Source organism: Crenobacter luteus, assembly GCF_004345725.1.
Classification (GTDB): Bacteria; Pseudomonadota; Gammaproteobacteria; order Burkholderiales; family Chromobacteriaceae; genus Crenobacter; species Crenobacter luteus.
In genome coordinates this window covers 112,920-169,394 of record NZ_SLXG01000004.1, presented here as the reverse complement: position 1 = coordinate 169,394, position 56,475 = coordinate 112,920, and the positions used below count along the sequence as shown (strand labels likewise).

Annotated in this window: 53 protein-coding genes (1 of these 53 cut by a window edge); 19 read left to right on the top strand and 34 right to left on the bottom strand. The window is 68.2% G+C overall.

Annotation, left to right across the window (positions count from 1 at the left end; translation table 11 throughout):
• Positions 1–96 precede the first annotated feature (96 nt).
• The 8 genes from EV683_RS04380 to rimP form a co-directional block, all read right to left on the bottom strand.
• The gene (locus EV683_RS04380) at positions 97–1,314 is read right to left on the bottom strand and encodes an aspartate aminotransferase family protein (RefSeq protein ID WP_131861961.1); all 1,218 of its coding nucleotides are present in this window, start codon (positions 1,312–1,314) and stop codon (positions 97–99) included.
• Between the two features lie 379 nt (positions 1,315–1,693).
• Positions 1,694–3,838 (bottom strand): polyribonucleotide nucleotidyltransferase, encoded by a 2,145-nt coding sequence (gene pnp, locus EV683_RS04375; RefSeq protein WP_066613986.1) that lies wholly within the window; start codon positions 3,836–3,838, stop codon positions 1,694–1,696.
• 176 nt (positions 3,839–4,014) lie between these two features.
• The gene (gene rpsO, locus EV683_RS04370) at positions 4,015–4,284 is read right to left on the bottom strand and encodes a 30S ribosomal protein S15 (protein ID WP_066613984.1); all 270 of its coding nucleotides are present in this window, start codon (positions 4,282–4,284) and stop codon (positions 4,015–4,017) included.
• A gap of 99 nt (positions 4,285–4,383) precedes the next feature.
• Positions 4,384–5,304, bottom strand: a complete 921-nt coding sequence (truB, locus tag EV683_RS04365) for a tRNA pseudouridine(55) synthase TruB (protein WP_131861960.1) — start codon at positions 5,302–5,304, stop codon at positions 4,384–4,386.
• Positions 5,301–5,705, bottom strand: a complete 405-nt coding sequence (gene rbfA, locus EV683_RS04360; RefSeq protein WP_131861959.1) for a 30S ribosome-binding factor RbfA — start codon at positions 5,703–5,705, stop codon at positions 5,301–5,303. Before rbfA ends, truB begins: the two co-directional genes overlap by 4 nt.
• Before the next feature lie 76 nt (positions 5,706–5,781).
• Positions 5,782–8,571 (bottom strand): translation initiation factor IF-2, encoded by a 2,790-nt coding sequence (gene infB, locus EV683_RS04355; protein ID WP_131861958.1) that lies wholly within the window; start codon positions 8,569–8,571, stop codon positions 5,782–5,784.
• A 39-nt stretch (positions 8,572–8,610) separates the two neighbouring features.
• On the bottom strand, positions 8,611–10,089 hold the full coding sequence (gene nusA, locus EV683_RS04350; RefSeq protein ID WP_131861957.1) for a transcription termination factor NusA: 1,479 nt from the start codon (positions 10,087–10,089) through the stop codon (positions 8,611–8,613).
• A gap of 49 nt (positions 10,090–10,138) precedes the next feature.
• Positions 10,139–10,564: a ribosome maturation factor RimP gene (gene rimP / locus EV683_RS04345; protein WP_066613978.1), complete on the bottom strand. Its 426-nt coding sequence runs from the start codon at positions 10,562–10,564 to the stop codon at positions 10,139–10,141.
• Between the two features lie 254 nt (positions 10,565–10,818).
• Here rimP and EV683_RS04340 point away from each other — a divergent pair, with 254 nt between their 5' ends.
• The 5 genes from EV683_RS04340 (at position 10,819) to EV683_RS04320 (ending at position 15,988) form a co-directional block, all read left to right on the top strand.
• Positions 10,819–12,492 carry a long-chain-fatty-acid--CoA ligase gene (locus EV683_RS04340; protein WP_131861956.1) on the top strand — a complete coding sequence of 558 codons (1,674 nt, stop codon included), beginning with the start codon at positions 10,819–10,821 and terminating at the stop codon, positions 12,490–12,492.
• Between the two features lie 92 nt (positions 12,493–12,584).
• Positions 12,585–13,730, top strand: a complete 1,146-nt coding sequence (locus EV683_RS04335) for a PilT/PilU family type 4a pilus ATPase (protein WP_131861955.1) — start codon at positions 12,585–12,587, stop codon at positions 13,728–13,730.
• A gap of 23 nt (positions 13,731–13,753) precedes the next feature.
• Positions 13,754–14,104, top strand: a complete 351-nt coding sequence (locus EV683_RS04330) for an arsenate reductase (protein WP_066613975.1) — start codon at positions 13,754–13,756, stop codon at positions 14,102–14,104.
• Positions 14,101–15,231: a succinyl-diaminopimelate desuccinylase gene (gene dapE / locus EV683_RS04325; RefSeq protein ID WP_131861954.1), complete on the top strand. Its 1,131-nt coding sequence runs from the start codon at positions 14,101–14,103 to the stop codon at positions 15,229–15,231. Before EV683_RS04330 ends, dapE begins: the two co-directional genes overlap by 4 nt.
• Before the next feature lie 130 nt (positions 15,232–15,361).
• Positions 15,362–15,988, top strand: a complete 627-nt coding sequence (locus tag EV683_RS04320) for a MarC family protein (RefSeq protein ID WP_066613970.1) — start codon at positions 15,362–15,364, stop codon at positions 15,986–15,988.
• 51 nt (positions 15,989–16,039) lie between these two features.
• Here EV683_RS04320 and EV683_RS04315 read toward each other — a convergent pair whose 3' ends face one another.
• The 6 genes from EV683_RS04315 to hrcA all read right to left on the bottom strand — a co-directional run bounded on the left by EV683_RS04315 (position 16,040) and on the right by hrcA (position 21,721).
• The gene (locus EV683_RS04315; protein ID WP_131861953.1) at positions 16,040–16,669 is read right to left on the bottom strand and encodes a hypothetical protein; all 630 of its coding nucleotides are present in this window, start codon (positions 16,667–16,669) and stop codon (positions 16,040–16,042) included.
• A gap of 38 nt (positions 16,670–16,707) precedes the next feature.
• Positions 16,708–17,304 carry a recombination mediator RecR gene (gene recR, locus EV683_RS04310; RefSeq protein ID WP_131861952.1) on the bottom strand — a complete coding sequence of 199 codons (597 nt, stop codon included), beginning with the start codon at positions 17,302–17,304 and terminating at the stop codon, positions 16,708–16,710.
• A 79-nt stretch (positions 17,305–17,383) separates the two neighbouring features.
• Positions 17,384–17,722, bottom strand: a complete 339-nt coding sequence (locus EV683_RS04305; protein ID WP_066613967.1) for a YbaB/EbfC family nucleoid-associated protein — start codon at positions 17,720–17,722, stop codon at positions 17,384–17,386.
• Positions 17,723–17,726: 4 nt separating this feature from the next.
• Positions 17,727–19,601: a DNA polymerase III subunit gamma/tau gene (gene dnaX, locus EV683_RS04300; protein WP_131861951.1), complete on the bottom strand. Its 1,875-nt coding sequence runs from the start codon at positions 19,599–19,601 to the stop codon at positions 17,727–17,729.
• 16 nt (positions 19,602–19,617) lie between these two features.
• Entirely contained in the window at positions 19,618–20,640 is a 1,023-nt protein-coding gene (gene mltB / locus EV683_RS04295; protein WP_066613966.1) for a lytic murein transglycosylase B, read from the bottom strand.
• 49 nt (positions 20,641–20,689) lie between these two features.
• Positions 20,690–21,721: a heat-inducible transcriptional repressor HrcA gene (gene hrcA / locus EV683_RS04290; RefSeq protein WP_331709428.1), complete on the bottom strand. Its 1,032-nt coding sequence runs from the start codon at positions 21,719–21,721 to the stop codon at positions 20,690–20,692.
• A 188-nt stretch (positions 21,722–21,909) separates the two neighbouring features.
• Between hrcA and recA the strand changes: the two genes are divergently transcribed.
• The 3 genes from recA to alaS all read left to right on the top strand — a co-directional run bounded on the left by recA (position 21,910) and on the right by alaS (position 26,205).
• Positions 21,910–22,962, top strand: a complete 1,053-nt coding sequence (recA, locus tag EV683_RS04285) for a recombinase RecA (RefSeq protein WP_066613962.1) — start codon at positions 21,910–21,912, stop codon at positions 22,960–22,962.
• A gap of 5 nt (positions 22,963–22,967) precedes the next feature.
• Positions 22,968–23,438 (top strand): recombination regulator RecX, encoded by a 471-nt coding sequence (gene recX, locus EV683_RS04280; RefSeq protein WP_131861950.1) that lies wholly within the window; start codon positions 22,968–22,970, stop codon positions 23,436–23,438.
• A gap of 139 nt (positions 23,439–23,577) precedes the next feature.
• Positions 23,578–26,205, top strand: a complete 2,628-nt coding sequence (alaS, locus tag EV683_RS04275) for an alanine--tRNA ligase (RefSeq protein ID WP_131861949.1) — start codon at positions 23,578–23,580, stop codon at positions 26,203–26,205.
• A gap of 117 nt (positions 26,206–26,322) precedes the next feature.
• Here alaS and EV683_RS04270 read toward each other — a convergent pair whose 3' ends face one another.
• The 8 genes from EV683_RS04270 to EV683_RS04235 form a co-directional block, all read right to left on the bottom strand.
• Entirely contained in the window at positions 26,323–26,793 is a 471-nt protein-coding gene (locus tag EV683_RS04270; protein ID WP_131861948.1) for a hypothetical protein, read from the bottom strand.
• Positions 26,794–26,852: 59 nt separating this feature from the next.
• On the bottom strand, positions 26,853–27,332 hold the full coding sequence (locus tag EV683_RS04265) for a hypothetical protein (RefSeq protein WP_131861947.1): 480 nt from the start codon (positions 27,330–27,332) through the stop codon (positions 26,853–26,855).
• A 297-nt stretch (positions 27,333–27,629) separates the two neighbouring features.
• Entirely contained in the window at positions 27,630–27,992 is a 363-nt protein-coding gene (gene speD, locus EV683_RS04260) for an adenosylmethionine decarboxylase (RefSeq protein WP_066614269.1), read from the bottom strand.
• Positions 27,993–28,448: 456 nt separating this feature from the next.
• Positions 28,449–28,829: an OsmC family protein gene (locus EV683_RS04255; protein ID WP_131861946.1), complete on the bottom strand. Its 381-nt coding sequence runs from the start codon at positions 28,827–28,829 to the stop codon at positions 28,449–28,451.
• 217 nt (positions 28,830–29,046) lie between these two features.
• Positions 29,047–30,171: a PQQ-dependent sugar dehydrogenase gene (locus EV683_RS04250; protein WP_131861945.1), complete on the bottom strand. Its 1,125-nt coding sequence runs from the start codon at positions 30,169–30,171 to the stop codon at positions 29,047–29,049.
• Positions 30,172–30,198: 27 nt separating this feature from the next.
• Complete coding sequence (locus tag EV683_RS04245; RefSeq protein ID WP_066614275.1) at positions 30,199–31,512, bottom strand: NAD(P)/FAD-dependent oxidoreductase; 1,314 nt, start codon at positions 31,510–31,512, stop codon at positions 30,199–30,201.
• A 257-nt stretch (positions 31,513–31,769) separates the two neighbouring features.
• Positions 31,770–32,120, bottom strand: a complete 351-nt coding sequence (locus EV683_RS04240; protein WP_131861944.1) for a DUF3135 domain-containing protein — start codon at positions 32,118–32,120, stop codon at positions 31,770–31,772.
• Between the two features lie 140 nt (positions 32,121–32,260).
• On the bottom strand, positions 32,261–33,088 hold the full coding sequence (locus EV683_RS04235) for an endonuclease (protein WP_131861943.1): 828 nt from the start codon (positions 33,086–33,088) through the stop codon (positions 32,261–32,263).
• A 415-nt stretch (positions 33,089–33,503) separates the two neighbouring features.
• On the opposite strand from EV683_RS04235, the gene EV683_RS04230 reads away from it, so the two are divergent.
• The gene (locus EV683_RS04230) at positions 33,504–34,340 is read left to right on the top strand and encodes a universal stress protein (protein WP_131861942.1); all 837 of its coding nucleotides are present in this window, start codon (positions 33,504–33,506) and stop codon (positions 34,338–34,340) included.
• A 12-nt stretch (positions 34,341–34,352) separates the two neighbouring features.
• Here EV683_RS04230 and EV683_RS04225 read toward each other — a convergent pair whose 3' ends face one another.
• From EV683_RS04225 to EV683_RS04190, 8 genes are all read right to left on the bottom strand, one after another.
• Complete coding sequence (locus tag EV683_RS04225) at positions 34,353–35,561, bottom strand: benzoate/H(+) symporter BenE family transporter (RefSeq protein ID WP_131861941.1); 1,209 nt, start codon at positions 35,559–35,561, stop codon at positions 34,353–34,355.
• Positions 35,562–35,656: 95 nt separating this feature from the next.
• On the bottom strand, positions 35,657–36,442 hold the full coding sequence (locus tag EV683_RS04220; protein ID WP_066614282.1) for a 1,6-dihydroxycyclohexa-2,4-diene-1-carboxylate dehydrogenase: 786 nt from the start codon (positions 36,440–36,442) through the stop codon (positions 35,657–35,659).
• Positions 36,443–36,445: 3 nt separating this feature from the next.
• Positions 36,446–37,465 (bottom strand): benzoate 1,2-dioxygenase electron transfer component BenC, encoded by a 1,020-nt coding sequence (gene benC, locus EV683_RS04215; RefSeq protein ID WP_131861940.1) that lies wholly within the window; start codon positions 37,463–37,465, stop codon positions 36,446–36,448.
• Between the two features lie 91 nt (positions 37,466–37,556).
• Entirely contained in the window at positions 37,557–38,048 is a 492-nt protein-coding gene (gene benB, locus EV683_RS04210; RefSeq protein WP_066614285.1) for a benzoate 1,2-dioxygenase small subunit, read from the bottom strand.
• Positions 38,045–39,409, bottom strand: coding sequence for a benzoate 1,2-dioxygenase large subunit (benA, locus tag EV683_RS04205; protein WP_131861939.1), 1,365 nt, complete (start codon positions 39,407–39,409; stop codon positions 38,045–38,047). Before benA ends, benB begins: the two co-directional genes overlap by 4 nt.
• Before the next feature lie 74 nt (positions 39,410–39,483).
• Entirely contained in the window at positions 39,484–40,404 is a 921-nt protein-coding gene (gene catA / locus EV683_RS04200; RefSeq protein WP_131861938.1) for a catechol 1,2-dioxygenase, read from the bottom strand.
• Positions 40,405–40,495: 91 nt separating this feature from the next.
• Positions 40,496–40,786, bottom strand: a complete 291-nt coding sequence (catC, locus tag EV683_RS04195) for a muconolactone Delta-isomerase (RefSeq protein WP_066614289.1) — start codon at positions 40,784–40,786, stop codon at positions 40,496–40,498.
• A 43-nt stretch (positions 40,787–40,829) separates the two neighbouring features.
• Complete coding sequence (locus EV683_RS04190) at positions 40,830–41,939, bottom strand: muconate/chloromuconate family cycloisomerase (protein ID WP_131861937.1); 1,110 nt, start codon at positions 41,937–41,939, stop codon at positions 40,830–40,832.
• Between the two features lie 111 nt (positions 41,940–42,050).
• On the opposite strand from EV683_RS04190, the gene EV683_RS04185 reads away from it, so the two are divergent.
• Entirely contained in the window at positions 42,051–42,959 is a 909-nt protein-coding gene (locus EV683_RS04185) for a LysR family transcriptional regulator (protein WP_131861936.1), read from the top strand.
• Here the strand turns inward: EV683_RS04185 and EV683_RS14675 are convergent.
• The 4 genes from EV683_RS14675 to EV683_RS04165 all read right to left on the bottom strand — a co-directional run bounded on the left by EV683_RS14675 (position 42,949) and on the right by EV683_RS04165 (position 48,189).
• A complete protein-coding gene (locus EV683_RS14675; protein ID WP_279432274.1) occupies positions 42,949–43,911 on the bottom strand; it encodes a methyl-accepting chemotaxis protein in 963 nt (320 codons plus the stop codon). The two genes, EV683_RS04185 and EV683_RS14675, sit on opposite strands and share 11 nt — an antisense overlap.
• A 95-nt stretch (positions 43,912–44,006) precedes the next feature.
• Entirely contained in the window at positions 44,007–45,173 is a 1,167-nt protein-coding gene (locus tag EV683_RS04175) for a porin (protein WP_131861934.1), read from the bottom strand.
• A gap of 146 nt (positions 45,174–45,319) precedes the next feature.
• Positions 45,320–46,708 carry an MFS transporter gene (locus EV683_RS04170; RefSeq protein ID WP_131861933.1) on the bottom strand — a complete coding sequence of 463 codons (1,389 nt, stop codon included), beginning with the start codon at positions 46,706–46,708 and terminating at the stop codon, positions 45,320–45,322.
• Between the two features lie 1,007 nt (positions 46,709–47,715).
• The gene (locus EV683_RS04165; RefSeq protein ID WP_066614299.1) at positions 47,716–48,189 is read right to left on the bottom strand and encodes an Lrp/AsnC family transcriptional regulator; all 474 of its coding nucleotides are present in this window, start codon (positions 48,187–48,189) and stop codon (positions 47,716–47,718) included.
• Between the two features lie 241 nt (positions 48,190–48,430).
• On the opposite strand from EV683_RS04165, the gene EV683_RS04160 reads away from it, so the two are divergent.
• The 9 genes from EV683_RS04160 to phhA form a co-directional block, all read left to right on the top strand.
• On the top strand, positions 48,431–49,660 hold the full coding sequence (locus tag EV683_RS04160; protein ID WP_066614301.1) for a Glu/Leu/Phe/Val dehydrogenase dimerization domain-containing protein: 1,230 nt from the start codon (positions 48,431–48,433) through the stop codon (positions 49,658–49,660).
• Between the two features lie 11 nt (positions 49,661–49,671).
• Positions 49,672–50,751 (top strand): 4-hydroxyphenylpyruvate dioxygenase, encoded by a 1,080-nt coding sequence (gene hppD, locus EV683_RS04155; protein ID WP_131861932.1) that lies wholly within the window; start codon positions 49,672–49,674, stop codon positions 50,749–50,751.
• Between the two features lies 1 nt (position 50,752).
• Positions 50,753–51,292, top strand: a complete 540-nt coding sequence (locus EV683_RS04150) for a VOC family protein (protein ID WP_066614305.1) — start codon at positions 50,753–50,755, stop codon at positions 51,290–51,292.
• The gene (gene fahA, locus EV683_RS04145) at positions 51,289–52,605 is read left to right on the top strand and encodes a fumarylacetoacetase (protein ID WP_131861931.1); all 1,317 of its coding nucleotides are present in this window, start codon (positions 51,289–51,291) and stop codon (positions 52,603–52,605) included. The genes EV683_RS04150 and fahA overlap by 4 nt, the downstream gene beginning before the upstream one ends.
• Before the next feature lie 14 nt (positions 52,606–52,619).
• A complete protein-coding gene (locus tag EV683_RS04140; protein ID WP_131861930.1) occupies positions 52,620–53,315 on the top strand; it encodes a CoA transferase subunit A in 696 nt (231 codons plus the stop codon).
• A 12-nt stretch (positions 53,316–53,327) separates the two neighbouring features.
• A complete protein-coding gene (locus tag EV683_RS04135; protein WP_066614308.1) occupies positions 53,328–53,960 on the top strand; it encodes a CoA transferase subunit B in 633 nt (210 codons plus the stop codon).
• A 161-nt stretch (positions 53,961–54,121) separates the two neighbouring features.
• Complete coding sequence (locus EV683_RS04130) at positions 54,122–55,507, top strand: amino acid permease (RefSeq protein WP_131861929.1); 1,386 nt, start codon at positions 54,122–54,124, stop codon at positions 55,505–55,507.
• A 75-nt stretch (positions 55,508–55,582) separates the two neighbouring features.
• Positions 55,583–55,882 carry a 4a-hydroxytetrahydrobiopterin dehydratase gene (locus EV683_RS04125; protein ID WP_131861928.1) on the top strand — a complete coding sequence of 100 codons (300 nt, stop codon included), beginning with the start codon at positions 55,583–55,585 and terminating at the stop codon, positions 55,880–55,882.
• Between the two features lie 11 nt (positions 55,883–55,893).
• Positions 55,894–56,475: the 5' portion of a phenylalanine 4-monooxygenase gene (phhA, locus tag EV683_RS04120; RefSeq protein WP_131861927.1), read on the top strand. Its footprint extends 318 nt past the window's final position; 582 of the gene's 900 nt are visible here — the first part of the coding sequence; the start codon lies at positions 55,894–55,896; its stop codon lies beyond the right edge, outside the window.

Genomic DNA, 56,475 nt, shown 5'->3' with positions numbered 1-56,475 from the left:
CTTTGCCAAGCCCGCGCCGTTTTCAAGGCGCAAGGGGGCCCAGCGGCCCGCCTCACGGCGGGCCGGTCTGACAGAATGACTTGTTGTTCCGGGGGGTTAGGCGGTCTGGCCGACGACTTCGGCTACCGCGGCCTCGAAGCGTTTGAGGCCTTCGTCGATGTCGGCGTCCGGGATGACCAGCGACGGCGCGAAACGCACCACGTTGACCCCGGCGACCAGCGCCATCAGCTGATGACGCTCGGCGGCGAGCATGAAGTCCTTGGCGCGGCCGGCGTAGGCGTCGGTCAGCACGCCGCCGAGCAAGAGGCCCAGACCGCGCACCTCCTTGAACACACCGTATTTCGCGTTGATCGCGTTCAGGCCGTCGACGAAGCGCTGCGACTTGGCGCGCACGCCCGCCAGCACTTCCGGCGTGTTCACGATTTCGAGCACCTTGTGCGCGACGGCGCACGCCAGCGGGTTGCCGCCGTAGGTCGAGCCGTGGGTGCCGACGCCGAAGCTCTTGGCGACCTTCTCGGTGGTCAGCATCGCGCCGACCGGGAAGCCGCCGCCGAGCGACTTGGCGCTGGTCAGGATGTCCGGGGTCACGCCGTACTCCATATAGGCGTACAGCGAGCCCGAGCGGCCGACGCCGGTCTGCACTTCGTCGAACACCAGCAGCGCGTTGTGCGCGTCGCACAGTGCGCGCGCGGCCTCGAGAAATTCGCGCGAGGCCGGCAGCACGCCGCCCTCGCCCTGCACCGGCTCGACGACGACCGCGCAGGTCTTGTCGGAGATCGCCGCCTTCAGCGACTCGATGCTGTTGTACTCGACGTGGCGGATGCCGCCCGGCACCGGCGCGAAGCCCTCGGTGTACTTGGGCTGGCCGCCGACGCTGACGGTGAACAGCGTGCGGCCGTGGAAGGAGCTCTTGCAGGAGACGATCTCGTGCTTCTCGGCGCCGAAATGGTCGCTCGCGTACTTGCGCACCAGCTTGAACGCCGCCTCGTTGGCCTCGGCGCCCGAGTTGCTGAAGAACACGCGCTCGGCGAAGGTGTTTTCGGTCAGATACTTGGCGAGCTTGAGCGCCGGCTCGTTGGTCAGCGTGTTGCTGACGTGCCAGAGCTTGCCGGCCTGCTCGGTCAGCGCGGCGACCAGCGCCGGGTGGCAATGACCGAGCGAGTTCACCGCGATGCCACCGGCGAAGTCGACGAATTCACGGCCGTCCTGATCCCACACGCGCGAGCCCTCGCCGCGCACCGGGATGAACTGGGCCGGCGCGTAGTTGGGGACCATGACCTGATCGAACAAGGCGCGGGTGACGGAATGGCTCATTGTGTATTTCCTTCCTGCAAAGCTGATTGGGGTTGTGTGCCACAACATGCAAACGATTCTAATGAATCCCATGATCGGTCCATATCCGGTTTGCGACATGGGATTACAAAAAACACGGGGACGATTCGCCGCCATTTTATGAAACGATCGGGCAAAAAATCGCCATTTTCCGGCTTGACCACCGCCAAAAATCCGCACGAAACGTCGCGAGCGGGGCGCTTATTGTGCGATCAAAAGGGTTGCCCCTCAAGCCGCCCGCCGGTCGGGCACCGGCCATGGAGCCTGGCGGAAGCGGCCAGACGGCACCGGCACGCGAACGGACAATAAAAAACGCCCGCGGAGCCGCGGGCGTTGCCGAGAAAACCGGAGCTTCGCCCGGTTAGTTGGCTTTCAGGCCGAAGGCCTCGGCGGTCGCCTTGGCCGTTTTCGCCTCGTCTTCCAGCAGGGCCTTGATCGACAGGCGCACGCGGCCGCGGTCGTCCATCTCGATCGCCTTGACCTTCACGACCTGACCTTCCTTCAGGTAGTCGGACACGTTCTTGATGCGCTCGTTGGCGATCTGCGAAATGTGCACCAGGCCATCCTTGCCCGGCAGGATGGAGACGATCGCGCCGACGTTGTTGTCGAGGATCTTCACCACGGTACCTTCGTAGACCTTGCCGACTTCGACCTCGACGGTGATCTCTTCGATGCGCTTCTTGGCCGCGTCGGCGCCCTCCTGCGTCACCGAGGCGATGGTGATGGTGCCGTCTTCCTCGATGTTGATCTCGGTGCCGGTGTCCTTGGTGATCGAGCGGATGGTCTCGCCGCCCTTGCCGATCACTTCGCGGATCTTGTCCGGGTTGATCTTCATCGTGAACAGGCGCGGCGCATACTGCGACAGCTCCTGCACGCCTTCGACGGCCTTCTGCATTTCGCCGAGGATGTGCAGGCGGCCTTCCTTGGCCTGCGACAGCGCGACCTGCATGATTTCCTTGGTGATGCCCTGGATTTTGATGTCCATCTGCAGCGCGGTCACGCCTTCGGCGGTACCGGCGACCTTGAAGTCCATGTCGCCCAGGTGGTCTTCGTCGCCGAGGATGTCGGTCAGCACCGCGAAGCGGTTGCCTTCCAGGATCAGACCCATGGCGATGCCGGCCACGTGCGCCTTCAGCGGCACGCCGGCGTTCAGGAGCGACAGGCAGCCGCCGCACACCGAGGCCATCGACGAGGAGCCGTTCGACTCGGTGATCTCCGACACCACGCGCAGCGCGTAGCCGAACTCGTCTTCCGGCGGCAGCACGGCCAAGAGCGCGCGCTTGGCCAGACGGCCGTGACCGATCTCGCGACGCTTGGGCGGACCCATGCGGCCGGCTTCACCGGTCGAGTACGGCGGGAAGTTGTAGTGCAGCATGAAGCGGTCGGTGTATTCGCCGGCCAGCGCGTCGATGCGCTGCTCGTCGAGCTTGGTGCCCAGCGTGGTGGTCACCAGCGCCTGGGTTTCGCCGCGGGTGAACAGCGCCGAGCCGTGCACGCGCGGCAGCACGCCGGTCTTGATCGCGATCGGGCGCACGGTGCGGGTGTCGCGGCCGTCGATGCGCGGCTCGCCCGACAGGATCTGGCCGCGCACGATCTCGGCTTCCAGGCTCTTGAAGATGCCCTTGATCTCGTTGGCCTTCAGCGTCGGGGTTTCTTCGTTGATCAGCGCGGCCTTGACGGCGTCCCACGCCTCGGCCAACGCCTGCGAACGCGCCTGCTTCTGGCGGATGCGGAAGGCGGCGGCGATCTTCTCGCCGCAGATGTCGCGGATCTGCGCGATCAGCGCCTCGTCCTTGGCCGGAGCGGCCCAGTCCCACATCACCGGGTTCACTTCGTCGGCCAGCTCGTTGATCGCACGGATGGCGGCCTGCATCTGCTCGTGGCCGAACACCACCGCGCCGAGCATGGTCGCTTCCGGCAGCTCCTTGGCCTCGGACTCGACCATCAGCACGGCGCGCTCGGTACCGGCGACGACGAGGTCGAGCTCGGAGGTGGCCAGTTCGGTCTTGGTCGGGTTCAGGATGTATTCGCCGTTGGCGTAGCCGACGCGGGCGGCGCCGATCGGGCCGTTGAACGGCAGGCCGGAGATCGCCAGCGCGGCCGACGCGCCGATCATCGCCGGGATGTCGGAGTCGACTTCCGGGTTCAGCGACATCACGGTCGCGACGATCTGCACGTCGTGGTAGAAACCTTCCGGAAACAGCGGGCGGATCGGGCGGTCGATCAGGCGGCTGGTCAGGATTTCCTTCTCGGACTGCTTGCCTTCGCGCTTGAAGAAGCCGCCCGGGATCTTGCCGGCGGCGTAGGTACGCTCGAGGTAGTCGACGGTCAGCGGGAAGAAGTCCTGGCCCGGCTTGACGGTTTGCGAACCGACGACCGAAACCAGCACGACGGTTTCTTCCATCGACACGAGCACGGCGCCCGAGGCCTGACGGGCGATCTCGCCGGTCTCCAGCGTCACGGTGTGACGGCCGTACTGGAACGATTTGGTGACTTTGTTGAACATCAGATGTCCTGTTCCGAAATCAATGAACGATTCGAGCAACGGGAACCCCTAAAGATTCGGACCCGGCGGCGCCGGATCGGAATGTCTAGAGGCTCCCCCCGCGGCTCGGTGACATTAGAACACCGGAAAACGAAAAAGTCGCAGACGGGCTGCGACTTTTTTCGATCCGGTGCCGATTACTTGCGCAGACCCAGGCGGGTGATCAGGGCGCGGTAGGCGTCGGCGTCGGTGCGCTTGAGGTAGTCAAGCAGACGGCGACGACGGCTCACCATTTTCAGCAGGCCACGACGGCTGTGGTGGTCCTTGGTGTTTGCCTTGAAGTGCGGGGTCAGGTCGTTGATGCGGGCGGTCAGCAGCGCGATTTGCACCTCCGGGGAACCGGTGTCGCCTTCGGCGCGCTGGAAGTCTTTGACGATGTCGGCTTTTTGAGCAACGGTGATTGCCATGGATACAACTCCAATTGGTAGTGGGGGCTTCATGTCCGGGCGCCAGGCCCGGTTCCTGCCCGACGAGTACGGCGAGCCTTGTCGACCGGACCGTACTCCTCAAGCGGCCGCGTTCGCGGCCACGAGCCTGAGCGGGTGCAGGAAACCGTCGGGTTTCCGCTCCGCCAGACCCATGAATTCGCGCGTCGCCTCTCGGTACACGCGAAAGCGCGACATTATGGCATGGTTTTGCGGATCGCGCACCGCCTGCCCGTGCACGAAACGCGCGGCGGCGGTCTCGTCGATCGCCACCTCGGGCAGATGGCCGACCAGGACATCCATCGGCAGCAGCAGCGCGTCGCGCCCGGCCGGCTCCAGCGCCTCGATCGCCTCGAGCGTATGCGCCGCGGCGAGCGAGAAACCCGCCGTCGCGGTGCGGCGCAGGCCGATCAGGTGGGCGCCGCAGCCGAGCCGCTCGCCGATATCCTCGGCCAGGGTGCGGATATAGGTGCCCTTGCTGCACACCACGTCGATGACCGCGACGTCGCCGGCGAATTCGACCATGTCGATCGAATGGATGACGACATCGCGCGCCTTGCGCTCGATCTCGACGCCGGCGCGCGCGTACTCGTACAGCGCGCGGCCCTCGAACTTCAGCGCCGAATACATCGGCGGCACCTGGCGGATCGGGCCGCTGAAGCGCGCGCAGGCCTCGGCCAACCCTTCCGGCCGGATGTCGACCGGACGCTCCTTGACCACCTCGCCCTCGGCGTCGCCGGTGGTGGTCACCACGCCGAACTTGACCGTCGCGCGGTAGGCCTTGTCGGCGTCGAGCAAATAGGACGAGAACTTGGTCGCCTCGCCGAAGCACACCGGCAACAGGCCGGTCGCCAGCGGGTCGAGCACGCCGGTATGGCCGGCCTTCGCGGCGGTGTACAGCCAGCGCGCCTTTTGCAGCGCGCCGTTGCTGCTGACGCCGAGCGGCTTGTCCAGCAGCAGCACGCCGCTGACGGCGCGGCGCTCGCGACGCGGCTTGCTCATTCCTTGCCTTCCGCACCGGCCTCGTCGACCGGGTTGTCCGGCAGCCTGGCGTCGGCCTCGGCGACTTCGTCAAGCAGACGGTTCATATACATGCCGCGCTCGATCGATTCGTCGTAGACGAAGTGCAGCTGCGGCATGCTGAACAAGCGGATGCGCCGGCCCAGTTCGTTGCGCAGGTAGCCGGCTGCGTCGGCCAAGGCCGCAGCGGTCGCCTCGCGGGTCGACTCGTTCATCACGGTGTAGTAGATCTTGGCGTGCGAATAATCGCGCGTCACATCGACGGCGGTAATCGTCACCCAGCCCACGCGCGGGTCTTTCAGGCCTTTTTGCAGCATCCCGGCCAGTTCGCGCTGGATCTGGTCGGCGACGCGGTCCGACCGCGCAAAAGTCTTCTTGGCCATGGCATTCTCCTTGGCAAAACAAAGGGCGAGCGGCGCCCGGCAAACCGGTCAGCCGCCCGCCCGTAGCGTGCAACGCTTACAGCGAGCGCGCCACTTCGACGATTTCGAACACCTCGAGCTGGTCGCCTTCGCGGATGTCGTTGAAGTTCTTCAGCATCAGGCCGCACTCGTAGCCCTGCTTGACTTCCTTCACGTCGTCCTTGAAGCGCTTGAGCGACTCGAGCTCGCCGGTGTGGACCACGACATGGTCGCGAATCAGGCGCACCTGCGCGTGACGCTTGACGATGCCGTCGGTGACCATACAACCGGCGATGTTGCCGACCTTGGACACAGTGATGACCTGACGGATCTCGACCGTACCGATCACCTGCTCCTTCTTCTCCGGCGCCAGCATGCCCGACAGCGCAGCCTTCACGTCGTCCAGCGCGTCGTAGATGATGCTGTAGTAGCGGATGTCGACACCCTCGGACTCGGCCAACTTGCGCGCGGCCGCGTCGGAACGGGTATTGAAGCCGATCACGATGGCCTTGGAGGCGATCGCCAGGTTGATGTCCGACTCCGAGATGCCGCCCACGCCCGAGTGCAGGATGTTGACGCGCACCTCGTCGGTCGACAGCTTCTGCAGGCTCTGCGCCAGCGCCTCGTACGAACCCTGCACGTCGGCCTTGATGATGATCGACAGGGTCTGCACCTCGCCCTCGGCCATCTGCGCGAACATGTTCTCGAGCTTGGCAGCCTGCTGCTTGGCCAGACGGACGTCGCGGAACTTGCCGGCACGGAACAGCGCGATCTCGCGCGCCTTCTTCTCGTCGGCCAGCACCATCGCGTCCTCGCCGGCGGACGGCACGTCCGACAGGCCGAGGATCTCGACCGGAATCGACGGACCGGCTTCGTCGATCGGTTTGCCGTTCTCGTCGATCATCGCGCGGACGCGGCCGAAGGCGGTGCCGGCGAGCACGATGTCGCCCTTCTTCAGCGTGCCGGACTGCACCAAGAGCGTCGCGACCGGGCCGCGACCCTTGTCGAGGCGCGCCTCGACGATCACGCCCTTGGCCGGTGCATCCTTCGGCGCGGTCAGCTCCAGCACCTCGGCCTGCAGCAGGATGGCCTCGAGCAGGCCGTCGATGTTGATGCCCTGCTTGGCCGACACCTCGACGAACTGGGTGTCGCCACCCCACTCTTCCGGCACCACTTCCTGCGCGACCAGCTCCTGGCGGATGCGCTCGGGGTTGGCGCCCTGCTTGTCGATCTTGTTGACCGCGACGACCATCGGCACGCCGGCCGCCTTGGCATGGTGGATGGCCTCGATGGTCTGCGGCATCACGCCGTCGTCGGCGGCCACCACCAGCACCACGATGTCGGTCGCCTTCGCACCGCGGGCACGCATGGCGGTAAACGCCTCGTGGCCCGGCGTGTCGAGGAAGGTGATCACGCCGCGGTCGGTCTCGACGTGGTAGGCGCCGATGTGCTGGGTAATGCCGCCGGCCTCGCCGGCCGCGACCTTGGCGCGACGGATGTAGTCGAGCAGCGAGGTCTTGCCGTGGTCGACGTGACCCATCACGGTCACCACCGGCGGACGCGGCAGCTGTTCGGCCTCGGCCGCACCCTCGACCTTCTCGAGGAAGGCTTCCGGGTCGTCGGCCTGCGCGGCCTTGCCGATATGGCCCATTTCCTCGACGACGATCAGCGCGGTTTCCTGGTCGAGCACCTGGTTGATGGTCACCATCATGCCCATCTTCATCAGCACCTTGATCACCTCGGCGGCCTTGACCGCCATGCGGTGAGCAAGATCGGCGACGGTGATGGTTTCCGGCACCAGCACCTCGTGCACGATCGGCTCGGACGGCGCCTGGAAGGCGTGCTGGCCGCCACCGTGGCGATTGTTCTTGCCGCCGCGCCGGGATTTCCAGTCGCCGCCGGCATCGCCGCCGCGGGTCTTCAGACCGCCCTTGCCCTTGCGGCCCTCGTTCCAGTCGCGGTCGCCCGCCCCCTTCTTGCCACCCTTCTTGTCGCCAGGCTTCGCGCCGGCGTTCGCGGCGGGAGCCGCGGCGCCAGGAGCCGGACGGGCACCCGCAGCGGCGGGAGCGGCGGGAGCGGCGGCGCGGGCCGGCGCCGCGGCCGGCTTGGCCGCCGGGGTCGCACCCGCGGCCGGCTTGTTGCGCGACAGCACAGCCTGCTGCGGCTTGTCTTCCGGCTTGGCCGGCGGCGGTGCGTTCTTGGCGGCCAGGCGGCGCGCCTCGCGCTCCTGCTTCTGGCGCATCAGGTCTTCCTGGGCCTTGCGCAGCTGGGCCTGGCGGCGCTCGTCGGCTTCGCGGGCGGCGATTTCCTCGGGCGAGAGAATGCTGACCGGCGCCGGGCGCACCGGCTCGGCCGGCTTTTTCACTGCCGGCTCGGGCTGGGCTGCCGGCTCGGAAACCTTGACAGGCACTTCCTTCTCCTCGACGGGCGCCGGCTCGGGCTTGATCTCGACCGGCTTGGCAGGCTCGGCCACCGGTTCCGGCACGGCTTCGGCCACCGGCTCGGGGACCGGTGCCGCGACCGGCTCGGCGGCCACCTCGGCCAACGGGGACACGATCTGCGGCTCTTCCGGACGCAGCACGGTGCGTTTCTTGCGGGTCTCGACGCGGACGGTCGCGCCGTCGGCGGTGCGAATCTCGCTGGTCTGCTTGCGGGTCAGCGTGATCGCGCCCGACTCGCTGGCACCATGGGCGCGCTTCAGATAACCCAGCAGCTGGGCCTTGTCCTGTTCGCTGAGGGTGTCGTCCAGCGCACGCTTGGCCACGCCGGCGTTGCGCAGCTGCTCAAGCAGGCGCTCCGGCGACATGCCAAGTTCACTGGCAAACTGCTTTACATTCGTCAATACCATTCGTTTTCCCAGATTCCTTATAACTAGCCGATTCGCTGCTTACTGGTCGAACCAGTGTTCGCGCGCTTTCATGATGAGTGCCCGGGCGGTTTCGTCCGATACGCCGGTCAGGTCAACCAGGTCGTCCACCGCCAGGTCGGCGAGCTCATCGCGGGTGGTCACACCGTTCTCGGCCAGTTTGCGCACCATGTCGGCATCCAGGCCTTCCAGATTCTTCAACTCTTCGTCCACCGCTTCGACCTTCTCTTCGGAGGCGATGGCGAGCGTCAGCAGCGCGTCGCGCGCCCGGCTGCGCAGCTCGTTGACCAGCGCCTCGTCGAAGCCCTCGATCTCGAGCATTTCGGCGATCGGCACGTAGGCGACCTCTTCGAGCGTGGCAAAGCCTTCCTGCACCAGCACGCCGGCGACGTCTTCGTCGACCCCCAGCTGGCTCATGAACAGGTCGCGCAGCGCCGCGTCCTCGGCCTGCAGCTTCTGCTCGGCCTCGGCGACGGTCATGATGTTGAGGCTCCAGCCGGTCAATTCGGCGGCGAGCTTGACGTTCTGCCCGTTGCGACCGATGGCGAGCGCCAGTTGATCCTCCTCGACCACCACGTCCATCGCGTGACGGTCCTCGTCGACCAGGATGCGGTTCACCTCGGCCGGCGACAGCGCGTTGATCACGAACTGGGCCGGTTCCGGCGCCCACAGCACGATGTCGACGCGCTCGCCGGCCAATTCCTGGGTCACCGCCTGCACACGCGAGCCGCGCACGCCGATGCAGGTACCCTGCGGGTCGATGCGCGGATCGTTGGCCTTGACGGCGATCTTGGCGCGCATGCCGGGGTCGCGGGCGACCTCGCGGATTTCCAGCATGCCCTCCTCGATTTCGGGCACTTCGAGTTCGAACAGCTTCTTGATGAAGTCGCCCGAGGTGCGCGACAGCACCAGCTGCGGACCGCGACCGAGGCGGTCGATGCGCAGCAGGAAAGCCCTCACGCGGTCGCCCACGCGCAGGTTCTCCTTCGGGATCATCTGGTCGCGCGGCAGCACCGCCTCCAGCTTGCCACACTCGACGATCGCGTTACCGCGCTCGATACGCTTGATGGTGCCGTTGACCAGGTGTTCGCGGCGCTGCAGGAAGTCGTTGAGGATCTGCTCGCGCTCGGCGTCGCGGATCTTCTGCAGAATGACCTGTTTGGCGGTCTGCGCGCCGATACGGCCGAACTCGACCGCCTCCATCGGCTCCTCGATGAAGCCGCCGACCTCGGCGCGCGGGTCGCGCTCACGGGCGTCCGTGAGGGTGATTTCCTTGCCGTCTTCCTCGATGAGGTCGTCCTCGACGATCTGCCAGCGGCGGAAGGTCTGGTACTGGCCGGTGTGGCGGTCGATTTCCACACGTACCTCCAGATCCTCCTGATTGAACTTCTTCTTGGTCGCCGAAGCCAGCGCCAATTCCAGCGCGGAGAAAACCACCTCCTTGCCGACATTCTTTTCGCTAGCCAGCGCGTCAACCAGCAACAAAATCTCGCGACTCATTCATTCCTCCGAAATAGGGTCCCGTGGGCGTGACGAACGTCTGTCCGGATCAGAACTCCGGCTCGAGCCGGGCCTTGTCGATATTGGACAGGGGAATCGCCACCTGGCGGCCGTCGACCTCGAGCAGCACCGCGTCGTTTTCGATACCCGCAAGGCGTCCGACGAACTTCTTCTGCTGCTCGATCGGGGTGCGCGTACGGATCTTGGCCAACTGCCCTGCGAAGCGGACGAAGTCGGCCTCTTTCTTGAGCGGCCGATCCAGCCCCGGCGACGACACTTCCAGACGGTCGTAGTCGACGTTCTCGACAGTAAACAGGCGCGTCAGGTGGTTGCTCACGCGGACGCAGTCGTCCAGCGTGATGCCACCGGGCTTGTCGATGAAGAGACGCATACTCCCGCCACGGCCGATCTCGAGATCCACCATCTCGTAACCCAGACCGCTCAGCGTGTTTTCCAGCAGCAAACGGACATCCATGCCTTTTCCACAAATAAAAAAATGGGCGAACCGCCCATCCCTTAAATTGGTTGGATTTTACAGCATCCACGGGGAAAAGGAAACCGGCGCCCCGGGACGGGCTTTGCGCCGGCGTGGCCTTCCGGTAAATTAGTCCCGCTTCAAACGATAGTTTGACTGTCGCGCGAAGTGCACGCCATAACTAAATGACAAGGCTCGGCCAACCCCATCGGCATGGCACGCGCCCCAACCCACACGAAGGAGAAACATCACCCATGGACAAGATCTGGCTTTCGCAGTACCAGGCAGGGGTGGCGCACGAGATCGACGTCGACGCGTTCCGCTCGGCGGTCGACGTGTTCGAACGCAGCGTCGCCAAGTTCCGCGACCGGCCAGCGCTGGCGAACATGGACAAGGTGCTCAGCTATGGCGAGCTGGACGCGCTGTCCGGCCACTTCGCGGCTTATCTGCAACACACGCTCAAGCTTCCGCGCGGCGCGCGCGTCGCGGTGATGATGCCCAACCTGCTGCAATACCCGGTCGCGGTATTCGGCACGCTGCGCGCCGGCTGCACGGTGGTCAACGTCAACCCGCTCTACACCCCGCGCGAGCTCGAACACCAGCTCAACGACGCCGGCGCCGAGACCATCGTCATCCTCGAGAACTTCGCCGGCGTGCTGCAGCAGGTGCTGCCGCGCACGCAGGTGAAGAACGTGATCGTCACCGCGATCGGCGACCTGCTCGGCTTCCCGAAGTCGGCGATCGTCAATTTCGTCGTGCGGCGCGTCAAGAAGATGGTGCCGCCGTGGAACCTGCCCGGCCACACGCGCTTCAACGACGCGCTCGCGCTCGGCCAACGCCGGCCGCACGAGCGTGTCGCGCTCGACCATGACGACATCGCCTTCCTGCAGTACACCGGCGGCACCACCGGCGTCGCCAAGGGCGCGACCCTGACGCATCGCAACATCGTCGCCAACATGCTGCAGGCCGGCGAGTGGGTCAAGCCGGCGGTGCGCGAGGGCGAGGAGATCATCGTCACCGCGCTGCCGCTCTACCACATCTTCTCGCTGACCGCGAACCTGATGGTGTTCACCGAAATCGGCGCGCTGAACGTGCTGATTACCAACCCGCGCGACATCCCCGGCTTCATCAAGGAGCTGAAGAAGTACAAGGTCACCGCGATGACCGGCGTCAATACGCTGTTCAACGCGCTCTTGAATCACCCGGACTTCAAGACGGTCGACTTCTCGAGCTGGCGTCTGGTGCTCGGCGGCGGCATGGCGGTGCAAAAGGCGGTCGCCGACAAGTGGAAGGCCACCACCGGCGTCACCCTGGTCGAGGCCTACGGCCTGACCGAGACCAGCCCGGCCGCCTGCATCAACCCGCTCGACCTCAAGGAATACAACGGCAGCATCGGCCTGCCGGTGCCGTCGACCGAGATCGAGATCCGCGACGCCGAGGGCCGTGCGCTGCCGGTCGGCGAGGCCGGCGAGCTGTTCATCCGCGGCCCGCAGGTGATGAAGGGCTACTGGAAACGGCCGGACGAAACCGCCAAGGTGCTCGGCGCCGACGGTTTCCTCGCCACCGGCGACATGGCGGTCGTCGACGCGCGCGGCTTCGTCAAGCTGGTCGACCGCAAGAAAGACATGATCCTCGTCTCCGGCTTCAACGTGTATCCTAACGAGATCGAGGACGTGGTCGCCGCGCTGCCGGGCGTGCTCGAGGTCGCCTGCGTCGGCGTCCCCGACGAGCACTCGGGCGAGGTGGTCAAGGTCTTCGTCGTCAGGAAGGACCCTGCGCTGACCGAGCGCGACGTGATCGAACACTGCCGCAAGAACCTGACCGGCTACAAGGTGCCCAAGGCGGTCGAGTTCCGCAGCGAGCTGCCCAAGACCAACGTCGGCAAGATCCTGCGCCGCGCGCTGCGCGACGAGACCGCCAAGGCCTGAGCCGCCCCGCGCACGACGATCCAGCCCGCCTCGGCGGGCTTTTTCACGACATCCGACCGACAAGAAGCTCGCGCGACGAGCCGGAGCCCGACATGCTGATGCAGCCCTTTTTCAAGCTGATGGCCGACACCAAGGCCAGCGACCTGTTCCTGACGCGCGATGCGCCACCCCACCTGAAGATCGACGGCAAGGTGCTGCCGGTCAACGACAAGCCGCTGTCGGCCGACACCGTCGCGCGGCTGGCGCGCAGCCTGATGAGCGACGCCGAGGCCGCGCGCTTCGAGGCGGAATGGGAGCTCAACGTCGGCCGTCCGGTCGCGGGGCTCGGCAACTTCCGCGTCAACGTGTTCCGCCAGAAGGGCTCGGTCGCGCTGGTGGTGCGCCACATCGCGCCGTCGGTGCCGTCGCTCGAGGCGCTCAACCTGCCGGCCAGCCTCAAGCCGCTGATCGAACAAAAGCGCGGCCTCGTCGTCGTCGTCGGCGCCACCGGCAGCGGCAAGACTTCGACCGCCGCCGCGCTGATCGAGCACCGCAACCGCACGCAGCCAGGCCATATCCTCACCATCGAGGACCCGGTCGAATTCCTCTTCTCGCACGGCCGCTCGATCGTGAACCAGCGCGAGGTCGGCGTCGACACGCAAAGCTACGGCGCCGCGCTGAAGAACGCGATGCGCGAGGCGCCCGACCTGTTGATGATCGGCGAGATCCGCGACGCCGAAACGCTGAACTACGCGATCAACTACGCGCAGTCGGGCCACCTGTGCGTCACCACGCTGCACGCGAACAACAGCTACCACATGCTGAACCGGCTGATCAGCTTCTTCCCGCCGCAAACCCGCGCCGCCGTGCTGATGGATTTGTCGGTATCATTGCGGGCGGTGATCTCGCAGCGCCTGGTGCCGACCGTCGACGGCCGGCTGACGCCGGCGATCGAACTGTTGCTCAACACGCCGCACATCGCCGAGCTGATCCGCACGGGCGAGATCGACCGCATCAAGGAGGCGATCGAGGGCAGCATGAGCGACGGCGCGCAGACCTTCGAGCAGTCGCTGTTCCAGCTCTACCGGGCCGGCACGGTCACGCTCGACGAGGCGCTCCGGCACGCCGATTCGCCGACCAACCTGTACTGGCTGATCAACAACGCCACCGAGACCCCGCCGGCCGGCCGGGCCGCGGCCCCGCAAGCCGCCGCGCCACGCCCCTCGGCCGACTTCGGCGGCTTCACGCTCGATTTTTGATTCATTTGCGCAACCCACCCACCATGACGACTCTTTACGGCATCCCCAACTGCAGCACGGTGAAGAAGGCTCGCCAGTGGCTTTCCGACGCCGGCATCGACTACACCTTCCACGACTTCAAGAAGCAGGGCGCGCCGGCCGACCGGCTCGCCGCCTGGACCGACGCGCTCGGCCTCGCGAAGCTCGTCAACCGCCAGGGCACCACCTGGCGCGGCCTCTCCGACGAGGACAAGGCGCGCGCCGAGGCGCGCGAATCGGCGATCGCGCTGATGCAGGACAAGACCTCGGTCATCAAGCGCCCGGTGCTCGAGCACGACGGCCAGGTTCTCGCCGGCTTCTCCGAAGCGGCCTACGCGGAGGTATTCGGCCGATGAGCGCGACTTTCGAACTGACGAAGGAGCTGATCCGCCTCGACTCGATCACGCCGCGCGACGCCGGCTGCCAGCCCTTGATGATCGCGCGCCTCGAAGCGCTCGGCTTCGTGGTCGAGAACATGCGTTTCGGCGACGTCGACAACTTCTGGGCGCGCCGCGGCACTAGCGGCCCGGTGGTCTGCTTCGCCGGCCACACCGACGTGGTGCCGACCGGCCCGGTCGAGCGCTGGGACTCGCACCCGTTCGAGCCGACCGTGCGCGACGGCCACCTGTTCGGCCGCGGCGCCGCCGACATGAAGGCGTCGCTGGCCGGCTTCGTCACCGCGATCGAACGCTTCGTCGCCGCCCACCCGGACCACAAGGGCTCGATCGCGCTCCTGATCACCTCGGACGAGGAAGGCGTCGCCCACGACGGCACGGTGCGCGTGGTCGACGCGCTCGAGGCGCGCGGCGAGACGATAGACTACTGCATCGTCGGCGAGCCGACCTCGACCGACCGCCTCGGCGACACGATCAAGAACGGCCGCCGCGGCTCGCTGTCCGGCCGCCTGGTCGTCAAGGGCCAGCAGGGCCACATCGCCTATCCGCACCTGGCGAAGAACCCGATCCACCTGTTGGCGCCGGCGCTGACCGAGCTCGTCGCCGAGCACTGGGACGACGGCAACGCCTACTTCCCACCGACCAGCTGGCAGGTGTCGAACCTGAACGCCGGCACCGGCGCGACCAACGTAATCCCGGGCACCGCCGAGCTGAAGTTCAACTTCCGCTTCTCGACCGAGCAGACCGCCGAGACGCTGAAGGCGCGCGTGCACGAGATCCTCGACGCGCACGGCCTCGACTACGAGCTCGAATGGGCGCTGTCGGGCAACCCCTTCATCACCGAGCCGGGCACCTTGACCGCCGCGATCGGCGCCGCGATCGAGCAGGTCACCGGCGTGACGCCCGAGCTGTCGACCAGCGGCGGCACCTCGGACGGCCGCTTCATCAAGCGCATCGCGAAGGAGCTGGTCGAATTCGGCCCGATCAACGCGACCATCCACAAGCTCAACGAGTGCATCCGCGTCGACGATATCGAGCCGCTGTCGCGGGTCTACGAGGAGACGCTCGCGCGCCTGCTGCTCGACTGAGCCCGGCACCAGCACGGTTGGCCGAGCCCCCTCGCGGCGGCTCGGCCAACTTTTTTGCGGCGGCCCAAAGCGGCGCGGCTACGGTAATGCCCGAATTGAGCCGGCATCCGGCTGCGGTTACCATGCCGTCATGGATATCGCCAAAATCGTCATCGCCCTGCTCGTGCTCGTCAACCCGCTGGGCGCCGTGCCGCTCTTCATCAGCCTGACGCCGACCAGCGGCCAGGCCGAGCGCAAGAAGATCGCCAAGACCGCCGCCATCGCGGTCGCCGTCGTCATCGCGCTGTTCGCGCTGGTCGGCGAGGGGCTGCTGCGCTTTTTGGGCATCAGCATCGGCTCCTTCCAGGTCGGCGGCGGCCTCCTGGTGATGCTGATCGCGATCGCGCTGATGAACGCGAAGCCGGCGCCGACCAAGACCACCGAGGAGGAACGCTCCGAGGCCGAGAGCCGCACCAACATCGCCGTCGTGCCGATGGCGATTCCGCTCCTGACCGGCCCGGGCACCATCTCGACCGTCATCATCTACGCGACCACCGCCAAGACCGTCTGGCAGGTCGGCTCGATCGTCGTCGCCGGCGTGGTGGTCGCGACCGCCTGCTACCTCGCGATGACGCTGGCGACGCCGATCTCGCGCCTCCTGGGCCAGACCGGCATCAACATCGTCAACCGCGTGATGGGCATGCTGCTCGCGGCGGTATCGGTCGAGATCGTCGTCGACGGCATCTACCGGCTGTTCCCGATGCTGGGCCCGCACTGAGCACGCCCCCCAACGACAAGGCCGCCCTCGGGCGGCCTTGTCGTTGGGGGCTCAGGCACCGGGGCGCGGCGCGAGCAGCCGGTGGCGGCGCAGCCCGTCGGCCAGCACGCGCTCGACGCCCTCGACCAGCTCGGCCGACGAGTCCGGGTTGACCGTCTCGGTGACGGCGTTCCACACCATGCGCCCCTCGGGCAGGCGGTAGAGCAGCAGCTCGACCACCACGCGCGTCGTCGTCGTCGTGTAGCCCGGCGTCGTGTAGACGAAAGGATAGTAGCTGTAGAAGGAGCGGTAGCCCGGCCCCCAGCCGCCCCAGCCGCCGCCGACGAAGCGGGTTTCCGGCGGGTGGTACTGCCTGACGGTGTCGGTCGACACCAGCCGCACCAAGAGCGCCGCGTCGAAGCCGTCGCGCGCGAGCGCCTCGCGCAACCGCGCCTCCGACACGTCGGCGCCGAGGCCGAGCGCGCCGCCGGACGCGGCCAAGACGCGGTTGCGCTCGGCCAGGCGCAGCGCCAGCTGCCCCTCGACGAAGGCGCGCGTCGTGCCGTCGCGGGCGGCGACGAAAACGGCGAGCCGCTCGACCGCGCCGGCCGCGTCGGCCGGATCGCGCCATTCGGAGCGCACCGTGGTGGACGCGCAAGCGGCCAGCAGCAGCGCCAGCGCCGCCAGAAAGATCCGTTTCATCGCAGCCTCGCCTTCTCGCCGACGCGGCGCGCGCCGTGCTACAGCTTGCGCCGCTCGAACATCGCCTGCGCGAGCGTGCCGGGGTCGACGTACTCGAGTTCGCCGCCGACCGGCATGCCGCGCGCGATCCGTGTCAGTTTGAGTCCGCGGTTTTTCAGCAGTTCAGTGACCACGTGCGCGGTCGCCTCGCCCTCGGCGGTGAAGTTGGTCGCGACGATCACCTCCTCGACCACGCCGTCGAGTGCGCGGTGGAACAGCTTCTCGAGCGCGACGTCGCGCGGGCCGACGCCGTCGAGCGGCGAGATGCGCCCCATCAGCACGAAGTACAAACCGTCGTGGCAGTGCGCCTGCTCGAGCATCAACAGGTCGGCCGGCATCTCGACCACGCACAGCAGGTCCTGGCGGCGCGACGCGTCGGCGCACAGATTGCACACCGGCGTCTCGCTGAAGGTGTTGCAGCGCTCGCAGTGCGTCAGGTTGGAGAGCGCCTTATCGAGCGCGCGCGCCAGCCGCTCGGCGCCGGCCTTGTCGCGCTGCAGCAGGTGAAAGGCCATGCGCTGCGCCGACTTGGGCCCGACGCCGGGCAAGACCTTGAGCGCGGCGATCAGCGAGTCGAGCGAGGGAGGATTTTTCATCGCGTCTCCACAACAAAAAGGTTGGCCGAGGCACCCGGCCTCGGCCAACCTTCAATCGAGATCCGGAAGCGGCCGGCGATCAGAACGGCAGCTTCATGCCCGGCGGCAGGTTCAGGCCGGCGGTAAAGCCGGACATCTTCTCCTGCGTGGTGGTCTCGACCTTGCGCACCGCGTCGTTCAGCGCTGCGGCGACCAGGTCCTCGAGCATTTCCTTGTCGTCGGCGTCGCCCGACAGCAGGCTCGGGTCGATCGCGACGCGCTTGACCGCGTGCTGGCAGTTCATCACCACCTTGACGAGGCCGGCGCCGGCCTGGCCCTCGACCTCGATATTGGCCAGTTCTTCCTGCGCCTTCTTCATGTTTTCCTGCATCTGCTGGGCCTGCTTCATCAGGCCGGCGATTCCGCCTTTGCCGAACATGGTGTCACTCCTGCATGGGTTGGATGGTATCGGTCAGCAGCACGGCGCCGAATTCGCGCTCGAATGCCTTGACCACGGGGTCGTTTTCCAGCGCGGCGCGCGCGGCGGCCTGTCGCTCGTCGCGGTGGCGCGCGCGCCGCAGCGCCGGGGTTTCACCGATCGCGGCGTCGGTTTCGATCTGGATCTCGACCGGCTCGCCGAGCACGGCCGCGATCGCATCCTTCAGTTTCTGCACCGCCTCGCGGCCGGCGCCGGGATGATTGGCGAAGGCCGGCGCGATCGCCAGGTGCCAGCAGCCGGCGTCGATACGCTTCAGCACCGCGTTCTCGAGCAGCATGCGCGCCATGCCGAGCCGGCTCGCCGCGGTCTTCATCAGGTGGTCGGCCAGCTCGAGCCAGTCGCCGCTGAAGGTGAACGGCGCGGCGGGCTGCGGCGTTGCGACCGGCTCGGCCGGCCGCTCGGGCGCGGGGCGTACCGGACGGGACGGCGTCGACGCGGGCGCGCGCGGCGAGACTTCCCACTCGTCGGGCGGCGGCACCTCGTCCAGCCACGGCGGCACGTCGGCATCGGCGCGGCGCGGCGCGGCCGCTTCGGACGCCGGCGGCGCGATTGGTGGCGCAGGCTCGGGTTCGGGTTCGGGCGCCGGCTCCGCCGCGGGCTCGGCCGAGCGCGCCACGTTGGCCGATGGCATGGCGGCGACCGCTTCGCCGCGCGCCGGCTGCGACGCCGGCGCGGCGGGCTGGGCCGCTCGCGCCGCTGGCGCCCGGGTAGCGCCGGCGCTCGCCCCCGGCAGGCTCGCCGGGTGGAAGGCCAACATCCTGAGCAGCGTCATCGCGAAGCCGGCGTGCTCGTCGGGCGCCAGCGGCAGGTCTTTGCGGCCGTGCACGGCGATCTGGTAGTACAGCTGCACGTCCTCGGGCGCGAGGCGCTCGGCCAGCGCGACGATCGCGTCGCGCTCGGGCTCGTCGGGCGCCAGCGCCGCCAGCACGGTCTGCGCGAGCGCGACCTGGTGCAGCAGCAAGGCGAGCTCGGCGAGCGCATGGTCGAAGCCGACCGACAGCTCGGCCAACCTGTCGGCCTCGGCCAACAGCCTCGGGCCGTCGTTGTCGGCCAGCGCGTCGAGCAGCGTGAACAGGTAGCGGCGGTCGATCGCGCCGAGCATCGCGCGCACGCCACCCTCCTCGACCCGGCCGACGCCGTAGGCGATCGCCTGGTCCAAGAGCGACAGCGCGTCGCGCATCGAACCGGCGGCGGCGCGGCCGAGCAAGGACAGCGCGCCCGCCTCGTAGGGCACGCCCTCGGCGTCGAGCACATGCGCGAGGTGGTCGGCGACCTGCTGCGGCGTCATGTTGCGCAAGGAGAACTGCAGGCAGCGGCTCAACACCGTGACCGGCACCTTCTGCGGGTCGGTGGTGGCGAGGATGAACTTGACGTGCGCCGGCGGCTCCTCGAGCGTCTTCAGCATCGCGTTGAAGGCGCTCTTCGAGAGCATGTGCACCTCGTCGATGATGTAGACCTTGAAACGACCCGACGACGGCGCGTACTGCGCGTTTTCCAGCACCTCGCGGATGTTGTCGATGCCGGTGTTCGACGCGGCGTCGATCTCCAGAAGGTCGACGAAGCGGCCGGCGTCGATGTCGCGGCAGGCCGCGCAGACGCCGCACGGCTCGGCGCCGGCGCCGGCCTCGCAGTTGAGGCTCTTGGCGAGGATGCGCGCGATGGTGGTCTTGCCCACGCCGCGCGTGCCGGTCAACAGGTAGGCGTGGTGCAGGCGGTTTTCCGCCAGCGCGTTCGACAACGCGCGCACCACATGCCCCTGGCCGACCAGGTCGGCAAAGCGCTTGGGTCGCCACTTGCGGGCAAGGACTTGGTAGCTCATGGCGGCGGATTCTACCTTATTGGCCGGCGCGCGCGACACCGGCGTCGCCGGCGTACTTCGCCTCGCGGATGCGCTCGGCCAACTCCTGCGCCGCCTTCGCGTACAGCGTGCTCTTGTTGTAACGGGTGATCGTGTAGAAATTGTTCAGGCCGAGCCAGTACTCGGTCACGCCCGGCGCGGTTTCCAGCGGCACCAGCACCGCCCTCACCTCGTCGCGCACCGGCGCCTGCGGCACGACGCCCATCTTTTTCAGCTCGCCGACGGTGTAGTGCAGGTTGAACTTGTCGGCGACCAGCGCGTCGATCTGCGGCCCCGGCGTCACCTGCGCCGGCACCACCACGTCGTCGCCCTTGATCCAGCCGTGGACGCTGAAGTAATTGGCGACGCTGCCGATCGCGTCGGTCGCGCTGCCCCAGATGTCGCGACGGCCGTCGCCGTCGAAGTCGACCGCCCACTTGCGGAAGCTCGACGGCATGAACTGCGGCAGCCCCATCGCGCCGGCGTAGCTGCCGACGAAGCCCATCGGGTCGCGGCGCTCCTCCTTGGCCAGGAGCAGGAACTCGGTCAGCTCGTTGCGGAAAAAGGCGGCGCGGCGCGGGTAGTCGAAGCCAATGGTGGCGAGCGCGTCGACGACGCGAAAGCTGCCCATGTTCTGGCCGTAGCGCGTCTCGATGCCGATGATGGCGGCGACCATCTCCGGCGGCACGCCGTAGCTCGTTTCGGCGCGCGCCAGCTGCGCGGCGTTGGCGCGCCAGAACTCGACGCCGGCGGCGACCAGCCGGTCGTTGACGAAGCCGGGGCGGAACTGGTGCCACGGCCGCGACGTCGACGGCCTGTCGAGCGCGCGGATGATGGCCGGCTTGGATTCGACGTTGGCGAACACCGCCTCGAGCTCCGGGCGCGCGAAGCGGCCGGTCGCCACCTGCTCGTCGATATAGCGCTGCACGTCGGCGCGCAGCAGCAGCGCGGCGTCGGCGAAGACGGCCGGCGCGGCCAGGAGCGCCAACAGGGCGCCGAGAATGCGGGACAGGCGGGTCATGAAAATCCTTTGCGTTGCGGATGGGCCGCGCCCGACGGCGCGCGGCGCCTCATTCGGGATAGGAGAGCGCGCTGCCGACCAGGCGCGCGGTGATGTCGACGATGGGGATCACGCGCTCGTAGGCCATGCGCGTCGGGCCGATCACGCCGAGCGTGCCGACCACCTGGCCGTTGATGCGGTAGGGCGCGGCGACCACCGAGCAGTCGCCGAGCGTCATCACGCCCGATTCCTCGCCGATGAACAGGCGCACGCCCTGCGCGCCGCGGCTCTGGTCCAGGAGACGCAACAGCTCGGTGCGGCGCTCGAAGGTGTCGAACAGCTCGCGCAGCCGCGTGCGGTCTTCGGACAGCTCGTCGACGTCGAGCAGGCGGTTCTCGCCGGCGATCACCACCGCATCGGCCGGGTCGGACAGCGAACGTTGGCCGAGCCGGATCGCCGCGCTCATCAGCGTGCTGATGTCGCTCTGCAACTGGCGCAGCTCGACCTCGATGCGCGCCGCGACGCTCGACAGCCCCTGGCCGGCGTAGTGCGCGTTCAGGAAATTGGCCGCCTCGACCAGCTCGCTCGGGGCATAGTCGCGCGCCGTGGTCAGCAGATGGTTCTGCACGTCGCCGTCCAGCGTCACCAGGATCAGCAGCACGCGCTTCTCCGACAGCCTGAGGAACTCGATCTGGCGAAAGGCGACGTCGGGGCGCTGCGGCGTCACCACCACGCCGGCGAAATGGGTCAGGTCGGACAGCAGGTGCGAGGCGGCCTGCGCGAGCTTTTGCGGGCTGTCTGGCACCAGACCGAGCGCGATCTGGTCGACCTCGGGCGCGGCCAGCGGCTGGATCGCCAGCAGCCGGTCGACGAACACGCGGTAGCCGCGCGCGGTCGGGATACGGCCGGCCGAGGTGTGCGGACTGGTCACCAGCCCCATGTCCTCGAGGTCGGCCATCACGTTGCGGATCGACGCCGGCGACAGTTCGAGCCCCGGCAGGCGCGACAGCGTGCGCGAGCCGACCGGCTGGCCGTCGGCGATGTAACGCTCGATCAGCGTCTTGAGAAGGATCTGTGCGCGCTCGTTCAACATGCCGTTCATTGTGGCATACCTGCCGTCGAAGGGGGAATGCGCCGGCGCCGGCGCGGCCTTGTCGCGCCGGGCCCCATATGGAGTAAAGTGGGCACGGGCGCGCATTCCTCAAGTCGCGCCCGCGCAGGCGGTTTTGATTTTGTGCGATAATCAAGCGACACCCTCGTACCTCGACTCAAATCTTGTTTGGAGAAAGCATGGCGGACGATAAAAGCAAGGCGCTGGCGGCGGCGCTCGCGCAGATCGAAAAGCAGTTCGGCAAGGGCTCGATCATGCGCATGAGCGACAACCAGATCACCGAGAACCTGCAGGTGATCAGCACCGGCTCGCTCGGCCTCGACCTCGCGCTCGGCGTCGGCGGTCTGCCGCGCGGCCGCGTGATCGAAATCTACGGCCCGGAATCGTCCGGCAAGACCACGCTGTGCCTGCAGGTAGTGGCCGAAGCGCAGAAGCTCGGCGGCACCTGCGCCTACATCGACGCCGAGAACGCGCTCGACCCGGTCTACGCGCAAAAGCTCGGCGTCAAGGTCGACGAGATGCTGATCTCGCAGCCGGACACCGGCGAGCAGGCGCTCGAGATCGCCGACATGCTGGTGCGCTCGGGCGGCGTCGACGTGATCGTGGTCGACTCGGTGGCGGCGCTGGTACCCAAGGCCGAGATCGAGGGCGAAATGGGCGACTCCCACGTCGGCCTGCAGGCGCGGCTGATGAGCCAGGCGCTCCGCAAGCTGACCGGCAACATCAAGCGCACCAACACGCTGGTGATCTTCATCAACCAGATCCGCATGAAGATCGGCGTGATGTTCGGCAACCCGGAGACCACCACCGGCGGCAACGCGCTGAAGTTCTACGCCTCGGTACGCCTCGACATCCGTCGTATCGGCGGCATCAAGAAGGGCGAGGAAGTGGTCGGCAACGAAACCCGCGTGAAAGTGGTGAAGAACAAGGTGTCGCCGCCCTTCCGTCAGGCCACCTTCGACATCCTGTACGGCGAAGGCATCTCGCGCGAAGGCGAGATCATCGACATGGGCGTCGAGCACGAGATCATCAACAAGTCCGGCGCCTGGTACGCGTACAACGGCCAGAAGATCGGCCAGGGCAAGGACAATACCCGCCAGTGGCTGCGCGACAATCCGGACGTCGCCCGCGAGATCGAGGCCAAGATCCGCGAGAAGGTCGGCGTCAGCGTCGCGATCACCGAGGGCGTGCGCGACGAAACCGACGGCGAACTGGCCGACGACCTGATCTGAACCCGATGAAGCCGACCGGCAAAAGCCTCAGGGCCCGCGCCGTCGACCTGTTGTCGCGGCGCGAGTATTCGCGCCGCGAACTTTTCGCCAAGCTCGCGCCGCACGCCGACAGCGCGGCCGAGGTCGACGCGCTGCTCGACGAGTTGGCCGAGCGCGGCTGGCAGTCCGACACCCGCTTCGCCGAGCAGACCGCCTCGAGCAAGGGCCAACGCTACGGCAGCCGGCGCCTCGCCGCCGAGTTGCGCGACAAGGGCGTCGCGGCAGAGACGATCGAACAGGCTCTGGCCGGGCAGGATGACGTCGCGCTGGCCCGCGCGCTGTGGCGGAAGAAGTTCGGCAAGAAGCCGCAAAGCCGCGAGGAATGGGCCAAGCAGATGCGCTTTCTCGCCGGGCGCGGCCTGCCGATGGACGCGATCCGCCGCGCGCTGGACGGCGTCGACGCAGACGATTTCGCCGCGTCCGACCACGACGACTGAGGCTCGGCCAACCCTCCCCGCTCATCCCGGCGCTTGCGGCAACGCAGCAGCCTTGCCACAATCGGCCCGATACCCCCGATTTTTTGCGCCCCGGCCGAGCGGCCGCGCGCGCTGTTTTCTGGATTGCGACCGTATAACGATGAAAACCTCCGAAATTCGCCAGAAGTTTCTCGACTTCTTCGCGAGCAAGGGCCACCAGATCGTGGCCTCCAGCTCGCTGGTGCCGGGCAACGACCCGACGCTGCTGTTCACCAACGCCGGCATGAACCAGTTCAAGGACGTGTTCCTCGGCTTCGACAAGCGTCCGTACAGCCGCGCGACCACCTCGCAGAAATGCGTGCGCGCCGGCGGCAAGCACAACGACCTCGAGAACGTCGGCTACACCGCGCGCCACCACACCTTCTTCGAGATGCTGGGCAACTTCTCGTTCGGCGACTACTTCAAGCGCGACGCGATCCTGTACGCGTGGGAATTCCTGACCTCGCCCGAGTGGCTCGGCCTGCCGAAGGAAAAGCTGATGGTCACGGTGTACGCCACCGACGACGAGGCCTTCGAGATCTGGAACCAGGAAGTCGGCGTGCCGGCCGACAAGATCGTCCGCATCGGCGACAACAAGGGCGCGCCGTACGCGTCCGACAACTTCTGGACCATGGGCGACACCGGCCCGTGCGGCCCGTGTACCGAGATCTTCTACGACCACGGCCCGGACATCTGGGGCGGCCCGCCCGGTTCGCCCGAGGAAGACGGCGACCGCTTCATCGAGATCTGGAACAACGTGTTCATGCAGTTCAACCGCGACGAGACCGGCACGATGCACCCGCTGCCCAAGCCGTCGGTCGACACCGGCATGGGTCTCGAGCGCATCTCGGCGGTGCTGCAGCATGTGCATTCGAACTACGAGATCGACCTGTTCCAGAGCCTCTTGAAAGCCGCCGCGCGCGAAGTCGGCGTGCCGTTCAGCCAGGACGTGCCGAGCCTGAAGGTGATCGCCGACCACATCCGCGCCTGCTCCTTCCTGATCGCCGACGGCGTGCTGCCGTCGAACGACGGCCGCGGCTACGTGCTGCGCCGCATCATCCGCCGCGCGATCCGCCACGGCTACAAGCTCGGCCAGAAGGGGCTGTTCTTCCACAAGCTGGTCGCCGACCTCGTCGCCGAGATGGGCGACGCCTATCCGGAACTGCGCGAGCGCCAGGCGGTGATCGAGGACGCGCTCAAGCAGGAAGAAATCAAGTTCGCCGAGACGCTCGACAAGGGCATGGCGCTCTTGGAGGCCGCGCTCGCCAAGGGCGAGAAGACGCTCGACGGCAAGACCGCCTTCCAGCTCTACGACACCTTCGGCTTCCCGCTCGATTTGACCGCCGACATCTGCCGCGAGCGCGGGCTGGCCATCGACCAGGCCGGCTTCGACGCCGCGATGGCAGCGCAGCGCGCGCAGAGCCGCGCCGCCTCCACCTTCAAGATGAGCGGCAACGTCGACTACGACGGCGCCGACACCTGCTTCAACGGCTACGACTCGGTCAGCGTCGACGCGCGCGTGCTGGCGCTCTACCGGGGCAACGAAGCGGTACAGGCGTTGGCCGAGGGCGACGAAGGCGTCGTCGTGCTCGACAACACCGCGTTCTACGCCGAGGGCGGCGGCCAGGTCGGCGACACCGGCGAGATCTCGGTCGCCGGCGGTGTGGCCGCGCTGTTCGACGTGACCGATACCCAGAAGCTGAAGGCCGCCGTGTTCGGCCACAGCGGCCGCGTCGCACGCGGCAAGTTGTCGGTCGGCGACAGCGTCACCGCCACCATCGACCTGCACAAGCGTCACGCCACCGCGCGCAACCACTCGGCCACCCACCTGTTGCACGCTGCGCTGCGCAAGGTGCTCGGCGAGCACGTCGCGCAGAAGGGCTCGCTGGTCAACCACGAGCGCACCCGCTTCGACTTCGCGCACACCGGCCCGGTCAGCGCCGACGAGATCGCCGAGATCGAGCGCGTCGTCAACCATGTGATCGCCGCCAACTACGACGTGTCGGCCACGCTGATGCCCTACGACGACGCGATCCGCGCCGGCGCGATGGCGCTGTTCGGCGAGAAGTACGGCGACGAGGTGCGCGTGCTGAAGATGGGCGACTTCTCGACCGAGCTGTGCGGCGGCACCCACGTCAAGCGCACCGGCGACATCGGCTTCTTCAAGATCGTCGCCGAGGGCGGCGTGGCCGCCGGCGTGCGTCGCATCGAGGCGGTCACCGGCGAGGGCGCGCTCGCCTGGGTGCAGACCCAGGAAGGCGAGCTGCGCGAAGCCGCCGGCCTCGTACAGGCGCAGCCGGGCGAACTGGTCGGCAAGCTGGCCCGCCAGCAGGAGCAGCTCAAGGCGCTCGAGAAGGAAGTCGCCGCGCTCAAGAGCCAGATGGCGCTGTCCAGGCTCGACGAGTTGCTCGCCTCGACTACCGACAAGGACGGCTACAAGCTGTTGGTCGCCCGCCTCGACGGCGTCGACGCCGCGACGCTGCGCACGCTGTCCGACAAGCTGCGCGACCGTCTCGGCAGCTCGGCCGCGCTGCTCGCCTCGGTGGTCGACGGCAAGGTTGCGCTGCTGGCGACCGTCAGCAAGGACCTGACCGCCCGCTTCAAGGCCGGCGAGCTGGTCAACCACGTCGCCCAGCAGGTCGGCGGCAAGGGCGGCGGCCGCCCCGACATGGCGCAGGCCGGCGGCACCGAGCCGCAACACCTCGACGCCGCGCTGGCGTCGGTGGACGCCTGGCTGTCGGGCAAGTAAACCCTTCCGCGCCACGCAAAACGCCGCTTCGCAGGAAGCGGCGTTTTTTCATCGGCGCAGCTCCTGCCACGCCATGCTGCCCCGTCGCCCCGGCCCCCGGGCGCCGCGAACCCGGTGCTACAAGTCCCAGCGCAGGGCAAAGGTCGTGACCGCCACGTCGCCGCGCCGTCCCGAGACCTCGGCCCTGGGGATGTGGCCGACCTCCAGGGCCAGCCGGCGGTACTGCAGACTGAGCAGCGGCAGCGCGCCGACGCCGTCGACGCCCGAGCCGTCCAGATAGCCGACGAGCACGCCAAGCCCCGCCTTGAAACGGCCGACCAGCTCCCACTCCTTGCGCCAGCCGCCGGCGAAGAAGTAGGCCTCCTCGCGGTAGGAGTCGTAGTAGCTGCCCCCGCGCACCAGCCAGCGCCCCCAGGACCGCTCGCCCGGCGACCACTCCAGCCCCAGCCCAGGGTTGCTTTCGTTGAACGCGCACTCGAAGCGCGTTTCGTCGCACTTGCCATGCTTCGACGCCCCGAAAATCAGCACCGAGACATCGGCATGAGCCATGCCCACCCACGAGAACAGCAATGCCAGCAGGATTTTCACTGCGCCTTCTCCTCGGCCAACCCGTCAAAGCCTTCGACATCCATCGCCCACTCTTCCCTTCAGGGCAAGTCCCAACGAAGCGAAAACGTCGTTACCGACACGTCCCGCTCAAGGCCAAAATCGTTGATAACCGGTACATAGCCCACCTCAAGCGCCAGGCGTCGATAACCGATACTCAAGATAGGCAACAATCCAACGCCATTGTCTTCGCCAGAACCATTTATATAGCCTGCTTGAATACCCAAACCGACCTTGACCCCTCCACCAACCGACCACTCACGTCTGGCTCCTGCCATCAGGAAATATGCAGCCTTGCTGAATGAATCTTTGTAGCTTCCGGCCCTGACCATGGGACGCCCCCACGTGTACTCCGCGGGAGACCACTCCAGCCCCAGCCCGGGGTTAAATTCGTTGAAAAAGCACTTCTCGTTTTTCTTGTCACAACCGCTGTGCTTGGAGGCTCCGAAGATCAGCAGAGCAGTGTCGGCCTGCGCCAACCCCATCCACACGGACAAACAGACCATCATCAACGCTTTCATGCTTCGCCCTCCCCAAGGAATCTGGCAGCCCGATCAAAGCAAAGAAGACACGACCTGTTTGTTAATTAGTCTAACAAGATCAGAAACGCCATATTGAAAATTGCAAAGCATGAAATATTCATTTCGCACAGCGATGCATACGCCGAGGGTTCACCACCGCCAGCTGCGCCAAGCGCACCCGGATGCAGCAAACACTCACGCCACCACCCCATGGCGGGGCCTGGTCCGCGCTGATGCGATCACTAAGGGGAGAGAGAAGAAAGAAAAACGACCGCGATGGACGAGGTGCCGTCTGGATCAGCCGCGCTTGACGCGGTTCAGGTCACAGCGCGTCGGCGTCAGCGTCGCCTTGAGGAAGTCGAGCGCGACGTCGGGCTTGGCGTCGCCGCACATGAAGATGTCGACCGCGGCGAAGCCGTGGTCGGGCCAGGTATGGACGCTGATGTGCGACTCCATCAGCAACAGTACGCCGGTGACGCCGTTGCCGGCGCCGAAGTGGTGGAAATGGCCGAACAGCACGATGGCGCCGGCAGCCTTGGCCGCCTGCCTGAGCAGGGCCTCGAGGCGGTGCGGATCGGTCAGCTTCGCGGCGGGAACGCCATGCAGGTCGGCCAGCAGATGCCAGCCGGTTGGCGGGGGTGACTTGCGATTTGGACTCATGGCTGACCCGCTCCGCTCGAGCTGGCACCGTCTCGCTCGTCACCGTTGCTCCGGCCGCGCGAGCCGGTCCGCTCGTCCACCGTGTTGAAAGGCATGCATGAAGATCGGGCCACCGCCATCCCCCCGCAAAACAGGAACACGATCCGTATCACCGACCCTCGGCACCCGGCCGCCCAGTCTGCCCACCCCCTGGCAAGGCTGGCCGCACGGCGACGGTCGGGCGATCTCTTGCAATTACTATCGAACACCAGCGGCAGCTTGATAAGGAGATAAATGATCGCCGACATGGCCGAACGGACCTGATTCGCTCCGATACGCGGCGTTGCCGCGGCTTTATGATGACGCCGTTGTGAGGGCCGGCCTCGGCCAAGCGTCTCGTTCCGAGGCGGCGCGACCTTTCCAGCGGACGCTCGCCCCGCAAATGCTGCCCGTCACGGCAAACGGCCACCCGCTTCCTCAGCCTGGCCCGGCATCATGCTCGCGGAACGTCGCCGTCGCATCGAGCGTGCGGCGCACCGGGCAGCGCGCCGCCGCCGCGAGCAGCACGCGCCGCTCGATTGTCGACAGCGCGCCGGACAGCGCCACCTCGTAGTCGTAGACCGGCGCCCCGGGGTGGCAGCGGTCCAGCCACACCTTCACCGTGACGTCGGCAAGCGCGATGCCGCGCCGTTCGGCGACCATGCGGACCGTCATGCTCATGCAGGAGGCCAGCGCCGCCTCGAGCAATTCGTGCGGCGAAAATCCCTCGCCGCCGGCGCCGGTATCGGCCCGCGCGGTGTCGCGGCCGTTGTCGAGACGCGTGCGCCAGCCACCGGGTTCCGGGGTCGCGACGATCATGATGCCCTCCTGTCGCCGGCCGGCGCGCCCTCCCTGGCAGCGCAGCGTCGGCCGGCACAGCGACGAACGTTGCCACCAACCCGGTATAGGCGCTCAGGCGCGCCGCGCCAAAGCGGTCCATCGCCTCGCCGCGGTCGGTCAGCAAGCCTCGGCCAACCTTGCATGGCTTGGCCGAGGCTTTCGTAGACACGTATACAGGCGGTCGTACGGACCCGGGTCACGGCGCCGGCTCGAGCCGCGCGAGCACGCCGTCGTCTTCGTCGGTCAGCAGGTAAAGGTAGCCGTCCGGGCCGTCGCGCACGTCGCGGATGCGGCCGAGCACGCCGACCAGCAGCCGCTCCTCGCCGACCACCCGGTCGCCGGCCAGCTTCAGCCGCACCAGCATCCGCTCGCGCAGCGCGCCGGCGAACAGGTCGCCGCGCCAGCCGGGGAAGCGCGCGCCGCTGTAGAAGGCGAGCCCCGACGGCGCGATCGAGGTCGGCCCCCAGACGTGCAGCGGGTCGCGGAAACCCGGCAGGCTGGTGGCCTCGCCGATGCGGGCGCCGGTGACGTACTGCCGACCGTGCGTGACCCTGGGCCAGCCGTAGTTGGCGCCGGACGCGAGCAGGTTCAGCTCGTCGCCGCCCTGCGGGCCGTGCTCGGTCAGCCACAGCCGGCCGACCGCGTCGCGCGCCAGCCCCTGCGGGTTGCGGTGGCCGAGCGTGTACTTCTCGGCCAGCCAGCCGGCGCGGTTGCGGAAAGGGTTGTCGAGCGGCACGCGGCCGTCGTCGGACAGCCGGATCACCGAGCCGGCGTGGTCGTCTGGCCGCTGCGCGCGCGGCATGTCGCCGCGGTCGCCCAAGGTCAGGTAGAGGTAGCCGGCGCGGTCGAAGGCCAGGCGGCCGCCGAAATGGTGGCGCGCGCCGGACTTGGGTTGCATGCGGAACAGCACCTCGACGTCGCGCAGGCTGCGCCCGACCAGCCGGCCGCGCGCGAGCTCGGTGCCGACGCGGCCGCCGCTGCCGGCGACGTAGGACAGGTAGACCCAGCCATTGCGCGCGAACTGCGGATGCAGCGCGACGTCGAGCAGGCCGCCCTGCCCCTCGGCGACCACCGCCGGCACGCCGGACACCGGCGCCGGGTCGAGCCGGCCGTCGGCGCCGACCAGCCTGAGCCGGCCGGCCCGCTCGGTGAGCAGCAGGCGGCCGTCGGGCAGGAAGGCCAGCCCCCACGGGTGCTTGAGCCCGCGCGCGAGCACGCGCACCGTGAAGCGCGCCGCCTCGCTGTCGTGGACGGTCTGCGACTCGGCCGAGCTGGCGCCGGCGACGCACAGACTCAACAGGATGCCCGCCAGCGCTTTCATCCTCTCCCTCCGTGGTCCGGCGGCGGCTCAGTGCAGCTTCAGCGACGGGCGCGCGATGCCGCGCAGCTTGTCGCCGCAGTAGAGCAGCACGGCCATCAGCCGGCCGTGCACCACCGCCTGGTGCATGCGGTACAGCGACGCGTAGATCAGCTTCGCGCCGCGCCCTTCCACATGATAGTTGCGCTGCGGACCGACCACGGCGGCGAGGCTGCCGACCGCCGCGTGCTTGCCGAGCGACACCATCATGCCTTGCGGCTTGAACACGAACGGCGCCACCGTGGCGCCGCGCAAGCGCGCGGCGAGCGCGCCGGCCAGCCACTTGGCTTCCTGGTGCGCAACCTGGGCGGTCGCCGACAGCGTGCGCTCCGAGTCGCCGTCCGGCGCGCAAGAGCAATCGCCGATCGCGTAGACGCGCGCCTCGCCCTCGCACAAGAGGTCTCGGCCAACCTTGAGCTGGTTGATGCGGTTGACCGCCAGCCCGTCGAGCGTCGCCAGCCACGCCGGCGCCTTGACGCCGGCCGCCCACACGGTGACGTCGGCCTTGACATGGCGGCCGTCGGCGAGGTCGACGCCGTCCGCGGTCACCGCCGCGACGCGGCTATTGGTCAGCACGCGGATCTGCCGGGCGGCGAGCTTTTCCTCGGCGTAGCGCGACAGCGACGGCGGCGCGGCGATCAGGATGCGGTCGGCGCCTTCGATCACGCTGATCTCGACGCGCTCGGGCGACAGCCGCGAGCCGTACTGGTGCAGCTCGCGCATCGTGTGGTTCAGTTCGGCCGCCAGCTCGACGCCGGTCGCGCCGCCGCCGACGATGGCGATGCCGAGGCGCCGCTCGGGGTCGGGGCCGGCGCTGACCGAAAACGCGAGCTCGAGGATGCGGCGACGCAAGCGCTCGGCGTCGTCGGGGTTGTTGAGAAACATCGCGTGCTCGGCGACGCCCGGCGTGCCGAAGTCGTTGGCCTGCGAGCCAACCGCGAGCACCAGATAGTCGTAGGGAATCTCGCGCGCGCCGCTCAGCAGCGTGCCGTCGCGCCCGTGGATGGCCGAGACGCGCACCACCTGCCGCGCGCGGTCGAGCGCCTCCATATAGCCGAACTCGAATTCGTAGCCGTTGCGGTAGCCGTGCGCGAAGTAGTTGACCTCGTCCTCGCCGGTGTTGAGCGCGCCGGTGGCCACCTCGTGCAGCAGCGGCTTCCAGATATGGGTCGGCGACCCGTCGACGAGGATCACCTGCGCCTCGCGGCGCGCGCCGACGGTGCGGCCCAGCCGCGTCGCCAGCTCCAGCCCGCCGGCGCCGCCGCCGACGATGACGATTCTCGGCCTCTTGCTTGTATTGCTCATTGCGATCATCCCAGTCAGTAAGAATTCTTGTCTGGGCACAGCTTACACGCCCGGCGCGCGGACGCAACGCTTCACGCCAAGCGACATAACAATCCGGCGCGCCGCGACAACGCCTGCGCGGCGGCGATGCTCCGACGACGCGCCGTCGCGCAACACGGCAGCCACAGCAAACCCCGCCGTAGCGGGGTTTGCTGGCGCGGCAAACGCGCGCGGGCTCGGCCAACGCTTCGGGCCGCCCACGCGCCCGCCCCCTGCGGCTACCTGGCCTTGAGTGCGCGCGGCGCGAACGGCAGCACCCTGGCGGAGTGCGTCTGCTCGTGGCGCGTCAGCGGCGAGCCCTCGTTCAGCACGCGGTGCAGACGCCAGAACGCGGTCCACATCAGCCGGTTGGCCAGCACCATCGCGTGCATCGGGTTTTTCGCGCTCTGGCGCGTCAGCTCGATCAGCGACAGCGTCTGCTCCAGCCTAGGCCGGTGCTCGGGCGGCGCGGCGTCGACCTCGGCGCGCAGCAGGCGACGGCGCAAGGCCTCGAAGGCGCCGGGGTCGCGGCGGTAGAGCTCGGCGAGGGTGTCGAAGTCGGGCAGGACGGGAACGGGATGGTCTGGCATGGCGGCGACCTTTCGCGACGGGGGGATCGCGCGGCCGGAACCGCGAACCCCGTTTAAACAGCGTTACCATTCCGTTTAAAAATAGCCGAGAAAAAACGCCACGGGGCCGCCGTGGCGTGTTTGCGCGGCAAGAAGCGCCGCTAGCCCGCGCACAAGCGCTCGAGCGCCGACGGGTCGGAGACGAGCGGGTTGCCGGCGCCCTGCAGGCGTGCGATGCGCGCGTCGCGCCGCCGCTCCCAGTCGTCGACCGGATAGGTGCGCGCCCACGCGCACCACAGCCGCAAATCCTGGCGGCTCATCGCGAGACCGTAGCGGTTGTGCATGTAGAGGCTGATGCGCGCCACGCGGCCGCGTACTTCTTCGCGCGGCTGGACGCGGCGGTTCTTGAAGTCGACCACCGTCGTGCACTGGCCGTACATCGGCTCGGGTTCGCGCGTCCACGCGCCGAAGGCGAAGTGGCCGCGGTCGCCGTTGACCTCGCCGATGGACGGCACGAGGTTGTGCAGGTCGCCCTCGGCCACCCGGTAGACGTCATCGTTGGCCGAGCAGTGCTTGCGCCCGCCGTCCTTCCAGCACTGGCGCTGGTGGCCGATCGTCCAGGCCGGCACCACGTGCTCCCACTCGAGCCGCGCGGCGCGCTGCGGATTCTTGCGCGGCACGTAACCGCAGCTCTCCAGGTCCATCTGCTTGCCCCGGTAAGCGCAGCCGCAGTAGAAGTCCTCCTCCATGCCGGCGAACACGCGCGGCAGCACCTTCTTGGCAGAGTCGAAGTCGCGGTGGCCGACCGCGTCGCGCCCGCTGACGAGCTCGACCGCCTCGGGCGGCGGCGTGTCGGGGCGCACTACGTCGCCCATCGTCGCGATCGCCTCGCTGGCTGCCGTCGTGGCCTCGCCCAGCCATTTCTCCGCCTTGTTCAGACAACCGGTCAAGGCCAGCGACAGCGTGACCGTGATGAAGAGTGCGCGCATTTCCCCGCCCGTGAATCGAAAAGCGCGAACCCTACCGCCTGCCGGCCGTCAGGACAAGTCGCTTTTCGCCGATGCGCAGACTTTCTGCCGGAATAAATGATTAAGGAATGTCAGGACGGCGCCGCGCCCCCGCGCTTGACGCGGGTCAAGAGCGGCCGGATTCCGGCTCGCCGGCGCCATCGCGCTGGGCTATAGCAATGGAGTCGGGGGCGACGCGGTCTGGCCGCGCCCTTCGCCCGCCGACGGGAAGCGGCACACCCTGCCGCGCCGCAAGTCCCGCGTACCGCCGCCAAAGCAGACCCGACGTTCGCTGCGCGGCGGCCACGCGCAAGCAGGGCGCCGGTGGACGGCGCGCTGGACGTGACCGGGCGGTGCGGCACGAACGCGGCATCACGCCGCCCACCGGAGCAAGACCATGAGCTACAAAAGCCTGCTGCTGCACGTCGATAGCGGCCCGCGCGCCGCCGCGCGCGTCGCCGTCGCGCTGTCCTTGGCCGAGGCCTTCGACGCCCACCTGACCGGCCTGTTCGTCGCACCGTCGCCGCTGAACGACGCCGGACTGCCGCTGTCGCCCTACCACTCGACCGGTGGCGCCTCGGCCAACCCGGTCGAGGCCAGCGCGGCGCGCGCGCGCGAAACCTTCGAGAACGCCGCGCGCCAGACCGGCTTCGCGCGCTTCGAATGGCGGCAGTACATCGGCGCGCCGATCGAGGACCTGGTGCTGAACGCGCGCTACCACGACCTCGTCATCCTCGGTCAGGGCGACCCGGTCGCGCGCGTCGACGCGCTGCCGGCCGACTTTCCGCAGACCATCGTGCTCGCCGCCGGCCGGCCGGTGCTGCTGATCCCGCACAGCGGCGAGTTCGGCCTGCCCGGGCGACGCGCGCTCATCGGCTGGGACGGCGGCCGCGAAGCCTGTCGCGCGCTGACCGACGCGCTGCCGCTGCTGGCGCGCAGCGAGCACACCCGCGTGCTGACGATAGACGCCCGCCCCGGCGGCGCGCACGGCGAGCGACCGGGCAGCGACGTCGCGCTCTACCTGTCGCGCCACGGCATCCAGGTCGAGACGATGAACGACTACGCCGCCAGCGTCGACGTCGGCAACCTGCTGCTGTCGAACGCGGCCGACACCGGCGCCGACCTGATCGTGATGGGCGCCTACGGCCACTCGCGGCTGCGCGAGATCGTGCTCGGCGGCGCGACGCGCACCGTGCTGCAGTCGATGACCGTGCCGGTGCTGATGTCGCACTGAGGCGCGGCGCGCTCAGCGCGCCGGCCGCCGCAGCAGCCAGTAGGCGAGCCCGCCTATCGCCACGCCCCAGAACGCCGAGCCCAGGCCGGCGACGCTCATGCCCGACGCGGTGGCGAGGAAGGTGACGACGGCCGGCTCGCGGTGCTCCTCGTCCTGCAGCGCGCCGACGAGGTTGGCCGAGATCGCGCCGACCAGCGCGAGGCCGGCGAGCACCGCGACGAAGGCCTTGGGCAGCACGACGAAGAGCGCCACCAGCGCGGCCGAGAACAGGCCACCGACGAGGTAGAAGACACCGTTGGCGAGGCCGGCCACGTAGCGGCGCGACGGGTCCTCGTGCGCGTCGCGGCCGGTACACAGCGCCGCGGTGATCGCCGCGACCACGATGGTGATGCCGCCGAAGCAGGCGACGGCGGCCGAGGCGAGGCTGGTCGTCACCAGCACCGGGCGCGCCGGCACCGCGTAGCCGGCGCCGCGCAGGATGGCCATGCCCGGCAGGAACTGCCCGGTCAGGCTGACGATGACGAGCGGGATCGCGAGGCCGAGCGTCGCCTGCCAGCTCCATTCGGGCGCGACGAACACCGGCCGGGTCAGGCTGAACGCGACGCCGGAAGGCGCGCCGACGCCGGGCAGCGACAGCAGCACGCCGCTCAGCAGCACCAGCACGACGCAGTAGCGCGGCAGCCAGCGCCGCGACACCAGGTAGGCCAGCACCATCCCGGCGCCAAGCAGCGGCGCGGCCGCGGCCGACTGGAAGGCCTGGACGCCGAACTGGAACAGGATGCCCGCCATCATCCCCGCCGCGATGCCGCGCGGGATGCGCCGGACGAGCCGGTCGAAACACCCGGACCAGCCGACGACGAAGATCGCCGCCGCCGCGACCAGGTAAGCGCCGACCACCTGCGACAGCGGCATCGCCGGGAACAGCGTCACCAGCAGCGCTGAACCCGGCGCCGACCAGGCGGTGATCACCGGCGTGCGCGTCCGCCAGCTCAGCCAGACGCCCGACACCGCGGCGCCGATCGAGATCGCCCAGATCCAGGACGACACCACCTCGGCGGGGAAGCGGCCGGCCTCGGCGGCCTGAAAGAAGATCGCCAGCGGGCCGGCGTACGACACCAGCACGGCGAGGAAACCGGCGGCGGTCGCCGACAGCGACCAGTCCGCGACAAACGACGCGCGGCGCGGCGGCGTGGCCAGCACGCCCTCCTGTTTCGACGACATCGGACCTCCCGGAACGCGACGACCGCCGCACGGGGGCGCGGCGGTCGCAAGGAAAAACGAGACCCATGGCCCCGGCACGGGGCGGGACGACGGGCTCAGCCCTGGTCGCCACCGCCGACCGGCAGCACCGTGCCGGTGATGTAGGACGCCTCGTCGGACGCAAGGAAGAGGATGGCGCCGACCTGCTCGTCTATCGTCCCGTAGCGGTGCATCAGGCTGGAGGCGATCGTCTGGTCGACGATGCCCTGGTACCAGACTTTTTCCTGCTCGCTCATCGGCGCCGCGTTGCGCGGCACCTTGCGCGGCGGCGCCTCGGTGCCGCCGGTGGCGACCGCGTTGACGCGGATACCGTCGCCGGCGTGCTCGAAGGCGAGGCTGGCGGTCAGCGCGTTGACGCCGCCCTTGGCCGCCGAGTACGGGATGCGGTAGATGCCGCGCGTCGCGATCGACGACACGTTGACGATGACGCCGGCCCGGCGCGCCATCATCGCCGGCAGCACCGCGCGGCAGCACCACAGCGTCGGGAACAGCGAGCGACGGATCTCGGCCTCGATCTCTTCCTCTTCGTATTCCTGGTAGGGCTTGGCCCAGATCGTGCCGCCGACGTTGTTGACGAGCACGTCGACGCGGCCGAAGGCCTCGAGCGCGGCGGCGACCACCCGCTGCGCGCCGGCGTAGGTTTCGAGGTCGGCCGTCACCACCAGCGCCGTGCCGCCCGACGCCTTGATCTCGCCGGCCACCTCGTGCACCAGCTCGGAGCGGTCGGCCAGCACCACCCGCCCCCCTTCCCCGGCGGCCGCGAGCGCGACGCCGCGGCCTATCCCCTGCGCCGCGCCGGTGACGACGACGACCTGGTTCTGAAAGCGTGCCTGTTTTCGCATGGTTCAGGCCTCGCTGCTCGCCGAGAATTTCTCGTAGTAGAAGTTGGCCGGCGCGACGCCGGTCTCGTTCAGCCACTGGCGCACCGCGTCGACCATCGCGACCGGGCCGCACAAGTAGACGTCGACGTCGCCGCCGTTCAGCCACTCGGGCTCGACGTGCTGGGTGACGTAGCCCTTGCGCGGATGGTCGCTGCCGGGCGCGACGACGCAGGTGCGGTAGTCGAACTGCGGCAGCCTGACGCGGGCGGCCTCGAGGGCGTCGATGGCGACGAGGTCGACGTCGTGGGTGACGCCGAACACCATGCGGACCGGCTGCGCGCAGCCGGCCTCGGCCAACACCTCGAGCATGGACAGGAAGGGCGCGATGCCGGTGCCGCCGGCGAGGAAGAGCGCCGGACGCACCAGCTCGCGCAGGTAGAAGCTGCCGTAGGGGCCGGCGAAGGAGATCGCCTGGCCTGGCCTGGCGTCGTGCCCCAGGTACTGGCTCATCCGGCCGCCGGGCACGTCGCGCACGACGAAGGCCGCCTGCGCGGCGCCCGGTGCCGAGCTGAACGAGTAGGAGCGGGAAAGCCCGGTGCCCGGGATGCCGACGTTGACGTACTGGCCCGGCAGGAAGCCGAGCGCAGCCGGGTCCTCGAGGTCGATCGCGAAGCCTATGGTCGACTCGGACAGCCGCTCGACCGCGGCGATCACGCCCTTGTGGGTCGCGACGCCGGTCTTGCAGGCGGCCGACGAGGCCGGGATCCTGACCACGCAGTCGGAGGTCGGACGGGTCTGGCAGGCAAGGATGAGCCCCTGGGCGGCCTCCTCGGCGGTCAGCGCGTCCTCGACATAGCTGGATTCCGGCAGCTCGTAGCTGCCCGATTCGCACGCGCAGCGGCAGGCGCCGCAGGCGCCGTCGCGGCAGTCGAGCGGGATGTTGACCTGCTGGCGATAGGCGGCGTCGGCCAGCTTCTCGTTCTCGTTGCAGGTGATGAAACGGGTGACGCCGTCTTCGAATTGAAGTGCGATTTGGTAGCTCATGGCTCTTGCTCCTGCCGTACTGCACGACCCGGCCGGCACGCGGCGCCGGGCAGACGATGCCGGGCCGCGCAGCGACAGGGTCGGTTGACGCTCAAATGTGGTAGATGTCGATTACCTGGTGGATGTAATCGTTCTTCAGCACCACGTATTTCTTCAGGATCCGCGGCGCATCGCCCGACAGATCGATCACGCAGCGCGCCATGCCGAAATGGCTGTAGGTGGTCTTGTAGCGGAAGCTCAGCGTGTGCCAGTTGTAGCGCACGGTGACGCGGTCGCCGTCGACGCCCTCGAGCTCGAGGTTGCTCAGGTTGTGGCTGGTGCGGGTGTCCGGCATCGTCGCGCTGGAGCGCTCGGTCTTGATGCGGAACACGCGGTCTTCCAGACCCTGGCGATTCGGGTAGTAGATCAGCGAGATCTCGCGCTGCGGGTCGGTGACGAGCTTGTCGTCGTCGTCCCACGACGGCATCCAGAATTCGGCGTCAGGGTGGTAGCACGCCAGCCACGCGTCCCACTCCTCGTCGTCGAGCAGGCGGTTCTCGCGGTACAGGAAGGCGCGGATCGCGTCCAGGTTCAGGTCCTTCATGCCTTGCCCTCCTCGGCCAACGCCTGCTTCATCACATCGAGCCAGTAGCGGTGCTGCACGGTGTACAGGCCCTCGTCCTCGGTCTTGACGCCGCTGAGCACCGGCGCAAGGCCGATCTTCTGCGCGGCTTCGTCGGCGCCGTCTATCCAGTGCGTCGCGCCGCGGCACATATCGTTCCACTCGACCGCGCGGCCGGCGTAGCCCTGCTGGCAGGCGCGGAATTCCTCGAGGTCGTCCGGGGTCGCCATGCCGCTGGCGTTGAAGAAGTCCTCGTACTGGCGGATGCGGCGCGCGCGCGCTTCATCCGATTCGCCCCTGGGCGCGATGCAGTAGATGGTGACTTCACTCTTGCCCACCGACAGCGGCCGCACGACGCGGATCTGCGAGCCGAACTGGTCCATCAGGTACACGTTCGGGTACAGGCACAGGTTGCGCGAATTGCGCACCATCCAGTCGGCCATTTCCGGGCCGAGCTTGGCCGCGTATTCGTCGCGGCGCGCGAAGTTCGGGCGGTCTTCCGGGTTGGCCCACTGCGTCCACAGCAGCATGTGACCGTGCTCGAAGGCGTAGAAGCCGCCGCCCTGCTTGCCCCACTTGCCGGCGTCCATCGCGCGGGTGGTGTCCTCGCGCCCTTCCTGCTCCTTGCGGCGGTTGGTAGTGGCCGCGTAGTTCCAGTGCACCGCCGACACGTGATAGCCGTCGGCGCCGTTCTCGGCGGTCAGCTTCCAGTTGCCGTCGAAGGTGTAGGTCGAGCTGCCGCGCAGCACTTCCAGGCCGTCCGGCGACTGCTCGACGATCATGTCGATGATCTTGGTCGCCTCGCCGAGAAATTCGGCGAGCGGTTTGACGTCTTCGTTCAGGCTGCCGAACAGGAAGCCGCGGTAGCTCTCGAAGCGCGCGACCTTCTTCAGGTCGTGCGAGCCTTCCTTGTTGAAGCAGTCCGGGTAGCCCGCGTCCTCCGGGTCCTTCACCTTCAGCAGCTTGCCGCTGTTGTTGAAGGTCCAGCCGTGGAACGGGCAGGTATAGGTCGCCTTGTTGCCGCGCTTGTGACGGCACAGCATCGCGCCGCGATGGGTGCACGAGTTGACGAAGGCGTTCAATTCGCCATTGCGGTTGCGCGCAATCACGATGGGCTGACGACCCATATAGGTGGTGTAGTAGTCGTTGACGTTCGGGATCTGGCTCTCGTGCGCGAGATAAATCCAGTTGCCCTCGAAGATGTGTTTCATCTCGAGTTCGAACAGCGCCTCGTCGGTGAAAACGCTGCGGTGCAGCCGGTAGTCGCCGCTGGCGTGATCTTCGATCAGGTAGTCGTCCAGCTTCTTCAGTTTCGGGCTGGTATCGGGATGGATGGGAATCATGGCCGTCTCTCCTCTGTCGGGCTTGCCGGACAGGCCCCGCGTTGCGGGCCTGTCCCGTGACACTATGGCGATGCTCAGGCGCGGGCGCGCTGACGCTCGACCTCGCTCGCCGGGGCGGCGGCGGTCTCGGCGTTGAGGTGGAAGTCGAAGTCGATCGAGGCGAACGGCTTGTGCAGACCCTTCCTGTCGATCTCGGCCGCGTCGGTGACGCGGTTCAGGGTCGGCACCAGGCCCTCGCGGCTGGCGAAGGCGAAATCGTCCCAGCAGTACTCGTCGCCCTCGATATTGATCTGGGTGGTCAGCTTGCGGTGGCCGGCTGCGGTCACGAAGAAGTGGATGTGCGCCGGGCGGCGGCCATGGCGGCCCAAAAGGTCGAGCAGACGCTGGGTGCTGCCGTCGGGCGGACAGCCGTAGCCCATCGGCACGATGCTGCGGAACTGGTAGCGGCCGTTCTCGTCGGCGACGATGGTGCGGCGCAGGTTGAAGGCCGACTGCGTCTTGTCGAAGAACGAGTAGTTGCCCATCAGGTTGGCGTGCCAGACCTCGACGCGGGCGCCCGGCAGCGGCTTGCCGTCGGCGCCGTAGACGGTGCCCTGCATGAACAGCACCTCGCCCTCCTCGGCCTCGCTGCCGTCGTCCAGCCGCGCGAAACCCACGCTCTCGGGCGCGCCGGCCACGTAAAGCGGGCCTTCGATGGTGCGCGGCGTGCCGCCGCTGATGCCGGCTTTCGCCTCCGCCTCGTCGAGACGGATGTCGATGAAGCGCTCCAGGCCGATGCCCGGCGCCAGAAGCCCCAGTTCGTTGCGGGCGCCGGCCTCGGACAGAAACTCGAGGCCCTTCCAGATTTCGCTGGGCTGCAGGTCGAGGTCCTCGATCGCCTTGAACAGATCGCTGGTCAAGCGCAGCACCACCTGCTGGACGCGGGGGTTCACTTCCCCCTTCGCGGTATCGACGATGAAGCTTTTCGCCAGCGCATCGATTTCGGCATGAGTCATCTGACTTCTCCTCTGTAGAGCTTTATAGGGATGGTGGGGGTGGTTCCGGACACCCGTCCTTGTTGATGCATCCGGCCTTCTTGGGGCCGGTTCAGCGGTCGTCTGCGTGAATCGACGACGGGTGTCGGCATAAAGGCATGACCTGGATCGTCATGTACGGGAACAGCGGCAGGCCGGTCAGCAACTGGTGCAATTCCTCGGCGTTTTCGACGTCGAAAACGCTGACGTTCGAATACTGGCCGACGATGCGCCATAAATGGCGCCACTTACCCTCGGCCTGCAGCGCCTGCGCCTTTTCCCTTTCGACGCGCTTGAGCACCTCGGCTTCGGCCTCCGACATGCCGTGCGGCAGGCTGACGTCCATTCTCACGTGAAACAGCATGGTCTTTTCCCTCGTTCCGGTTCCGGACAGCGGCCCGGGCTTGTCAGCGGCGGCGCAATGCCGCCAGCTTGTCCTTGTCGATCTCGATGCCCAGGCCAGGCCCGGTCGGCACCTGCAGCATGAAATCCTTGTAAACCAGCGGCTCGGCCAGGATTTCCTCGGTCAGCAGCAGCGGGCCGAACAGCTCGGTGCCGAAGGCCAGTTCGCCGAAGGTGGAAAACACGTGGGCCGAGGCGGCGGTGCCGACCGCGCCCTCGAGCATCGTGCCGCCGTAGAGGGCGACGCCGGCCAGCTGGGCGATCGCGCCGACCTCCCGCGCCGGCACCAGGCCGCCCGACTGCGCGATCTTGACCGCGAACACGTCGGCCTGGGCGCGACAGGCCAGCTCGAAGGCGTCCTGCGGGCCGTGCAGCACCTCGTCCGCCATGATCGGCACCGAGAAGCGCGCCGCCAGCCGGCCGAGGGCGGCCCTGTTCCCGGCGCGCACCGGCTGTTCGATCAGGTCGACGCCGCCGGCTTCCAGCGCGGCGATGGCGTTGACCGCCTCCAGCTCGCTCCACGCCTGGTTCACGTCGACGCGCACGCTGACGCCGTCGCCCAGCGCCTTCTTGATCGCGAGCACGTGGGCCACGTCGTCGGCCACCGCGCGCAGGCCGATCTTCAGCTTGAAGATGCGGTGGCGGCGCGCCTCGAGCATGTCCTGCGCCTCGGCGATGTCCTTCGCGGTATCGCCGCTGGCCAGGGTCCAGGCGACCGGCAGGGCATCGCGCAGCCGGCCACCGAGCAGCTCGCTCAGGGGAATGCCCAGCCGCTTCGCCTGCGCATCCATCAGCGCGGTTTCGATCGCGCACTTGGCGAAGCGGTTGCCCTGGATCACCCGGCGGATCGTCGCCATCACGGCGGCGACGTTGCGCGCGTCCATGCCGACGACGAGCGGCGCGATATGCGCGTCGATATTGGCCTTGACGCTCTCGGGGCTTTCGTCGCCGTAGTTGAGGCCGCCGATGGTGGTTGCCTCGCCCCAGCCTTCGATGCCGTCCTCGCAAAAGACCCGCACCAGCACCAGGGTTTGCGTTCTCATCGTTGCCACCGATAGCTTGTGAGGGCGAATGGTAGGAACATCGACCAGAAGTGTTTCGATTGAGCGGATCATGTCTTTTGGGTATAAAATCTGTGTTGAGAGACCGTGAATCAACGATAGCGCGCGGCAATTCCGGCCGTCCAACACCGATTTAGTATTTTTTCCATACCATGGAGGTATGAAATGGAACTCCGCCATCTGCGCTACTTCGTCACCGTGGCGGAAGAAGGCAACATCACCCGCGCGGCGGAAAAACTGCATATCGCGCAGCCGCCGCTGAGCCGGCAGATCCAGCAGCTGGAGGACGAACTGGGGGTGCAATTGCTGGAGAGGGGCGCCCGGCCGCTGAAGCTGACCGAGGCGGGGCAGTTCTTCTACGCGCACGCGCTGCAACTGCTGTCGCAGACGCGCGAGCTGGAGGCGATGACGCGGCGCATCGGCATCATCGACCGCAAGATGTCGATCGGCTTCGTCGGCTCGACGCTGTACGGCATGCTGCCCAAGGTGATCCGCCGCTTTCGCGCCGAACACGACACCATCGAGCTGACGCTGCACGAGATGACGTCGATGGAGCAGATCGCCGCGCTCAAGGAAGGCAAGATCGACGTCGGCTTCGGGCGCATCCGGCACGAGGACCCGAACGTGCGCCGCATCGTGCTGCGCGAGGAGAGGCTGATCGCGGCGATCCCTGCCGGACACCCGCTGTCGGCCGAGCAGCCGGCGCTGTCGCTGCACGACCTCGCGAGCGAGACGCTGATCGTGTTTCCGAAGGCGCCCCGGCCGAGCTTCGCCGACCAGGTGCTGGCGGCCTTCCACGACAGGGGACTGGAGCCGAGGAAGGTGTACGAGGCGCGCGAGCTGCAGATCGCGGTCGGCCTCGTCGCGGCCGGCGAAGGCGTCGCCATCGTGCCCGCCAGCGTGCAGGGGCTCAAGCGCGAGGACGTGTGCTACAAGGCGCTGGACGACCGCAACATGGTGTCGCCCATCATCCTCAGCACCCGGCTGCTCGACGAGTCGCGCGAGATCAGGCTGCTGATCGAGATGATCATCCAGATCTACGAAGAAAATCAGATGGAGTACATCAAGCCCTGAGCGGGAGCTGCCGGTCCGGCGTCGCCCCGTCGCCCGGCGCCGCCCAGCCGTCGAGCGCGCGCTCGAGCGACTCGCTGATGCGCTGCTGGCTGACGAGGGCGGCGAGCACGCCGTCGACGATCGCGATCCGGACCCGTGCCGCGTCGAGGATGTCGCGCATCGCCTGCTGCGCTTCGTCGGCGCGCAAGCGGCCGGCCTGCGTGTGGGCGCGCGCCGCGTCGACCCCGTCGGCGGCCGAGCGCGCGACGGCGCCCAGGCCATGCGCGATCTGGCCGATCTCCTCGCTGGCCGCGCCGGCCCGCTCGGCCAACCTTCCGACCTCGTCGGCGACCACCGCGAAGCCGCGGCCGGCCTCGCCTGCTCGCGCCGCCTCGATCGCCGCGTTCAGCGCCAAGAGGTTGGTCTGCCTGGCGATCTCCTGGATGCTGACGACGATGCCGGCGATCCGCCCGGACTGGACGGACAACTCGTCGAAGGCGGCGGCGCTCTGCACGGTGAAGCCGGCCAGCGCGTCGATCACCGCCGCCGCCTCGCCGACCGCCGCGACGCTCGCCTCCACCTTCTCGCCGGACGACTTGGCCACCGCGCTCGCCCGCACCATATCGTCCAGCGTCTGGGCGACGAGGCCGCGCAGACGGCCGGCCTCGGCCGACAGCGCGCCGCCCGCCCGCCGCATCGCGTCAAGGCGCGCCGCCAGCGCCTCCCGCTCGGCCTCTGCCGCCCGCCCGGCCGCGCAGCGCCCGTCTTCCACCCGGTCGTCGCGCACCGCCACGAGCGGCGGCTCGCCCACCTCCTCCCGCCCGCCGGCCACCGGCCGGACGAACAGGGCGCACGCGAGCACGAGCTGCAAGCCGAACACGAGCCGCGCGACGCCGTCGTCGACCACGGCCAGCCCCGCCACGGCCAGCGCGAGCAGCGACCACGCCGCGGCGCGCCGGATGCCTGCCTCCATCATCTTTCCTTTCGCCGCCCCGGGCGCGCACGGCCGGGGGCGATAAACCCACACAAGGGGCGGGCCGGCCCGCCCCCTTCTTGCCGGACGCGACCTCAGAAGGCGTGCCGCAGGCCGAGCGCGAAGCCGCGCGGGTCGGCGCCGGCCGCGACCGAACCGACGCTGCCGAGGCCGTAGTCGTAGCGCGAGCCGCCTTCGTTGCGGATCGCCGAGTACAGCACCTTGACCATCGTGCGGCGGCTCAGGTCGTGCTCGTAGCCGAGCTGGTAGTGCCGCGCGCGGCCGCCTCCCCCGACGTCGGCAGAGCCGCCGGTCAGCTCGCCGGCCCGGCCGTACTGCGCGATCAGCCGGCCGCGCTCGGACACGCCGAGCGAGCCGTTGACGTACCAGACCGACTGGCGCAGCCGCCGGCCGCCGTAGAGCGCGGCGCCGGCGTCGGTCAGCGCGCCCTCGCTGCGGTCGACGATCGCGCCGACGCGGGTCTGCGCCGAGAAGCGGTAGACCAGCGCGGCGCGCAGGTCCTCGACGGTGCGGAACGCGCTGCTCGCGAGCGGGGCGGCCGCGTCGGCGCCGGTGCGCACCCGCGTGTAGCTGACGCCGCCGTAGAGCGCGCCGTCGTCGTACTTGAGGCCGAGGTTGGCGGTATAGGCGCTCGGCCCCTCGGCGTTCTCGCCGCTGCCGTACAGCGCGCTGGCCGAAAAACCGTTGAAGCCGGGGCTCAGGTACTGCACCGCGTTGCGCACGCGGTTGTCGAACAGGCCGATCTGCATGGTCGGCGTGACCGCCGACAGCGACTTGAGCGCCGCATCGCCGAGCGCGAGGTTGCCGAGCTTGCCCAGCAGCGCCGACGACGAGCCGATGCCGGTCGCGCCGCGGTTGATGTCGAACAGTCCCTCCATCGCGCGCGACGACGAGGTCAGCAGCCCCAGCTGCAGCGTGCCGGCCCGGCCGGCCAGGCCGACGAAGGTGTCGCGGGTGCCCAGCGTGCCGCCGCCGGTGTCGGCGGCGATGCCGCTCTCGACCTGCCAGATCGCCTTGAGCCCGTCGCCGAGTTCCTCGCCGCCCCTGAAGCCGATCAGCGAGCTGTTCGAACCGACCCGGCCGCCGCGCTTCAGGTCGGCGGCCGGGTCGTTCGCGCCCTTGGCCGAGACGCTCTCCAGCGTCTCGTCGATCACGCCGTAAAGCGTGACGTCGGCCAGGGTCAGCGGCGCGAAAAGCGCGAGGGCGGCCGCGGCGGCCCTCGAGGTGTGGTACTGCGTCATGATGAAGTCTTTCTGTGGCCCGCGACCCCGGGTCGCGGGCGGTGCGTGGGGGCGGCGCGCGCGGATGGCCGCGCCCGTCCGCCTGTCTGTGTTCCGGGCCGGCGCCGACCGTGCGGCGCCGCACCCTTGCTCGTCTGCGCGCCGCCTTAGTCGCCTGCGACGCCCGTCAGCGCGCGGCTCTCCGCGCGCGCCGCGTCGTCCTTGCACGCCGTCCGCGACGACAGGACCCACAGCGCTAGCATGGCGACGACGGCGGGGATCGCGAGCAGCACGAGGATCTGTCCGAAGGGCAGCTGCATGCCCAGCAGCACCCCGCCGAGCAGCGCGCCGGCGATGCCGCCGAAGCGGCCGACGCCGAGCATCCACGCCATGCCGGTCGCGCGCCCCCGGGTCGGGTAGATCGGCGCGGCGAGAGCCGGCAGCGAGGCCTGCGCGCCGGTGACCATGATGCCGGCCAGGAAGATCAGCCCGGCGAACACGAATACCTTGTCCATGGTCTGGCCGACCGCGACCAGCAGCACGGCGGCGAGCACGTAGACGAAGCTGAGCACGCGGCCGGGGTTGAACCGGTCCATCAAAAGGCCGCTGACCAGGGTGCCGATGCCGCCGCCGAGCGGGAAGATCGCGGTCAGGAGCGCGGCCTTCTCGATAGAGAAGCCGGCGTCTTTCATCATCAGCGGCATCCAGCTCGTCAGCAGGTAGAAGATCAGCAGGCCCATGAAGTAGGTGGTCCACAGCATCAGCGTGCTCAACAGGAAGGGGCGCGACAGAATCAGGCCGAGCGCCGAGCCCCCGGCCTGCACCGGGCTCTGGCGCTCGCCGAGCTCGAAGCGCTCGACATCGCCAAGGTCGCGGCCGCAGACGCGCTCGAGCACGCGGCGCACCTTGTCGACCGGGTGACCCTTGGACGTCATGTAGGACACCGACTCGGGCAGCGAGCGGACCAGGAAGGGCAGCAAGGCCAGCGGCAGCACGCCGCCCAGCACGAAGATGCTCTGCCAGCCGAAGTGCGGGATCAGCCAGGCCGACACGAAGCCGCCGGCCGCCGCGCCGAGCGGGAAGCCGACGTAGACGGTGTTGATGACGAAGGAGCGGCGGTTGGCCGGCGCCAGTTCGGCCATCAGCGTCACCGCGTTGGGCATCGCCGCGCCGAGGCCGAGGCCGGTCAGAAAGCGCAGCAGCGCGAGGCTGGCGACGTCGTAGGCGTAGGCGGTCAGCAGGCTGAGCACCCCGAAGAAGGCGGTCGAGACCACCAGGACGGGCTTGCGCCCGAAGCGGTCCGCCGACGGGCCGGCCACCATCGCGCCGAAGGCAAGGCCGAACAGCGCGGCGCTCAGCGCCGGCGCGAGCGCCGCGCGCTCGATGCCCCATTCGGCCACCAGCGCCGGTGCGACATAGCCGATCGCGGCGGTGTCCATGCCGTCGAGCGCGAGGATGGAGAAGCAGAAAAACAGGATCAGATACTGGTAGCGTGAAAAGGGCTGACTGTCGATCAAGGCTTGCGCGTCGACCGTCTTTTTATCGTCTTGCTGCATCGTCGATTTCTCCGTTCGTAGACAATCCGGCCGGCGAAAAAACAGCGTTTCTTGGCGAACATTTGCCTCTCTCGCCGGCGAATATTCCGCCGCCTCGTGCAACGGAACGCCGCCATCCTGAGCGCGACGGAACGGAGCGTCTAATACTGATTGAGTATCCGATGATACCCCGCCAGTATTTATCACCACCGGCACCATTCCACCCGGCCTTTTGACCCGAAAAAAAGGCTCGCGAAGAATACCCCCGCCAGAAATGCCGGCCAGACAGCCGCCCCTTTGCTGGCCCCATCCCGCAAGTCGCGACGAGCAGGAACACCGCGCCCGCGCGCCTTTCCGGGCGCCCGCCAGACACATACCCGACAGGTATTTTTTTCATACCCAATCCATATTGGACGCCCGGCGCGTCGACCAGGAAAATCAGCGAAAAGGGTTTATCCGGAAAACCACCATACTCGCGAATCGTAAAAAAATCCGGAAACAAAAAAGGACCAACCGGCAAATGTCGCAGGCATCGATAAAAACCCGGCGTCGCTCGACAGAGGGCTGGCGACACCCGCTTCCTTTTCGGCAGTACAAACCTGAATTGACGACCCGATAAATCAGCCGGCAAATCGGCATTCCGTATTCGGCGGCGTTTCGTCGCATCCGCACGCCGAAAAAAAAATGAGACGGCTCGGGAAAAACCGGCAGGGCCTTGGCGTGACGACGCGAAAAACCCTGGAACTCGCCAGCGCTTACAGCAAGCTGAAAAGCCCCCGCCCCGCCGCGCGCGGCCTCATATAAACCCGCCCCTCCCCCGCCCGGAGCGGCCCCTTGGCGTTCACCGCCGCGCACGGCCCGACGGGAATCCCGCCCCACCCGCCTTTTGCCGCCCCCAGGTTGGCCGAGCCCCCGCCGTCGCAGCGGAAACGGCGAGGCCCCGCCCGGCTGTCGCCGGAACGGGGCCTTGCTCGAACAGCCGGGACGGCGCGCGCGTCAGCGCCCTGCCCGCGCCGCCGGTACGCGCCTCACGGCGTCAGCGGCATCGCGCTGGTGCACTTGATCTCGTCGAGGCAGACGCTCGACTTCACCCCGTTCACGCCCGGGATCCGCATCAGCGTGTCGAGCAGGAAGTCCGACAGCGACTTCAGGTCGCGCGCGACCACCTTCAGCACGTAGTCCACCTCGCCGGTCACCGAGAAGCACTCCTGGATCTGCGGCAGCTCGGCGACCAGCTCCTTGAATTTGGCGAGGTCGCGGATGTGGCCGCGTTCCATCGTCACGTGGATGAAGGCGACCACGTCGAAGCCGAGTCGCTCGGCGGCGAGCCGCGTTTCGTAGCGCTTGATGATCCCCATTTCCTCCAGCCGCCGGTGGCGGCGCAGCGTCTGCGCCGGCGACAGGTTGACCGCCTCGGCCAACTCGAGGTTGCTGGCGCGTCCGTGCTCCTGCAAAAAGCCGAGGATGCGGCGGTCGATCTGGTCGAGCTCGATGTCTTGCAATCCGGTTTCTCCATATCGCGTTTATCGGAAATTAAATTGCGCAGTTCAGGGTTTGCCATCGGCATTTTCGCAATCTAATTTTGTCGGGCCAAGCATACACTGATTTCCGGAACACACCGGTTTTGCGGGGGTTTGGCGACCATACCCCCCACCAGGATTGGTGCATCGCACAAAACCAGCCGCATTGTGCGGTGCAACTTTATTTCATCTTCCTCCCCGAGCGAGAGACGGAATCGACACGATGAGAGAACTGCTGAACCGATTCGAGAGCAAGGCCCCGGAGATCGTCTTCGAGTGGCACGACAACGAGACCGAGGCGCGCGGCTGGGTGGTGATCAACTCGCTGCGCGGCGGCGCCGCCGGCGGTGGCACGCGGATGCGCAAGGGCCTGGACCGCCGCGAGGTCGAGTCGCTGGCCAAGACCATGGAGGTGAAGTTCACCGTGTCCGGCCCGCAGATCGGCGGCGCCAAGTCCGGCATCGACTTCGACCCGGCCGACCCGCGCAAGGACGGCGTGCTGCGCCGCTGGTACCAGGCGGTGATCCCGCTCCTGAAGGCCTACTACGGCACCGGCGGCGACCTGAACGTCGACGAGATCCACGAGGTGATCCCGATCACCGAGGGACTCGGCCTGTGGCACCCGCAGGAGGGCGTGGTCAACGGCCACTTCCAGCCCAGCGACAGCCAGCGTATCCAGCAGGTCGGCCAGTTGCGCGTCGGCGTGTCCAAGGTGGTCGAGGACACCGCCTACACCCCGGCACCCGAGCGCAAGTACGTGGTCGCCGACCTGATCACCGGCTGGGGCGTCGCCGAGTCGGTGCGCCACTACTACCGGATCTACGGCGGCGACCTCGCCGGCAAGCGCGTGATCGTGCAGGGCTGGGGCAACGTCGGCGCGGCCGCCGCCTACTACCTCGCGCAGGCAGGCGCCCGCATCGTCGGCGTCATCGACCGCGACGGCGGCCTGCTCGCCCCCGAGGGCCTCGACTTCGACGCGGTGCGCGCGCTGTTCCTCGCCAAGCGCGGCAACCAGCTCGCCGCCGACGGCCTGCTGCCGTTCGCCGACGTCAACGAGCGCATCTGGCGCGTCGGCGCCGACGTGTTCCTGCCGTGCGCCGCCTCGCGCCTCGTCACCCGCGAACAGCTCGACGCGCTGGTCGCCTCGGGCCTGGAAGTGATCGCCAGCGGCGCCAATGTGCCGTTCGCCGACCCGGAAATCTTCTACGGTTCCATTTATCAGCACGCCGACGAGCGCGTCGCGGTGATTCCCGACTTCATCGCCAATTGCGGCATGGCGCGCGCCTTCGCCTTCCTGATGCAGGGCGGCGCCGAGATTTCCGACGCGGCGATCTTCTGCGACGTATCCGACACCATCGCCGACGCGCTGGCGCGCTGCCACGCGCGTTCGAGCCGGCCCACCCACATCGCCAGCACCGCGTTCGAGCTCGCGCTGCAGCAACTCGTCCACTGAGGAGACACACCATGACCGACCTGTTTGACAACCCGATGGGCCTGATGGGCTTCGAATTCGTCGAATTCGCGTCGCCGACGCCGAACGTGCTCGAACCGCTGTTCGAGCGGATGGGCTTCAGCCTCGTCGCCCGCCACCGCAGCAAGGACGTGCTGCTGTACCGTCAGGGCGACATCAACTTCGTCGTCAACCGCGAGCCCAAGAGCCACGCCGCCTACTTCGCCGCCGAACACGGCCCGAGCGCCTGCGGCATGGCCTTCCGCGTGAAGGATTCGCACCAGGCCTACTACCGCGCGCTGGAATTGGGCGCGCAGCCGGTCGACATCCCGACCGGCCCGATGGAATTGCACCTGCCGGCGATCAAGGGCATCGGCGGCGCGCCGATCTACCTGATCGACCGCTTCGAGGACGGCAAGTCGATCTACGACATCGACTTCGAGTTCCTCGACGGCGTCGAGCGCCACCCGGTCGGCCACGGCCTGAAGCTGATCGACCACCTGACGCACAACGTCTACCGCGGCCGCATGACCTACTGGGGCAGCTTCTACGAGAGGTTGTTCAACTTCCGCGAGATCCGCTACTTCGACATCCAGGGCGAGTACACCGGCCTGACCTCGCGCGCGATGACCGCGCCGGACGGCAAGATCCGCATCCCGCTCAACGAGGAGTCGTCGAAGGGCCGCGGCCAGATCGAGGAATTCCTGATGGCCTTCAACGGCGAGGGCATCCAGCACATCGCCTTCCTCACCGACAACCTGATCGACGCCATCGACCGCCTGCAGATGGCCGGCGTGCCGCTGATGACGGCGCCGAACGACTACTACTACCAGGCGCTCGACGCCCGCCTGCCGGGCCACGGCCAGCCGGTCGAGCAGTTGCAGGCGCGCGGCATCCTGCTCGACGGCACCACCGAGGGCGGCCGTCCGCGCCTTCTGCTGCAGATCTTCTCGCAGCCGGTGCTCGGCCCGGTGTTCTTCGAGTTCATCCAGCGCCAGGGCGACGAGGGCTTCGGCGAGGGCAACTTCAAGGCGCTGTTCGAATCGCTCGAGCGCGACCAGATCGCGCGCGGCACGCTCAAAGTGGAGGCCTGACATGAAGATCGACCGCATTCACCACGTCGCCTACCGCTGTCGCGACGCCAAGGAAACGGTGCTGTGGTACCAGAAGATGCTGAAGATGGACTTCGTGCTCGCCATCGCCGAGGACCGCGTGCCGTCGACCAAGGAGCCCGACCCGTACATGCACATCTTCCTCGACGCCGGCAACGGCAACGTGCTGGCGTTCTTCGAGCTGCCGACCCGTCCGGAGATGGGCCGCGACGCCAACACGCCGGCCTGGGTGCAGCACATCGCGTTCAAGGTCAAGGACCGCGACGAGCTGATGGCGTTCAAGGCGCACCTGGAGGCCAACGGCGTCGACGTGCTCGGCCCGACCGACCACGGCGCCTTCCACTCGATCTACTTCTTCGACCCGAACGGCCACCGGCTGGAGCTGGCCTGCCCGGACCCGGACGAGGCGGCGATCCTGCAAAAGCTCGACGCGGTGAAGTGGGACATGCTCGAGGAATGGTCGCAAACCCGCCGCGCGCCGAAACACGCCGACTTCCTGCACAAGCGGGAGTTCGAGCAATGAGTCGCCTGAACGAAACGCACGACCCGGCGCTGCAAAGCTGGCTGGCCTCGGCCAACCTTGCCGGCCAGGATTTCACCATCCAAAACCTGCCGTTCGCGGTGTTCCGCCGCGCAGGCAGCGGCGAGCCGTTCCGCGGCGGCGTGGCGATCGGCGACGCCATCGTCGACCTCGCGAAGTTGGCCGAGGCCGGCGTGCTCGACGGCGCGGCGGCCGCGGCGCTGGCGGCCGCCGCGCAGCCGAGCCTGAACGACTTCATGGCGCAGGGCCAGGCCGCCTGGTCGGCGCTGCGCCTGGCGCTGTCGCGCGCGCTGCGCGCCGGCTCGCCGCTCGAGGGCGCGCTGCGCGAGTGCCTGGTGGCGCAGGCCGACGCCGAATACACCGTGCCGGCGCGGATCGGCGATTACACCGACTTCTACGCCTCGATCCACCACGCGACCAACGTCGGCCGCCTGTTCCGTCCGGACAACCCGCTGCTGCCGAACTACAAGTGGGTGCCGATCGGCTACCACGGCCGCGCGTCGACCATCGGCGTGTCCGGCCAGACCTTCCGCCGCCCGCTCGGCCAGACGCTGCCGCCGGGCGCCGAACGCCCGGTCTTCGGGCCCAGCCAGCGGCTCGACTACGAGCTGGAGCTCGGCATCTTCATCGGCCCGGGCAACGCGCAGGGCACGTCGATCGCACTGGACGACGCCGAGGCCCACGTGTTCGGCCTGTGCCTCTTGAACGACTGGTCGGCGCGCGACGTGCAGGCGTGGGAGTACCAGCCGCTCGGCCCCTTCCTCGCCAAGAACTTCGCGACGACGATCTCGCCGTGGATCGTGACGCTGGAAGCGCTCGCGCCCTACCGCACCGAGTGGACGCGCCCGGCCGACGACCCGCAGCCGCTGCCCTACCTGGAATCGGAAGCGCTGCGCCGCGAGGGCGCGTTCGACATCCAGATCGAGGCGTGGCTCGAGACCGCGCACATGCGCGAGGCCGGCGAGGCGGCCGCGCGGCTGTCGCACAGCAGCTTCCGGCATTCGTACTGGAGCGTGTCGCAGATGGTCGCGCACCACACCGTCAACGGCTGCGGCCTGATGCCGGGCGACCTGCTCGGCAGCGGCACCGAATCCGGCCCGACGCCCGAGGAGGCCGGCTCGCTCTTGGAGCTGAGCGCCGGCGGCAAGCGGGCGATCGCGCTGCCCAACGGCGAGGAGCGCCGCTTCCTCGAGGACGGCGACGCGGTGATCCTGCGCGGCTATTGCGACAAGGCCGGCGCGGCGCGCGTCGGTTTCGGCGAGGCGGTCGGCCGCGTGCTGCCGGCCGCGCTCTGACAAGGGGAAAGAAGATGAACAAAGTCTATCCGAGCGCCGAGGCGGCGCTGGCGGGTCTGGTCGCCGACGGCCAAACGCTCGCCGTCGGCGGCTTCGGCCTGTGCGGCATTCCCGAGGCGCTGATCGGCGCGCTGCGCGATTCCGGGGTCAAAAACCTCACTTGCATCAGCAACAACGCCGGCGTCGACGGCTTCGGCCTCGGCCAACTGCTGGCCACCCGCCAGATCCGCAAGATGATTTCGTCCTACGTCGGCGAGAACAAGGAGTTCGAACGCCAGTACCTGAGCGGCGAGCTCGAGCTGGAATTCACGCCGCAGGGCACCCTGGCCGAGCGCCTGCGCGCCGGCGGCGCCGGCATCCCGGCCTTCTACACCCGCACCGGCGTCGGCACCGTGGTCGCCGACGGCAAGGAGGTGCGCGCGTTCGACGGCGTGCCGCACGTGCTGGAGCGCTCGCTGAGCGCCGACGTCGCGCTCGTCAAGGCGCACAAGGCCGACCGCGCCGGCAACCTGGTGTTCAGCAAGACCGCGCGCAACTTCAACCCGCTGTGCGCGATGGCCGGCCGGGTGACGGTGGCCGAGGTCGAGGAGCTGGTCGAGACCGGCGAACTGGACGCCGACGCCATCCACCTGCCCGGCATCTACGTCGACCGCATCGTGGTCAACGCCCACCCGGAAAAGCGCATCGAACAGCGCACCGTGCACAACTGAGGAGACGCGAACATGGCATGGACCCGCGATGAAATGGCGGCGCGCGCCGCGCAGGAACTGCAGGACGGCTTCTACGTGAACCTCGGCATCGGCCTGCCGACGCTGGTCGCCAACCACATCCCCGAGGGGATCGACGTGTGGCTGCAGTCGGAGAACGGCTTGCTCGGCATCGGCCCGTTCCCGGCCGACGACGAGGTCGACGCCGACCTGATCAACGCCGGCAAGCAGACGGTGACGGCCGTGCCGGGCGCCTCGTACTTCTCGAGCGCCGACTCGTTCGCGATGATCCGCGGCGGCCACATCGACCTGGCGATCCTCGGCGCGATGCAGGTCAGCGCGACCGGCGACCTGGCGAACTGGATGATCCCCGGCAAGATGATCAAGGGCATGGGCGGCGCGATGGACCTGGTCGCCGGCGCGCGCCGCGTGGTGGTGCTGATGGAGCACGTCGCCCGTGGCGACGCGCACAAGATCGTCGAGCGCTGCACGCTGCCCTTGACCGGCCTCGCGTGCGTGGACCGCATCATCACCGACCTTTGCGTGATCGACGTGACGGCCGACGGCCTGAACTTGGTCGAGCTGGCGCCGGGGGTGACGGTCGGCGACGTCCGGGCGCTGACCGGCGCGCCGCTCGCGATCCGCTGACCCGGAGCCCTTAACCCGCCACTCCCGCATCATCGCACGACAAGAACCTCCCGCCGCATCGACAGGCGGCGGCGCGGCGATCCCGCGCCGCCGACCGACCCGGACGACAAGGGCGAGCGGCAACGAGGCAAGACCTTGCTACATGGAGAAGAGGAATAACGATGCATTCTCAGCAGTCCAATGATGGCCTCAAGCGCGAACTCAAGAACCGCCACATCCAGCTGATCGCGCTGGGCGGTGCGATCGGCACCGGCCTGTTTCTCGGCATCGCGCAGACGATCAAGCTCGCCGGCCCGGCGGTGCTGCTCGGCTACGCCTTCGCCGGCTTCATCGCCTTCCTGATCATGCGCCAGCTCGGCGAGATGGTCGTCGACGAACCGGTGGCCGGCTCGTTCAGCCACTTCGCGCACCGCTACTGGGGGCCGTTCGCCGGCTTCATGTCGGGCTGGAACTACTGGGTGCTGTACGTGCTGGTCGGCATGGCCGAATTGTCGGCGGTTGGCATCTACATGCAGTACTGGTGGCCTGAGCTGCCGGCCTGGGTGTCGGCGGCGGTGTTCTTCGTCGCGATCAACCTCGTCAACCTGAGCAGCGTGAAGTACTACGGCGAGATGGAGTTCTGGTTCTCGATCGTCAAGGTCGCCGCGATCGTCGGCATGATCGCCTTCGGCGCCTACCTGCTGGGCAGCGGCGCCGCCGGCCCGGCCGCCAGCGTGTCCAACCTGTGGCAACACGGCGGCTTCATGCCGAACGGCCTGGCGGGTCTGGCGATGGCGATGGCCGGCATCGTGTTCTCGTTCGGCGGACTGGAGCTGGTCGGCATCACCGCGGCCGAGGCCGACAAGCCGGAGAAGACCATCCCGAAGGCGACCAACCAAGTGATCTACCGCATCCTGCTGTTCTACGTCGGCGCGCTCGCCGTGCTGTTGTCGCTGTACCCGTGGCAGAAGGTCGTCGAAGGCGGCAGCCCCTTCGTGATGATCTTCCACGCGCTCGACAGCAACCTCGTCGCCAACGTGCTCAACGTCGTCGTGCTGACCGCCGCCTTGTCGGTCTACAACAGCGGCGTGTACTGCAACAGCCGCATGCTGCTCGGCCTCGCCAAGCAGGGCAACGCGCCGCAGGCGCTGTTGGCGGTCAACCGTCGCGGCGTACCGCTGGCCGCGCTGGCCTTCTCGGCGCTGGCGACCGCGTCGTGCGTGCTGATCAACTACCTGATGCCGGGCAAGGCCTTCGAACTCTTGATGGGTCTGGTGGTGTCGGCGCTGATGATCAACTGGGCGATGATCAGCCTGATCCACCTGAAGTTCCGCCGCGAGAAGGCGCGCGCCGGCCAGACCACGCGCTTCCCGAGCCTGGGCGCGCCGTTCACCAACTGGCTGTGCCTGGCCTTCCTCGCCGGCATCCTGGTCGTGATGTACCTGACGCCGGGACTGCGCCTGTCGGTGCTGCTGATCCCGGTCTGGCTGGTCGTGCTCGCGCTGGGCTACCAGCTCAAGACCAAGGGCTCGGCCAAGCTGCTGCCCAGCGGCGTCGGCACCGAGTAAGTCGCCTGTTTCTCTGAACGAATCCGCCGCCGCTTCCTTGACGGAAGCCAGCGGCCACCGCCAAGGAAAAACGTAATGGAAAAACTGCAAGGACAAGGGTTGGCCGAGGCGCTGGCCGGCCTGCCGCACTGGCATTACGACGCGGCGCGCGGCGCGATCGCGCGCGAGTTCCGGTTCCGCGACTTCGCCGAGGCCTTCGCCTTCATGACGCAGATCGCGCTGGCGGCCGAGGCGCGCAACCACCACCCGGAGTGGTTCAACGTCTACAACCGCGTGGCGATCACGCTGACCACGCACGACGCCGACGGCCTGACCGGGCGCGACGTCGAACTGGCCCACTACGCGGACGCCGCCTACGCGCGCTTCGCCGGATAAGGGAGACAGCCATGCAAGCGAACGACAAGGCCGTCAAGCACGGCCTGGCCGCCGGCGAATCCGGCCGCCCCGAGCGCGCCGACTGGACCATAGACCAGGGCTGGGACAACTACAGCGCCGAGGAGCACGCGGTGTGGAAGACGCTGTTCGAGCGCCAGGCCCGGCTGCTGCCGGGGCGCGCCTGCGACGAGTTCGTCGCCGGCATGCGCGCGCTGCCGATCGGCGCCGACCAGATCCCGGACTTCCGCCGCCTATCCGACGTGCTGATGAAGCACACCGGCTGGCAGGTCGTCGCGGTGCCGGGGCTGGTGCCCGACGACGTGTTCTTCGAGCACCTGGCGAACCGGCGCTTCCCGGCCGGCCACTTCATCCGCCGCCGCGAGCAGCTCGACTACCTGGAAGAACCCGACGTGTTCCACGACGTGTTCGGCCACGTGCCGATGCTGATGAACCCGGTGATCGCCGACTACATCCAGGCCTACGGCGTCGGCGGCCTGCGGGCGCAAAAGCTCGGCGTGCTCGACAAGCTGGCGCGCGTCTACTGGTACACGGTCGAGTTCGGGCTGGTCAAACAGCGCGACGGCCTGCGCATC

Coding starts and splice junctions, on each gene's coding strand:
- EV683_RS04380 (WP_131861961.1), bottom strand. CDS start 1,314: ATGAGCCATTCCGTCACCCGCGCCTTGTTCGATCAGGTCATGGTCCCC.
- pnp (WP_066613986.1), bottom strand. CDS start 3,838: ATGTTCAACAAAGTCACCAAATCGTTCCAGTACGGCCGTCACACCGTG.
- rpsO (WP_066613984.1), bottom strand. CDS start 4,284: ATGGCAATCACCGTTGCTCAAAAAGCCGACATCGTCAAAGACTTCCAG.
- truB (WP_131861960.1), bottom strand. CDS start 5,304: ATGAGCAAGCCGCGTCGCGAGCGCCGCGCCGTCAGCGGCGTGCTGCTG.
- rbfA (WP_131861959.1), bottom strand. CDS start 5,705: ATGGCCAAGAAGACTTTTGCGCGGTCGGACCGCGTCGCCGACCAGATC.
- infB (WP_131861958.1), bottom strand. CDS start 8,571: ATGGTATTGACGAATGTAAAGCAGTTTGCCAGTGAACTTGGCATGTCG.
- nusA (WP_131861957.1), bottom strand. CDS start 10,089: ATGAGTCGCGAGATTTTGTTGCTGGTTGACGCGCTGGCTAGCGAAAAG.
- rimP (WP_066613978.1), bottom strand. CDS start 10,564: ATGGATGTCCGTTTGCTGCTGGAAAACACGCTGAGCGGTCTGGGTTAC.
- EV683_RS04340 (WP_131861956.1), top strand. CDS start 10,819: ATGGACAAGATCTGGCTTTCGCAGTACCAGGCAGGGGTGGCGCACGAG.
- EV683_RS04335 (WP_131861955.1), top strand. CDS start 12,585: ATGCTGATGCAGCCCTTTTTCAAGCTGATGGCCGACACCAAGGCCAGC.
- EV683_RS04330 (WP_066613975.1), top strand. CDS start 13,754: ATGACGACTCTTTACGGCATCCCCAACTGCAGCACGGTGAAGAAGGCT.
- dapE (WP_131861954.1), top strand. CDS start 14,101: ATGAGCGCGACTTTCGAACTGACGAAGGAGCTGATCCGCCTCGACTCG.
- EV683_RS04320 (WP_066613970.1), top strand. CDS start 15,362: ATGGATATCGCCAAAATCGTCATCGCCCTGCTCGTGCTCGTCAACCCG.
- EV683_RS04315 (WP_131861953.1), bottom strand. CDS start 16,669: ATGAAACGGATCTTTCTGGCGGCGCTGGCGCTGCTGCTGGCCGCTTGC.
- recR (WP_131861952.1), bottom strand. CDS start 17,304: ATGAAAAATCCTCCCTCGCTCGACTCGCTGATCGCCGCGCTCAAGGTC.
- EV683_RS04305 (WP_066613967.1), bottom strand. CDS start 17,722: ATGTTCGGCAAAGGCGGAATCGCCGGCCTGATGAAGCAGGCCCAGCAG.
- dnaX (WP_131861951.1), bottom strand. CDS start 19,601: ATGAGCTACCAAGTCCTTGCCCGCAAGTGGCGACCCAAGCGCTTTGCC.
- mltB (WP_066613966.1), bottom strand. CDS start 20,640: ATGACCCGCCTGTCCCGCATTCTCGGCGCCCTGTTGGCGCTCCTGGCC.
- hrcA (WP_331709428.1), bottom strand. CDS start 21,721: ATGAACGGCATGTTGAACGAGCGCGCACAGATCCTTCTCAAGACGCTG.
- recA (WP_066613962.1), top strand. CDS start 21,910: ATGGCGGACGATAAAAGCAAGGCGCTGGCGGCGGCGCTCGCGCAGATC.
- recX (WP_131861950.1), top strand. CDS start 22,968: ATGAAGCCGACCGGCAAAAGCCTCAGGGCCCGCGCCGTCGACCTGTTG.
- alaS (WP_131861949.1), top strand. CDS start 23,578: ATGAAAACCTCCGAAATTCGCCAGAAGTTTCTCGACTTCTTCGCGAGC.
- EV683_RS04265 (WP_131861947.1), bottom strand. CDS start 27,332: ATGAAAGCGTTGATGATGGTCTGTTTGTCCGTGTGGATGGGGTTGGCG.
- speD (WP_066614269.1), bottom strand. CDS start 27,992: ATGAGTCCAAATCGCAAGTCACCCCCGCCAACCGGCTGGCATCTGCTG.
- EV683_RS04255 (WP_131861946.1), bottom strand. CDS start 28,829: ATGATCGTCGCGACCCCGGAACCCGGTGGCTGGCGCACGCGTCTCGAC.
- EV683_RS04250 (WP_131861945.1), bottom strand. CDS start 30,171: ATGAAAGCGCTGGCGGGCATCCTGTTGAGTCTGTGCGTCGCCGGCGCC.
- EV683_RS04245 (WP_066614275.1), bottom strand. CDS start 31,512: ATGAGCAATACAAGCAAGAGGCCGAGAATCGTCATCGTCGGCGGCGGC.
- EV683_RS04240 (WP_131861944.1), bottom strand. CDS start 32,120: ATGCCAGACCATCCCGTTCCCGTCCTGCCCGACTTCGACACCCTCGCC.
- EV683_RS04235 (WP_131861943.1), bottom strand. CDS start 33,088: ATGCGCGCACTCTTCATCACGGTCACGCTGTCGCTGGCCTTGACCGGT.
- EV683_RS04230 (WP_131861942.1), top strand. CDS start 33,504: ATGAGCTACAAAAGCCTGCTGCTGCACGTCGATAGCGGCCCGCGCGCC.
- EV683_RS04225 (WP_131861941.1), bottom strand. CDS start 35,561: ATGTCGTCGAAACAGGAGGGCGTGCTGGCCACGCCGCCGCGCCGCGCG.
- EV683_RS04220 (WP_066614282.1), bottom strand. CDS start 36,442: ATGCGAAAACAGGCACGCTTTCAGAACCAGGTCGTCGTCGTCACCGGC.
- benC (WP_131861940.1), bottom strand. CDS start 37,465: ATGAGCTACCAAATCGCACTTCAATTCGAAGACGGCGTCACCCGTTTC.
- benB (WP_066614285.1), bottom strand. CDS start 38,048: ATGAAGGACCTGAACCTGGACGCGATCCGCGCCTTCCTGTACCGCGAG.
- benA (WP_131861939.1), bottom strand. CDS start 39,409: ATGATTCCCATCCATCCCGATACCAGCCCGAAACTGAAGAAGCTGGAC.
- catA (WP_131861938.1), bottom strand. CDS start 40,404: ATGACTCATGCCGAAATCGATGCGCTGGCGAAAAGCTTCATCGTCGAT.
- catC (WP_066614289.1), bottom strand. CDS start 40,786: ATGCTGTTTCACGTGAGAATGGACGTCAGCCTGCCGCACGGCATGTCG.
- EV683_RS04190 (WP_131861937.1), bottom strand. CDS start 41,939: ATGATCCGCTCAATCGAAACACTTCTGGTCGATGTTCCTACCATTCGC.
- EV683_RS04185 (WP_131861936.1), top strand. CDS start 42,051: ATGGAACTCCGCCATCTGCGCTACTTCGTCACCGTGGCGGAAGAAGGC.
- EV683_RS14675 (WP_279432274.1), bottom strand. CDS start 43,911: ATGGAGGCAGGCATCCGGCGCGCCGCGGCGTGGTCGCTGCTCGCGCTG.
- EV683_RS04175 (WP_131861934.1), bottom strand. CDS start 45,173: ATGACGCAGTACCACACCTCGAGGGCCGCCGCGGCCGCCCTCGCGCTT.
- EV683_RS04170 (WP_131861933.1), bottom strand. CDS start 46,708: ATGCAGCAAGACGATAAAAAGACGGTCGACGCGCAAGCCTTGATCGAC.
- EV683_RS04160 (WP_066614301.1), top strand. CDS start 48,431: ATGAGAGAACTGCTGAACCGATTCGAGAGCAAGGCCCCGGAGATCGTC.
- hppD (WP_131861932.1), top strand. CDS start 49,672: ATGACCGACCTGTTTGACAACCCGATGGGCCTGATGGGCTTCGAATTC.
- EV683_RS04150 (WP_066614305.1), top strand. CDS start 50,753: ATGAAGATCGACCGCATTCACCACGTCGCCTACCGCTGTCGCGACGCC.
- fahA (WP_131861931.1), top strand. CDS start 51,289: ATGAGTCGCCTGAACGAAACGCACGACCCGGCGCTGCAAAGCTGGCTG.
- EV683_RS04140 (WP_131861930.1), top strand. CDS start 52,620: ATGAACAAAGTCTATCCGAGCGCCGAGGCGGCGCTGGCGGGTCTGGTC.
- EV683_RS04135 (WP_066614308.1), top strand. CDS start 53,328: ATGGCATGGACCCGCGATGAAATGGCGGCGCGCGCCGCGCAGGAACTG.
- EV683_RS04130 (WP_131861929.1), top strand. CDS start 54,122: ATGCATTCTCAGCAGTCCAATGATGGCCTCAAGCGCGAACTCAAGAAC.
- EV683_RS04125 (WP_131861928.1), top strand. CDS start 55,583: ATGGAAAAACTGCAAGGACAAGGGTTGGCCGAGGCGCTGGCCGGCCTG.